At 53.7% G+C, this 57671-nt stretch carries 44 protein-coding genes and 4 pseudogenes (1 of these 48 running past the window's edge); 27 read left to right on the forward strand and 21 right to left on the reverse strand.

The window, feature by feature from the left end; all coding sequences use genetic code 11:
- The 6 genes and pseudogenes from yghX to JQR86_RS22595 form a co-directional block, all read left to right on the forward strand.
- On the forward strand, positions 1-809 hold the 3' portion of the coding sequence (gene yghX, locus JQR86_RS22570; RefSeq protein WP_407363567.1) for a YghX family hydrolase. It extends 79 nt beyond the left edge of the window; the window shows 809 of its 888 coding nt (coding positions 80-888); its start codon lies beyond the left edge, outside the window; its stop codon occupies positions 807-809.
- Between the two features lie 319 nt (positions 810-1128).
- Complete coding sequence (gene msrA / locus JQR86_RS22575; RefSeq protein WP_434155134.1) at positions 1129-1674, forward strand: peptide-methionine (S)-S-oxide reductase MsrA; 546 nt, start codon at positions 1129-1131, stop codon at positions 1672-1674.
- Between the two features lie 236 nt (positions 1675-1910).
- Positions 1911-3047 (forward strand): RNA ligase RtcB family protein, encoded by a 1137-nt coding sequence (locus tag JQR86_RS22580; protein ID WP_434155137.1) that lies wholly within the window; start codon positions 1911-1913, stop codon positions 3045-3047.
- A pseudogene (gene prfH / locus JQR86_RS22585) lies at positions 3044-3657 on the forward strand (peptide chain release factor H). Before JQR86_RS22580 ends, prfH begins: the two are co-directional and overlap by 4 nt.
- Before the next feature lie 257 nt (positions 3658-3914).
- Positions 3915-4955: a LacI family DNA-binding transcriptional regulator gene (locus JQR86_RS22590; RefSeq protein WP_312272123.1), complete on the forward strand. Its 1041-nt coding sequence runs from the start codon at positions 3915-3917 to the stop codon at positions 4953-4955.
- Positions 4956-5273: 318 nt separating this feature from the next.
- Positions 5274-6632 carry an MFS transporter gene (locus tag JQR86_RS22595; RefSeq protein ID WP_019366131.1) on the forward strand — a complete coding sequence of 453 codons (1359 nt, stop codon included), beginning with the start codon at positions 5274-5276 and terminating at the stop codon, positions 6630-6632.
- A gap of 98 nt (positions 6633-6730) precedes the next feature.
- On the opposite strand, the gene JQR86_RS22600 is transcribed toward JQR86_RS22595, so the two are convergent.
- The gene (locus JQR86_RS22600) at positions 6731-7183 is read right to left on the reverse strand and encodes an Hsp20 family protein (RefSeq protein WP_434155139.1); all 453 of its coding nucleotides are present in this window, start codon (positions 7181-7183) and stop codon (positions 6731-6733) included.
- A 152-nt stretch (positions 7184-7335) separates the two neighbouring features.
- Positions 7336-8247 carry a DMT family transporter gene (locus tag JQR86_RS22605; protein ID WP_407363572.1) on the reverse strand — a complete coding sequence of 304 codons (912 nt, stop codon included), beginning with the start codon at positions 8245-8247 and terminating at the stop codon, positions 7336-7338.
- Positions 8248-8381: 134 nt separating this feature from the next.
- On the opposite strand from JQR86_RS22605, the gene JQR86_RS22610 reads away from it, so the two are divergent.
- The gene (locus JQR86_RS22610; RefSeq protein ID WP_434155140.1) at positions 8382-9266 is read left to right on the forward strand and encodes a helix-turn-helix domain-containing protein; all 885 of its coding nucleotides are present in this window, start codon (positions 8382-8384) and stop codon (positions 9264-9266) included.
- 110 nt (positions 9267-9376) lie between these two features.
- The gene (locus JQR86_RS22615; RefSeq protein WP_434136512.1) at positions 9377-9766 is read left to right on the forward strand and encodes a response regulator; all 390 of its coding nucleotides are present in this window, start codon (positions 9377-9379) and stop codon (positions 9764-9766) included.
- A gap of 644 nt (positions 9767-10410) precedes the next feature.
- On the opposite strand, the gene acuI is transcribed toward JQR86_RS22615, so the two are convergent.
- On the reverse strand, positions 10411-11394 hold the full coding sequence (acuI, locus tag JQR86_RS22620; protein WP_434155455.1) for an acrylyl-CoA reductase (NADPH): 984 nt from the start codon (positions 11392-11394) through the stop codon (positions 10411-10413).
- Positions 11395-11439: 45 nt separating this feature from the next.
- A complete protein-coding gene (gene acuR, locus JQR86_RS22625; RefSeq protein ID WP_434155142.1) occupies positions 11440-12072 on the reverse strand; it encodes an acrylate utilization transcriptional regulator AcuR in 633 nt (210 codons plus the stop codon).
- 448 nt (positions 12073-12520) lie between these two features.
- Here acuR and JQR86_RS22630 point away from each other — a divergent pair, with 448 nt between their 5' ends.
- The 4 genes and pseudogenes from JQR86_RS22630 to JQR86_RS22645 all read left to right on the forward strand — a co-directional run bounded on the left by JQR86_RS22630 (position 12521) and on the right by JQR86_RS22645 (position 15609).
- A complete protein-coding gene (locus JQR86_RS22630; RefSeq protein WP_313552252.1) occupies positions 12521-12946 on the forward strand; it encodes a GNAT family N-acetyltransferase in 426 nt (141 codons plus the stop codon).
- A 277-nt stretch (positions 12947-13223) separates the two neighbouring features.
- Positions 13224-13745: pseudogene (locus JQR86_RS22635) on the forward strand (cysteine hydrolase family protein).
- Positions 13746-14091: 346 nt separating this feature from the next.
- Positions 14092-14241, forward strand: a pseudogene (locus JQR86_RS22640) (general stress protein); the annotation flags it as partial.
- 345 nt (positions 14242-14586) lie between these two features.
- Entirely contained in the window at positions 14587-15609 is a 1023-nt protein-coding gene (locus JQR86_RS22645) for a chemotaxis protein CheB (protein ID WP_434155144.1), read from the forward strand.
- Between the two features lie 109 nt (positions 15610-15718).
- Here the strand turns inward: JQR86_RS22645 and JQR86_RS22650 are convergent, their stop codons facing one another.
- The 3 genes from JQR86_RS22650 to JQR86_RS22660 all read right to left on the reverse strand — a co-directional run bounded on the left by JQR86_RS22650 (position 15719) and on the right by JQR86_RS22660 (position 21089).
- Positions 15719-17749 (reverse strand): ATP-binding protein, encoded by a 2031-nt coding sequence (locus JQR86_RS22650; RefSeq protein ID WP_434155145.1) that lies wholly within the window; start codon positions 17747-17749, stop codon positions 15719-15721.
- A 728-nt stretch (positions 17750-18477) separates the two neighbouring features.
- On the reverse strand, positions 18478-19548 hold the full coding sequence (locus JQR86_RS22655) for a hypothetical protein (protein WP_434155146.1): 1071 nt from the start codon (positions 19546-19548) through the stop codon (positions 18478-18480).
- Positions 19549-19928: 380 nt separating this feature from the next.
- A complete protein-coding gene (locus JQR86_RS22660) occupies positions 19929-21089 on the reverse strand; it encodes a hypothetical protein (RefSeq protein WP_434155148.1) in 1161 nt (386 codons plus the stop codon).
- A 285-nt stretch (positions 21090-21374) separates the two neighbouring features.
- Here JQR86_RS22660 and JQR86_RS22665 point away from each other — a divergent pair, with 285 nt between their 5' ends.
- On the forward strand, positions 21375-21704 hold the full coding sequence (locus JQR86_RS22665; protein ID WP_019364622.1) for a DHCW motif cupin fold protein: 330 nt from the start codon (positions 21375-21377) through the stop codon (positions 21702-21704).
- A 569-nt stretch (positions 21705-22273) separates the two neighbouring features.
- Here JQR86_RS22665 and JQR86_RS22670 read toward each other — a convergent pair.
- Entirely contained in the window at positions 22274-23482 is a 1209-nt protein-coding gene (locus tag JQR86_RS22670) for an SGNH/GDSL hydrolase family protein (RefSeq protein ID WP_434155150.1), read from the reverse strand.
- 589 nt (positions 23483-24071) lie between these two features.
- Here JQR86_RS22670 and JQR86_RS22675 point away from each other — a divergent pair.
- The 4 genes from JQR86_RS22675 (at position 24072) to pbpC (ending at position 32858) form a co-directional block, all read left to right on the forward strand.
- The gene (locus JQR86_RS22675; protein WP_312272537.1) at positions 24072-24866 is read left to right on the forward strand and encodes a DeoR/GlpR family DNA-binding transcription regulator; all 795 of its coding nucleotides are present in this window, start codon (positions 24072-24074) and stop codon (positions 24864-24866) included.
- On the forward strand, positions 24863-25252 hold the full coding sequence (locus JQR86_RS22680) for a VOC family protein (protein WP_312272538.1): 390 nt from the start codon (positions 24863-24865) through the stop codon (positions 25250-25252). The genes JQR86_RS22675 and JQR86_RS22680 overlap by 4 nt, the downstream gene beginning before the upstream one ends.
- Positions 25253-25550: 298 nt before the next feature.
- Entirely contained in the window at positions 25551-30500 is a 4950-nt protein-coding gene (locus JQR86_RS22685; protein WP_434155151.1) for an alpha-2-macroglobulin family protein, read from the forward strand.
- Positions 30501-30527: 27 nt separating this feature from the next.
- A complete protein-coding gene (pbpC, locus tag JQR86_RS22690) occupies positions 30528-32858 on the forward strand; it encodes a peptidoglycan glycosyltransferase PbpC (protein WP_434155152.1) in 2331 nt (776 codons plus the stop codon).
- 28 nt (positions 32859-32886) lie between these two features.
- Here pbpC and JQR86_RS22695 read toward each other — a convergent pair whose 3' ends face one another.
- Positions 32887-33843: a GlxA family transcriptional regulator gene (locus tag JQR86_RS22695; protein WP_434155153.1), complete on the reverse strand. Its 957-nt coding sequence runs from the start codon at positions 33841-33843 to the stop codon at positions 32887-32889.
- 119 nt (positions 33844-33962) lie between these two features.
- Between JQR86_RS22695 and JQR86_RS22700 the strand changes: the two genes are divergently transcribed.
- From JQR86_RS22700 to JQR86_RS22710, 3 genes and pseudogenes are all read left to right on the forward strand, one after another.
- Positions 33963-34655 (forward strand): HD domain-containing protein, encoded by a 693-nt coding sequence (locus tag JQR86_RS22700; RefSeq protein WP_434155155.1) that lies wholly within the window; start codon positions 33963-33965, stop codon positions 34653-34655.
- A gap of 316 nt (positions 34656-34971) precedes the next feature.
- Complete coding sequence (locus JQR86_RS22705) at positions 34972-35487, forward strand: hypothetical protein (RefSeq protein WP_434155156.1); 516 nt, start codon at positions 34972-34974, stop codon at positions 35485-35487.
- Positions 35488-35580: 93 nt separating this feature from the next.
- Positions 35581-37429, forward strand: a pseudogene (locus tag JQR86_RS22710) (PAS domain S-box protein).
- A 7-nt stretch (positions 37430-37436) separates the two neighbouring features.
- On the opposite strand, the gene JQR86_RS22715 reads toward JQR86_RS22710, so the two are convergent.
- Positions 37437-38288, reverse strand: coding sequence for a DMT family transporter (locus JQR86_RS22715; protein WP_434155456.1), 852 nt, complete (start codon positions 38286-38288; stop codon positions 37437-37439).
- Between the two features lie 155 nt (positions 38289-38443).
- Between JQR86_RS22715 and JQR86_RS22720 the strand changes: the two genes are divergently transcribed.
- Both JQR86_RS22720 and JQR86_RS22725 read left to right on the forward strand, forming a co-directional pair.
- Entirely contained in the window at positions 38444-39295 is an 852-nt protein-coding gene (locus tag JQR86_RS22720; RefSeq protein WP_150346293.1) for a LysR substrate-binding domain-containing protein, read from the forward strand.
- Between the two features lie 363 nt (positions 39296-39658).
- Positions 39659-41368, forward strand: a complete 1710-nt coding sequence (locus JQR86_RS22725; protein WP_434155158.1) for an amidase — start codon at positions 39659-39661, stop codon at positions 41366-41368.
- A gap of 114 nt (positions 41369-41482) precedes the next feature.
- Here JQR86_RS22725 and JQR86_RS22730 read toward each other — a convergent pair whose 3' ends face one another.
- The 3 genes from JQR86_RS22730 to JQR86_RS22740 all read right to left on the reverse strand — a co-directional run bounded on the left by JQR86_RS22730 (position 41483) and on the right by JQR86_RS22740 (position 44840).
- Positions 41483-41977, reverse strand: a complete 495-nt coding sequence (locus JQR86_RS22730; RefSeq protein ID WP_434155160.1) for a DUF4126 domain-containing protein — start codon at positions 41975-41977, stop codon at positions 41483-41485.
- Positions 41978-42157: 180 nt separating this feature from the next.
- Complete coding sequence (locus JQR86_RS22735; protein WP_434155161.1) at positions 42158-43435, reverse strand: glucarate dehydratase family protein; 1278 nt, start codon at positions 43433-43435, stop codon at positions 42158-42160.
- Positions 43436-43496: 61 nt separating this feature from the next.
- Positions 43497-44840, reverse strand: coding sequence for an MFS transporter (locus tag JQR86_RS22740; protein WP_010798769.1), 1344 nt, complete (start codon positions 44838-44840; stop codon positions 43497-43499).
- A gap of 105 nt (positions 44841-44945) precedes the next feature.
- On the opposite strand from JQR86_RS22740, the gene JQR86_RS22745 reads away from it, so the two are divergent.
- Entirely contained in the window at positions 44946-45842 is an 897-nt protein-coding gene (locus tag JQR86_RS22745) for a LysR substrate-binding domain-containing protein (protein WP_010798770.1), read from the forward strand.
- A 405-nt stretch (positions 45843-46247) separates the two neighbouring features.
- On the opposite strand, the gene uraH is transcribed toward JQR86_RS22745, so the two are convergent.
- Positions 46248-46649 carry a hydroxyisourate hydrolase gene (uraH, locus tag JQR86_RS22750; RefSeq protein WP_150346290.1) on the reverse strand — a complete coding sequence of 134 codons (402 nt, stop codon included), beginning with the start codon at positions 46647-46649 and terminating at the stop codon, positions 46248-46250.
- 12 nt (positions 46650-46661) lie between these two features.
- Positions 46662-47126 carry a heme-binding protein gene (locus tag JQR86_RS22755; RefSeq protein WP_434155163.1) on the reverse strand — a complete coding sequence of 155 codons (465 nt, stop codon included), beginning with the start codon at positions 47124-47126 and terminating at the stop codon, positions 46662-46664.
- 174 nt (positions 47127-47300) lie between these two features.
- On the opposite strand from JQR86_RS22755, the gene JQR86_RS22760 reads away from it, so the two are divergent.
- Complete coding sequence (locus JQR86_RS22760) at positions 47301-48029, forward strand: SDR family NAD(P)-dependent oxidoreductase (protein WP_434155165.1); 729 nt, start codon at positions 47301-47303, stop codon at positions 48027-48029.
- A gap of 522 nt (positions 48030-48551) precedes the next feature.
- On the opposite strand, the gene JQR86_RS22765 is transcribed toward JQR86_RS22760, so the two are convergent.
- Together JQR86_RS22765 and JQR86_RS22770 are read right to left on the reverse strand one after the other, a co-directional pair.
- The gene (locus tag JQR86_RS22765) at positions 48552-49229 is read right to left on the reverse strand and encodes a potassium channel family protein (protein ID WP_010798775.1); all 678 of its coding nucleotides are present in this window, start codon (positions 49227-49229) and stop codon (positions 48552-48554) included.
- Positions 49219-50550, reverse strand: a complete 1332-nt coding sequence (locus tag JQR86_RS22770) for a TrkH family potassium uptake protein (protein ID WP_434155458.1) — start codon at positions 50548-50550, stop codon at positions 49219-49221. Before JQR86_RS22770 ends, JQR86_RS22765 begins: the two co-directional genes overlap by 11 nt.
- A 397-nt stretch (positions 50551-50947) precedes the next feature.
- Here JQR86_RS22770 and JQR86_RS22775 point away from each other — a divergent pair, with 397 nt between their 5' ends.
- Positions 50948-52093 carry a hypothetical protein gene (locus JQR86_RS22775; protein ID WP_010798777.1) on the forward strand — a complete coding sequence of 382 codons (1146 nt, stop codon included), beginning with the start codon at positions 50948-50950 and terminating at the stop codon, positions 52091-52093.
- A gap of 179 nt (positions 52094-52272) precedes the next feature.
- Here JQR86_RS22775 and JQR86_RS22780 read toward each other — a convergent pair whose 3' ends face one another.
- Entirely contained in the window at positions 52273-52419 is a 147-nt protein-coding gene (locus JQR86_RS22780; protein WP_010798779.1) for a hypothetical protein, read from the reverse strand.
- Between the two features lie 229 nt (positions 52420-52648).
- Here JQR86_RS22780 and JQR86_RS22785 point away from each other — a divergent pair, with 229 nt between their 5' ends.
- Entirely contained in the window at positions 52649-53473 is an 825-nt protein-coding gene (locus tag JQR86_RS22785; protein ID WP_150346285.1) for an HDOD domain-containing protein, read from the forward strand.
- Between the two features lie 48 nt (positions 53474-53521).
- On the opposite strand, the gene JQR86_RS22790 is transcribed toward JQR86_RS22785, so the two are convergent.
- Both JQR86_RS22790 and JQR86_RS22795 read right to left on the reverse strand, forming a co-directional pair.
- A complete protein-coding gene (locus tag JQR86_RS22790; protein WP_010798781.1) occupies positions 53522-53884 on the reverse strand; it encodes a hypothetical protein in 363 nt (120 codons plus the stop codon).
- Positions 53885-54516: 632 nt separating this feature from the next.
- Positions 54517-56460 carry a methyl-accepting chemotaxis protein gene (locus tag JQR86_RS22795; protein ID WP_434155166.1) on the reverse strand — a complete coding sequence of 648 codons (1944 nt, stop codon included), beginning with the start codon at positions 56458-56460 and terminating at the stop codon, positions 54517-54519.
- A 401-nt stretch (positions 56461-56861) separates the two neighbouring features.
- Here JQR86_RS22795 and JQR86_RS22800 point away from each other — a divergent pair, with 401 nt between their 5' ends.
- Complete coding sequence (locus JQR86_RS22800; RefSeq protein WP_125889124.1) at positions 56862-57092, forward strand: hypothetical protein; 231 nt, start codon at positions 56862-56864, stop codon at positions 57090-57092.
- Between the two features lie 44 nt (positions 57093-57136).
- Here the strand turns inward: JQR86_RS22800 and JQR86_RS22805 are convergent, their stop codons facing one another.
- Positions 57137-57280, reverse strand: a complete 144-nt coding sequence (locus tag JQR86_RS22805; RefSeq protein ID WP_010798784.1) for a hypothetical protein — start codon at positions 57278-57280, stop codon at positions 57137-57139.
- Positions 57281-57671: the final 391 nt, after the last annotated feature.

Here is a 57671-nt window from a genome sequence, read left to right on the forward strand (position 1 = left end):
GTCGAGAATTTCTCGACCGTGCAGGTAAATTCGCCGTAGGCGGATTAGCCGCCACGACACTCCTTGCTGCCTTGAGTCCAGATTACGCTCTGGCGCAGCAAGTCGAATTTACCGATCCTGAGATCATCCCTGAATACATTTCCTACCCCTCGCCTAAAGGGCATGGACATGTCCGTGGCTATCTCGTGCGACCTGCGCAGACCAAGGGAAAAGTTGCAGGCATTGTCGTCGCTCATGAAAACCGTGGGCTCAATCCCTACATCGAGGACGTTGCGCGACGCCTGGCAAAGGCTGGATTCGTGGCGCTGGCCCCTGATGGCTTGAGTTCCGTAGGCGGCTACCCGGGAAATGACGACAAGGGGCGCGAGCTTCAGCAAACCGTTAATCCTGAAAAGCTGATGAACGACTTTTTTGCTGCCGTCGAATGGCTCATGGGGCATGAGCTCACAACTGGCAAGGTAGGAATCACCGGTTTCTGCTATGGCGGAGGCGTAGCCAATGCGGCAGCTGTCGCCTATCCCGAACTCGGCGCGGCCGTACCGTTTTATGGCCGGCAACCCAGAGTTGAAGATGTCCCTCGCATCAAGGCACCGTTACTCATTCATTATGCCGAGCGGGATGAGCGTATCAATGAAGGTTGGCCTGCCTATGAGAGCGCCTTGAAAGCCGCTGGCAAAACCTATGAAGCCTATATCTATCCCGGCACCAACCACGGATTCCATAATGACTCGACGCCACGTTATGACGAAGCCGCCGCAACGCTGGCATGGGAGCGAACACTGGGCTGGTTCCGCCGTTATCTGGCCTGAGTAAAGAGCTATTGAAATAGCTTTTGTAAGGCACCATCTCAATCACAGGTTAGAGCACTGCAAGCCACCTTAACCAGAGTCAGGTCACGGATGGCTTGTCTGTGCCTGTACGGCAGAGCACCTTCTTACAGGCATACTTATCAACCCTTACAAGAGCAAGACGTATACTCGCCAAACGTTTGACCCATAACGATATTTGCAACCTCTGGCCGCAGAAGCGCTGATCGAAATAGCGTAGAGTAAGCACAAACCGGTTGTTACGTGTTCCGCACAGGTTTGATCAGCCAGTCATCCCAACACCATGCTTTAGGAGAATTTTATGGCGACCGAATACATGACCGTTGCAGGAGGCTGCTTCTGGTGCGTAGAGGCAGTATTCAAGGATGTCATCGGAGTCGTTTCCGTCGAGAGTGGCTATACCGGCGGCAAAACGGTCAATCCTACGTATGAGCAGGTCTGTGAGGGTAATACCGACCATGCCGAAGCCATCCGTATTGGTTACGACCCTGACGTGATCAGCTATGGCGAGTTGCTCGATATTCACTTTGTAACCCATGACCCGACCCAGCTCAACCGACAGGGTAACGACATGGGTACGCAGTATCGGACTGCCCTGTTCCCGGCAAACCCCGAACAGGAAGCCGAGGCCAGAGCGGCGATTGCACGTGCACAGGAAGGTCTCTCAGCGCCCATCGTGACCACAATCGAGCCACTGGGGCCTTGGTATCCGGCAGAAGGATATCATCAGAACTATTGGGAAGAGCGCGGGCGCGCCAACCAGTACTGCATGGCGGTAATCCCACCCAAGCTTCAAAAGCTGCGCAAGAGCTTCGCCCAACGGTCCAAAACCTCGACCGAGGGCTGAGTTGTCCGGGGTAGCCCTTCTTGGGGCTACCTTCTCTGTACTGGATTTTCTGCACCTAAGCCACTACTATCCGTTTTTCTTTTCTTTCTGTCTTGCAAGGAGCCTGATCATGCGACGCGCTTTCACTCTTTGCAGGTCCTGCCAGGCGTAAACGCTTTCCTGCGCACTTAGCGCATGCTTTGCCCGGCTCCGGCCTGCCTTTCCCTGAATTATTGTTTACCCATCAGGAATTGGTTATGGGCAATTGCATTCGTACTCTATCGGAACGCGTCAACCTTATCGCATCCGATAATCTCTGGATCGAAGGTACTGCGATACAGCAGTTGGAAACTACTGCCAGATTGACTGGTATGGTCCGGGTCTCCGGCATGCCGGACCTTCACCCAGGCCGTGGCTACCCAGTAGGCGCCGCGTTCTTCTCTGAAAATGTTATCTACCCAGCCCTGGTTGGAAATGATATCGGCTGCGGCATGGCGCTCTGGCAGACTGATATCCGAGCTGGCAAGCTGAACCTCGACAAACTCGAACGGCGCCTGGGCAGTATCGACGGGCCACTGGACAGCAGTTGGGCCGAAGACGTAAAGGCCTTTTCGCTTTCCAGGACAGGCCATGAAGCCTCTCTGGGCACGATTGGCGGCGGCAATCACTTTGCCGAGCTTCAAGCCATCGATACCGCTCATGACGAAACGCTGGTCGCTTCACTGGGGCTGGATCGAAAAACCCTGCTTCTGCTTGTGCACAGCGGATCGCGAGGCTATGGCGAGTCGGTTTTGCGCAGGCATGTCGAGGTGTTTGGGCATGCTGGTCTCGACCCTAGATCGCCCGAAGGGCTCGAGTATCTGGCACTGCACGACCAAGGTCTACGCTATGCCGAGGCCAATCGCCAGCTCATCGCCAGACGACTCCTGGCGAATCTGCATGCGGAGGGCCGTCAGGTACTGGATATCAACCACAATCTTGTGTCCTCAGCCACCCTTGACGGTGTGCAGGGCTGGCTGCATCGCAAAGGGGCCACTCCGGCCGACGCGGGACCAGTCATCATTCCGGGCTCTCGTGGGTCCTATAGCTGGCTGGTCAAACCGATTCCTTCGGAAGTCAGTCTATTTTCCCTTGCCCATGGTGCTGGCAGAAAATGGCTCAGGACAGAATGCCGTGATCGGTTATCCAACCGCTTCTCGTTCGATCAGTTGAAGCGCACGTCCTTGGGCAGCCGGGTAATCTGCGAGGACAAGGCGTTGATGTACGAGGAAGCGCCAGAAGCGTACAAGGACATCGACAGCGTCATCGAAACCCTGCAAGGTGCTTCACTGGTCACGGTCATAGCCCGGCTTAAACCGGTGCTGACCTACAAGCGACGGGGGTGCTGCCAGTGAGACTCCTGCAACTCTCATCGGCTCAAGGCCCGGCTGAGTGCGAGCTGGCAGTAACCAAGGCACTTCGTCTCCTGGAGACAGAAGCCGAACGCGAGGGTGTGCTGCTGTCAGTGATTGAACAGACGGATGGCGAGCACCGCGGCACCGTTAGCTCTGCACTTCTGGTATTGGAAGGCGAGCGCAGCGAGCCACTGGCCAGCCGATGGAACGGCAGTCTACTCTGGATATGCCAAAGTCCTTACCGGCCCCAGCATGGCAGAAAGAACTGGTATTTTGGCGCCAGGGTATTTATGCCGCCTGCGTCAGCCCCCCGGGATCGATACGCTTCGAGTACGTGCGGGCCTCAGGGCCCGGCGGTCAGCACGTGAACAAGACGGACTCTGCCGTTCGGGCTACTCATGTGCAGAGCGGGCTTTCGGTCAAGGTGCAAAGCGAGCGCAGCCAGCATGCCAACAAGCGCTTGGCAATGGCATTGATTGAGCAAAAACTTGCGCAGTACGCCGAGGACGCCCAAGCAGCTCAGCGACTGGATAGACGCTTGTTTCACCATGATATTGAGCGCGGTAACCCGGTTCGTACATTTCGCGGAATGCGTTTTACTGAAAAATGAGGTCTTCAGCGGCAAGCGTATAGCTTGCCGCTCTTGTATGAACCCTCAAATCAAACGCTAGCCCGCAACAGAATATCGGACTTTGGCTGAATTTCGCCTCATCCGAACAATGGCCCATCATTATCAGTTAGAGCGCAGAGGGATGCGCTGCTGAAGGGTAACGGCTCAGCAATAGCTCTGATTACACGCGAGAACGCATACAAGAAAAGCGCAAGCCGTTAAGATGGCGCTCTGCTTCATTGTTGGCCTCAAAGGTAATGGCAAGAAAATCATCGAAAACCGCCTCCGGGCCCTCTTCTGGTACTCCCGCCCTGACCTTGATCGATGTCGCCAAGGTGGCGGGTGTCTCACCCATTACGGTTTCCCGAGCACTCCATCGCCCAGAGATCGTAAGCGAGGCCGCCCGGGAAAAGGTCTTGGCCGCCGTCAAAGCTACCGGATATGTCCCCAACATGTTGGCGGGGGGCCTGGCTTCGAATAAAAGTCGGCTGGTTGCCATCTTCCTGCCTACGATTGCACACTCTATTTTTGCCGACACGGTACAGGCCTTGATCGATCAGCTAACCGCATCTGGTTACCAGACGATGATAGGTCTGACCGGCTACTCCCCTGAACAGGAAGAGCAGCTTTTGGCAGCTGTGCTCGGTCGGCGGCCTGACGGGATCGTACTGACTGGCACACTTCATACCGAAGAGAGTCGTGAACGACTGTCCCGCTCCTCCATTCCGGTAGTTGAAGCATGGGAGCTGGGCACCGAGCCCATCGACATGCAAATTGGCTTTTCCCATGAAGCCGTTGGGCGCGCCATGGCCGATTATCTCTATGGCAAAGGGTATCGTCAGTTTGGACTGGTTTCGGTCGACGACATACGAGCTCTAAAGCGTGGACGTGCCCTGCTGGACCAACTGGCGTCGTTAGGCATTACGGATGTACCTGTCGAGATCATGCAAACGCCTGCCACGCTGTTAAGTGGTCGTGAAGGTTTGCGCCAGCTCAAGGGGCGTGGCTCGCTTCCTGAAGTGGTGGTATGCAGTTCCGATACAGTCGCCCAGGGCATTCTGGCAGAAGCGGCCAGTCAGGGGATCAAGGTGCCTGAAGAACTGGCCGTTCTAGGATTTGGCGACCTATCCAGCGCGGCTCATGTATACCCTGCACTCTCGACTGTAAACATTGATGGTGCCCGAATGGGCAAGCTCATTGCGAAGGCCCTGCTGGCGCGCTTTCAAAATCCTGACCAACATACCGAGCCGGTACAGTTGGACACTGGGTTCACAATTGTGGAACGGTCCACAACCTGATTCAACGGCAGGCAGCTATTCGTCAGCCTCTTACACTTTAATGATTGCGCAATCACATCAAGATCGGTTATCAATAGACACAACCGATTGGTGTGATAGTGCCTTCAATGATTGCGCAATCAGACAAGGCACCATCTGATCACTATAAAAAGGACAACAACCGTGAAACATATCGAACCGCGTACTCAGTTACCCCTTCCCTCTCGCTTATTGCCTGTTACCCACTCAGGCGCATAGCTCCAGCTCGCTTCCTTTCTGCCACACCGCTCTACGGGGTGAGGCTAATCATCGACAACAATAAATATCGAGGTGAACGTTATGGGCGATACACGGCAAACCCGGGTCCGCTATCTGATTCTCCTGATGCTGTTCCTGGTAACAACGATCAACTATGCGGATAGAGCCACCATTTCGATTGGCGGCTCCAGTATGCAAAAGGATTTGGGAATCGATGCCGTCACGCTCGGCTATATTTTCTCTGCCTTCGGTTGGGCTTATGTGCTGGGTCAGATCCCCGGGGGCTGGCTACTTGACCGCTTCGGTTCAAAACGCGTTTACGCCACGGGTATTTTCATCTGGTCACTGTTTACTCTGCTTCAGGGCTTTGTTGGCATGATGCCTGTGGCCTGGGCCGTGGTTACGCTGTTCGTTCTACGTTTTCTGGTGGGATTTGCCGAAGCGCCTTCATTTCCGGGTAACGCCCGCATCGTTGCAGCCTGGTTCCCGACCGCAGAGCGCGGTACCGCCTCAGCCGTGTTCAACTCTGCACAATACTTCGCAACGGCATTGTTTGCACCGCTGATGGGCTGGATTGTTTACAGCTTCGGCTGGGAACATGTGTTTGTTGTCATGGGTGTATTGGGCATCATTTTCTCCGGCATCTGGATGAAAACGATCTATAACCCCAAGGATCATCCACGGGCGAATGCGGCGGAAATTGCACACATTGAAAAGAACGGTGGTCTGGTCGACATGGACCAGGCACGTGGCACCAACAACGGCCCTAAATGGCACTACATCAGCCAACTGCTGACCAATCGCATGATGCTGGGTGTTTATCTCGGCCAGTATTGTATCAATGCTATCACCTACTTCTTCCTGACCTGGTTCCCGGTCTATCTTGTCCAAGAGCGTGGGATGACCATCCTAAAGGCTGGTTTCATTGCCTCTTTGCCGGCAATCTGCGGTTTTATCGGAGGTGTACTGGGTGGCATCATTTCCGACTGGCTGCTGCGTCGCGGTAATACACTGACCTTCTCCCGTAAACTGCCGATCGTGTGCGGGCTACTGCTATCCACCTCAATGGTGTTCTGTAACTATGTGGATGCCGAATGGATGGTAGTTGGCTTTATGACGCTGGCTTTCTTCGGAAAGGGATTAGGTGCACTGGGTTGGGCGGTTGTATCGGACACGTCACCCAAGCAGATTGCAGGCCTTTCAGGTGGTCTCTTCAACACGTTCGGTAACATCGCTTCTATTACCACGCCCATTATCATTGGCTACATCATTGCGGTAACGGGCTCGTTCCGCTGGGCGTTGGTGTATGTAGGTGCCAATGCGCTAGTCGCAGTCTTCAGCTACCTGTTCATCGTTGGCAAGATACAGCGTGTCGAACTGCGCGATGAGAATGGCAAGCAATTGGCGGATACGTCGGTTCCTGCACCCGCCTCGGCTTGATCCAACAAGGACCGGCTAATACATCAGCCGGTCCTCCTCCAATCAGATCGCTATACAGGCAAAGGGCGCCGTTGGGCGTCCTTTGCTGTCTTTGTTACTTATGCCGCTTCGTCATTCAACGCAGGACGCGCTTCACTGGCAATGGTAATGCGCTTTGGCTTTGCTTCTTCCGGCACCCGGCGAACCAGATCAATATTGAGCAAGCCATTCCTTAAGCTGGCGCCTTTGACCTCAATGTGCTCATCGAGCCGGAAGGACAGCCTGAAGGCACGCTGGGCAATACCTTGGTGCAGGTAGGTCACACCTTCAGCGGTGTGCTCACGCCGATCGGCACCTATTGTCAGCACACCGCGCTCGACTTGAATATCCAGATCGTCTTCATGCAGGCCCGCTGCTGCAATCACGATGCGATAGTCGTTTTCGCCGTGCTTCTCGACGTTATAAGGCGGATAGCCTGGTACCGAATCACGCAGCGCCGACTCAAATAGATCATTGAAACGATCAAAGCCAACAGTGCTACGGAACAAAGGTGCGAGGGATAAACCAGTCATGATGAATCTCCTGAAGATCAGCAAGTTTCGATAACCCGGGACCCGATTTCGGCATCCCGCATGACCCTACATAAGGATAGTGAAAATACTTTCAAGCGGTCTGCCGACGAACGGAAAGCCCAGTAAGCCTTTGGTTTTCAACTGCTTATTTTTTATCGCCCCATTGATGTCGCAGGTTTCAGCAAGGTCGAGCTACCCTTGGGTTTGCGAAACACCAGGATGTTGCCCAGCAGTACCAGCGCCAGCCCAAACAGTGCAGGCCATGTCCATTGGTATCCTTCCATCCATGCCGAGATGTTAAGGGCAACCACCGGAAACAGGACGGTGCAATAGGCCGCCCGCTCAGCACCCAGACGGCCTACCAGGGTCAGGTAGGCGGTAAATCCGATCACTGAGCCAGGAACGGCCAAATAAACCAGCGAACTGATGTAGCGCGTACTAAGGTCGACTGTAAAAGGCACCCCCTGTACAAGGCAGATCACCAATAGAATCAAGGCGCCGTACAACATGCCCCAGGCATTGCTCGTCAACGGGCGGATACCCACGCGCTGTTGCAGACTCGAAATCATGTTGCCCGCTGAAAAGCACAGTGTTCCTAACAAGGAGAGCCCAAGCCCTAGCCAAGTCTCATGGCTTGCCGTGTGGCTGCCCAGTTCAGGCCAGAACAACAGGGCGAGCCCCAGCAAACCCAATGCGCCCCCGGCCAAAACGTTGGCCGCGATGGTTTGCTTGAACCACAGGCGTGCGTTGAGGGCATTCCAGAGTGTGGCGGTTGAAAACACTACGGCAATCAGCCCACTGGCTATGTACTGGCTGGCTGAGTAAAAGCAGATGAAATTCAGGCAGAACAGGCAAACACCTTGAGCCATGCAGAACAGCTGGCCGCGTTGATTCAATGGCTGTAGGCGGCGCGTCGGTAGCAGGATCAAAAACAGGACCAGCGCTGCAAGGGCGAAGCGATAGGCAATCGAAAGCGGAATGGCTACGGATTCGATCTGAAACTTGATGGCAATCCAGGTGGTGCCCCAGATCAGAACAGTCAACAGATAAAGCGTAAGGTTCATGGTGGTCTCCAGCGGTCAGGAAACCAGTGTGGTGAGTAAGTCCGTTGAAGAGTTGCACATTCTTGCGCTTTTTATTCTGGCATGCGGTTCGCGCCTCTCATAAGCCTTATGATGTGAAACCAGGAGACGTGATCATGCAGCAAGCCGACGACTTTCAAGTGTTTCGTACCTTAGACCAGGCCTCCAACGCACACCGTCTACGTCATACTGCGCTGGGCAATGGCATGGCGTTGGCGCAGTGGTATCGCAGCGATGCCGACGTGCTGGGCTACAGCAGCCCGGATCATCACACTTTGTCGCTCTATCTGGAAGGTGGTTGGCAGACGTTTCGCCTTGACCAGCCGGGCCACTATGGGGCGCCTGACCGATTCTGTGTTCTGCCAGCCGGACACGACTCTGACTGGTCAGTTACGCAAGGGCTGGGTTTCATGCATCTGTACGTCACCCCTGAGCAGTTGATGCTGGAAACCATCCGGGTTCTGGACAAGGAACCCCGGGCGATCCATCTGCAGGAACGCACATACATGGAGGATCCTGCACTCGTTGCCATCTGCCGTGCGCTGGAACGCAGTGACTGGCAGGAACCTGGAGAGCGCCTGCTGTGCTCGAGCCTGGCGCACGAAGCGGTCAGCCATCTGCTGCTCAATGGGTGCGGGCCGCGCCAGGAGGTCCACTGGCGCGGCGGCCTTTCACCCTCAGTCAGACGACGCATCCGCGACTATATTGACACCCACCTGGATAAACCGCTTGAGCTGTCGACACTGGCTGAAGAAGCCGCCTTGTCGACTTTTCACTTCAGCCGCATGTTCACGCTTTCATTCGGTATGCCACCTCACCGCTATGTACTGGCACGACGGCTCGCCAGGGCTCGAGAGCTACTGATCAATACCACGTTGCCGCTTGCCCAGATTACGCTGGACTGCGGCTTTTCCAGCGCCAGTCACCTGAGCCGCCGGTTTGCTCAGGTACATGGCGCAACACCGGGACAATATCGTACTGCCCTCTCACGCACAGGTTGAAGTACTAGAGGTCAGCCGTCCTGCCCAAAGACTGATCTCAAAGCCGCTCTGGCAGGTGGCCTCTCATAAAGAAGCTATGCTTTAAGTAAACCTTGATTGGATCACATCAAATGGATGTACATAATGCTGAAACATCACAGCGTTACGCCCCCATTGCGCTTGTAGCGGAAGACGAAGTCATGCTTCGTGAGCTAATGAGTGATGTGCTACAGAACGAAGGCTTTGAAGTAGCGGCGTTTGGTACGGCTGACGAGGCCCTGAACTTTCTGGAGGGCAAAGCGCTGTTGGTAAGTGTGGTCGTATCGAATGTGAGAATGCCTGGGCATATCAATGGCATCGACTTGGCGCATATCGTTTCAAAACGCTGGCCATTTATTCCGATTGTCTTGACGTCTGGCTATACCGGTCTGGAAATACAACTACCTAAGGATGTGCCTTTTCTACGCAAGCCATGGACAATCGACCAGCTGGCCACTGCTGTCAAAGAGATGAGGCGCTAAGCTAAGCAGCGCTTTCTGATTACAGCCTTTCCTGAATGATGTCAGGCTTCTTCCAGTGCTGAGTACTGTTGGTATCTGACCTCCATCCTGACTAATAGATGATTGATCCTATGCCCCTCGGTTGACGCAACTTCTGCCTGGATCGTCTGAAGCGCTTTACCTACCTAGCTAGCTTTTTAGATAGGTTTCGTTAGTCTGGTCAGCACTGAGTTTTATATGCGCTTCAACAGCCTCAAAAACGGTAAAGCAAGCCGGCAAGCGGCTAACTCTTCGGGTGTAGATTGCTACCTTGGATGCTATGGGCAGCCTGGTAACGCAAGGCATAGGAATAGCCATAGCGCCTGAAGCAACATATCTCTATAGTCAGCTGAAAAGAAGCCCTCAATGGTTAGGCCTGGGCGACCCGGTTATTGTATTTATGTACCTACTGCTTTGATATCCTCTCTCCATACGCAGCCGAGCTGGCGAAGCACATTCTACTGAGCGGTAAGTCTTACCATTGGCCAGTTTGTTACTGGCTAATGGATCTGAGGATAACGCTCAACAATCAAGTTGGGTTATGAACGAAGCCAGTAGGGGCTCAACAATAGCAGCTGCTTTACCTGGCACTTGGGCACCAGACAGGTAACATCCACCAAGCCCTCTTAGCGATTCACGTTGACGACAAGCCGCCCGCGTATCTTGCCCTGAAGCAAATCAGTGGACGCACTAATAGCCTCCCCTAGCGTAATTTCGCGTGTTATTTCAGACAGCATAGATAAATCGAGATCTGTCTGCAGGCGGTTCCAGGCCTCCACACGCCGCTCGTAGACCTGGGTGACGCTATTGATACCTAGCAGACTTACCCCGCGAAGAATGAAAGGCGCTACGGTTGCGGGCAGATCCATACCCTGTGCTAGACCACAGGCGGCTACCGCTCCTTCTGCCCGAGTGGCAGCACAGACATTTGCAAGCGTATGGCTACCCACCGAATCAATAGCTCCAGCCCAACGCTCTTTGGAAAGCGGACGGCCCGGCTCAGACAGTTCGTTGCGGTTGATAACCGATTGGGCGCCAAGCTTTTTAAGGTACTCGGACTCCTCGGGCCTCCCTGTGGCAGCAATGACCGAATAACCGTTACGAGCTAGCAGAGAAACGGCGAAACTACCAACGCCACCATTAGCACCTGTTACCAGGATGTCTCCTTTATCAGGTGTGATTCCATGTCGCTCCAGCGCCATTAGGCAAAGCATGGCAGTGTAACCGGCAGTACCGATTGCCATGGCCTGGTGTTCGTCGAGCCCGGACGGTAGCGGGATCAGCCAATCACCCTGTACGCTGACCTTTTGAGCCAGTCCACCCCAATGGCTTTCACCAACGCCCCATCCATTGAGCAGCACTCGGTCTCCGGCCTTGTACCGTGGATGGGTACTTTCCTCAACGATCCCGGCAAAGTCTATTCCAGGCACCATGGGAAATTTGCGCACTATAGGGCTATTCCCTGTTATAGCCAGTCCGTCCTTGAAGTTCAGCGTGCTATAGGAAACACGCACCGTCACATTCCCTTCAGGAAGCTGGTCTTCGCTCATATCAGCCAGCCGAGCGTTGTAGGTTGATGCATTTTTGTCGATGAGAATTGCTTTAAACATCATGTCTCCTATTTAGACCGATCGTCTTTAATTAGGCAGCAGCAGTTATGCTTTGATGCCATTCAGAAAACCCTCGATAAAACAGTCGAGAGGCTGCACCGTCTGAGACAGTCGTGCACGTAGCACAGCGCCTTCCCAGCCAATCCAGAAGTAAGCAGCCCAATCATCACAATGACATCCAGACCGCAGCTGTCCCCTCTTTGCTGCCTCACGAAGGCAGTCAGCTAAACGCCGTTGCCAATCAAGCAAGGTCGCTTCTAGCTGGGAGCGAAAACTATCCGGCAGAACGAGTACTTCCTGTCCAAGATTGCCAACCAAACAGCCTCGTCGAAACTCGTACCTGGCCATACCGACTTTGGCATCCTCTACAAAGTTCTTTAGCCGCTGTATGGGATCAACGCTTTCATCCAATAACCAGCGGTCAAGCTTACGCGCGAAGTAAGCTGCGTAGCTCCTGAGCACTGCCTGTCCAAAGGCTTCCTTGCTATCGAAATAATGATAAAACGAGCCTTTAGGCACCTGTATTCGTTTAAGGACTAAGTCAATGCCTGTAGCAGCAAAGCCTTGCTCGGTAAAGATTTCCATACCCGCATGGATCAAAGCGTCACGCGTATCGGCGTGCTCTCGGGGAATCTTAGGCGGCCGACCTCGGCGGGCCGGTAAGGTACTGGTAGTCATGCCCCCATATTAGACCGATCGTCTTTAAAGTCAATTTAGACTACTGGGAAATTATTTTGCGCTTATAAATGAGGCAGAAGCCTATTCAATGGCTTTGCATGCTATGGCTGTCCGTGCACCTACATTGTTTTAACTTTATGCATCAGGGATGTACCTAAGACTATAGGGGCCGAGGCTTAGGTATGAAAAACGGCAGGGGCGCGGCGATAAGCATGGCGCTGATAAAGCGTTGTGCTGACGTTGTCAGCAGTCTCAAAGAAAGCAAACTTCTTTAAATCCGAACACATACTTTTATGCCAGCGCGGCAGTTACATAGGCTATTGCCACAAGACGGCTACTTCCTTGGCACAGCTACATTCAAAAAATACACGGCTGACCTGGTACGATCTGTTTAAGCTTTAAAGCCTTAATGTATGGGTACCACAGTCAATATCGAAAGGATGAGCTCATGAGTGCGCGTATCGAGATTGCAATTAACCCAAAAGAAAATGAGCGCTCGGCTATCCTTAAACCCTTACGGGCTCATAATCATTCTAAAGCGGGTGATCCGAAACCAGAGTCAATCGCGCTACTAGTCCGCGATGAGGACACCAATGAAATCATTGGGGGGCTCTATGGGGAAATATACTATCGTTGGCTATTCATCGAGTTGCTAGCCATACCTGAGGAAACAAGGGGCCAAGGCATAGGTTCACGCCTGGTGAACATGGCCGAAGACGTTGCGCGTGAAAGAGGTTGCGTCGGAATCTGGCTCGATACTTTTGACTTTCAGGCACCGGGTTTCTACCAAAAACATGGCTTCACTGAATTTGGTCACCTTGATAGTTTCCCACCAGAGCATACGCGCTTCTTTTTTCAAAAAAGACTGTCCTAACGTGCTCATTTTTTCCTTGAAGCAAGCACACCGAATAAACATCCTGTCCAACCTTGCTGATGGCAAAGTGTCGGTATTGCTGACATTTGCAGCTGTCACTATATTCAAGACATGCATATAACTCAGCTCACCTCGACCGCTACCACCACGACCGCTATAGGCGGGCCGTGCAAGGTGTCGTGAGCAAGAGATAGCGAGCGAATCCAAAGGCCCCGCCAGTGATGGTAGGGGCTTTTTATTTGTCCTTACGTCACTGGCCAACGTAAGGACATAATCCATGCACGCACTCTTGATCCTCGATATGCAGGTAGGCCTGTTTCAAGGTCCAGACAAACCCTGGCTTGGCGATCGTCTACTTTCCACTCTAAATGACCTTATCTATCGAGCTCAAAAAGCGGGCTCTCCCGTTTTCCTTGCGAGGCATACAGGCCCTGCTGGTAGTCCGATTGAACCGGGTAGCCCTTTCACTCAATTGGTAAATGGACTGGCTCTTGAAGGCTCCGAAATTATTTTCGATAAAACCAGACCCAATGCGTTTGCTTTTACCGATCTGGCCGAACAGCTCCGATCAAAAGGCGTTGATACTGTTGTAATTGCGGGCATGAAGACTTAGTACTGTATCGATAGCACCTGCCGCGCAGTACGGGATTTAGGATTCGAGGCTATCCTTATAGGGGATGGACATACCTGCTCAGATACGCCAGTGATGAGCGCTAACGCTATTATTGACCATCATAACGCGACACTCGTGGGTGCCTTTTGCCAGGTCATGAAAGCCACAGAATGCGAGTTCAAATAAGCAATCTGTCCATTTGGATAGGGTTGCAGCGGGTTTATACGGCTCGCTGCAATGCTCCAGTGCCTGTCGTCACTGGGGTATACCGCTGAGGCTGCACACTTGGCTGAGCTGCATTTACGCTAATACCTCTTAAGCGAGGCTGATAGGGCCGCGTACTTTGATGTTCCTCGGAGTGCTTTCTAGAATCTGTTACTTACCGCTTATCCTATAAAAAGGGTATACCCAACTTTTAAGGAACTCCGTACAGCCTTTCCCCTTCCGATCTCTTGAAGGGTGATTGTTCCGATCAGCCAGGCAAGTCCTAACCATTGTGGAGAAAGACATGACAGCTAAAAACGACAATCCAGGTAACTTCGCTAACGATCGTGAGAAAGCCTCTGAAGCAGGCAAGAAAGGCGGTCAAAACAGCGGTGGCAACTTTGCCAATGATCGCGAGAAAGCCTCTGAAGCGGGCAAGAAAGGTGGCGAGCATAGCCATGGCGGCGGTCGTCAGTAAGAGATGACATGAGCGGGGGCATAAGCTCCCGTTCTGTTATGAATCTATCCATCCCCTGCTCTCGGCTCAATAAAGCCTGCCTTTCTTAGTCTTACCGCTTAAATGCCTTTAAAGCCTTTTCCTCTCGCTTTTTTCCGGCAGGGATTTGCTCATGCTGTCTCGCAAGCCGTTATCAGGATCTGAGATGGAAGAAGAGGCTGGGCTTGTATTTGAGCTATTTGGCCGAAATCCGATGTGCATGCTCGCTGAGTTGAGCGTTCGTAAAATGAGCAAGGCTTAGGTTGTTGCGCACGGCAGACTAACTCTCTGGTCCTAACCCTTATGTCCCAGCAAGGAATAAGGCCGATGAAATTGGATGCCGATATACGTAACATCGTAGTGATTGGGGCCTCCGCTGGAGGGGTCCAGGCATTGACCACACTATTCCAGAGTCTTCCTCCTGTCCTTCCTGCCGCGTTCCTGGTAGTTCTTCATATACCCGCTTATGCACCCAGCGTGCTACCCGAGGTTCTTTCTCGCGTGACACAGATGCGGGTTGTGCCTGCCGATGACAGTCAGCCGCTCGAAGCTGGGAGCGTCTATGTGGCTACGTCAGATCGTCACCTGATGCTTGAAGAAGAAGGGCTACGTGTTACCCGAGGCCCGAAGGAATGCCGGGTACGCCCAGCGATAGACGTTCTATTTCGCTCAGCCGCGGTCAGTCATGGTGCACGTGTAATCGGTGTCATTCTTACAGGGGCGCTTGACGATGGAACCGCAGGTCTCTGGGCGATTAAAGACAGAGAGGGCTTGGCTTTGGTACAGGATCCATCCGAGGCGATGCACGAATCAATGCCTGAAAGCGCCATAAAGCATGTGAAGGTTGATTTCATAGGCCCTATCGAGGCACTGGCTCAGCAGATAGTTAGGGCTGTGGGCACGCAGATAGATAGGCAGCATGCCCGTCCCGCCAGGGAAGGACACGTGATTGAGAAGCTGATTGAACTCAAGGGCAACGGCCTCGAAGCGGGTGTAATGTCCCTGGGTGCAGTATCAAAATATACTTGTCCAGAATGTCATGGCGTCCTGGTACAGATCGAAGAAGGTTCTATTATCAGGTTTCGATGTCATACCGGACACGCCTTTTCGATGAAAACGCTCATTGCTGAGGTTAACGAGGCCATTGATAACGGGCTCTGGGACACCCTGCGTGCGGTTGAAGAACGCGTCGTCCTGCTCAGGCAAATGGCCGAGCTTGCAGACCGCGCAGGCTCGCACGATGAGGCTGCGCAGTGCCGCTATCAGGCAGACGAATCGGAGAAGCGGCTACAGCCGCTACGTGAGCTGGTACTGGACTCAGGCTTTTTCGGCCATGACCAGATGGGGTAAAGATAGCAAAACGACTCTGTATAGAGCTGGTCGCATGAAAGCCAAAGCCTGCTTAACGTTATGGGCAGCGATGTACAACGTGCCAAGCCGTCTTTTGGTCAGTGTCAGCTTATGGGGCCTTCAAAATTTCCTTGATTTTGCTGGCAAGTGCTTCGATTGCAAAAGGCTTGGTGATAATTTCCATGTTGGGTGCAAGATAACCGCTCACATTGGAGCCTTCCGCATAACCGGTCGCAAAGAGAACCTTCAGGTTCGGTCGGCTTAGACGGGCAAAGTCAGCAAGCTGACGTCCATTCATGCCTGGTAGCCCTACATCAGAAATCATCAGATCAATACGCTGATCGCTTTCTAAAAGAGGGATAGCCTCTTGAGCATCTGCAGCTTGAAGCGCCCGATAGCCTAACTCATCCAGTACCTCTACGATGAGCGAGCGAACCACTGCCTCATCTTCAATGACCAGTACGATCTCACCACTTCCTAACGGTGCCACCCTGTTTTTCTCTGCTGGCAACGTATTTGCGTCACCTTTATGGCAAGGCATATACAAGTGAACACTGGTTCCATTTCCAGGCTCAGAGAGAATCTGAACGGACCCTTTGGCCTGTTTCAAATAGCCATACACCATGGACAACCCTAGCCCTGTCCCTTGACCGATAGGTTTGGTGGTGTAAAAGGGCTCGAAGACCTTAGCTAACACATCAGGCGCCATTCCCATACCGGTATCCGTTACCGTCAACTGTATGTATTGGCCCTCCTTGAGCTCAGCCCATCTGGCCTCCTGGTCACTCTCTACGTCGAAAGCAGCAGTCGAAATGGTGATAGTGCCGCCGTGCGGCATAGCATCCCGTGCATTAATCACAAGGTTAATCAGGGCGCTCTCGAGTTGATTGGCATCCATGCAGGCCAGAGGAAGGCCTGCGCTTAGCGCTGTTACGACCTTGATATTTTCCCCAGTCGTACGATTAAGCAGGTCCTCTAACGAGGCTACCAGCTGGTTAACGTCAATCGCCTTAAGATCCAGTGTCTGACGCCGAGAAAAAGCCAGGAGGCGCTGAGTGAGCGCTGCCGCCCGTTGGGCCGAAGTTACGGCAGCGTTTATATAGCGCTCATCATCCTTCGAACTGCCGGCACTGTGGCGCCGCTGCATCAGCTCCAGGCTACCAATGATCCCTGTGAGCAGATTATTGAAGTCATGGGCAATACCGCCGGTGAGTTGCCCCACTGCTTCCATTTTTTGGGCCTGATGGAGTGTTTCTTCCACACGGGTACGCTCGGCTACCTCGGAGGCAACACGCGCTTCCAGTGTTTCATTGAGCTCACGCAAGGCGTTCTCAGCGTGCTTTCGAGCACTGATATCCACGCACGTACCTGTTACATACGATGGATTGCCTGCGGCATCCCTGAAAACATTACCTTTACAGACCAGCCATCTTTCGTCCTGGTTACGCTGTAGCCGAAACTCAACTGTAAAATTGCCACCTTGCATACATTGAGCAAAGGATAGGCGTACCTGCGCCTGGTCCTCTGGATGTACATAGCCGAGAAAGCGCTCTATAGCATTATGGGTAAGGGTATCCGGCAGTTTGAACAGCTGTTGCAGCGCGCTATCAAAGTAGAGCCTGTCTTCATCGATATACCAGTCAAAGATACCGGCTTCAGATGCCAGCAGGGCAGCACGAAAACGCTCATCAACAACCTTGAGGTTTGAATTGGAGCGTTGTTGTTCGATAACCTGCTCCGTCACATCCTCGGTCTGATGGATGATGTAGATGACCTCGCCCTTTTCATCCAGCACAGGCGTATTAAGCGGACTCCAGTAGCGTACTTCAAAGCCCCCACCCTGCGCTGCCGGCCGAGGAATATCATACTTGGTGATTGCCATGCGATCAGGCGCTCGGGTCTGTACCACACGCTCTAGCGAGGCGCGTAATACGCCTGCACCAAACTCTGTTCGCTCGTCTGGATTCTTTCCAAACACCTCGAATATCGATCGTCCTATGCAGTCCTCACGCCGCGTATTGGTTCCTCTAAGCCGCCCTTCGTTAGCAGCTAGCATGATGAACTCAGGACCTGTAGACAGGACCAGCACAAGGTGCGGAAGCGCTTCGAATAATGTCTGAAAATTTAGCTCTTGTTTCATCAAGACTCGCACTTGTGTCAGAGATAAGCCAAGTAATGCGCCTGGATTTAGGCATTGCATTAATCAACCCGATGTACCTGGCTGACCTTTAGAACGTTGCTTGCCAGGCCTTTAACTATCGATAGGGAAATCAGCGGTCAGTTCATTCACGCCGATAGCCGCACGAAGGAGCAGACAGGACTAAGGAAGACATGACATCGGCACCTCTTGATGACGGGAGGAGCACCAGGTCTATCGCCACCTGCAAACGTTCCGTTGATAAAGAGCTTGTCATCCAAGATCTCGCCTGTATTGAAATCTCGCTCCTTGCCTTTAAAGAATCGGCTCTCATGGGTCTTAACAAACCTGACTCCGCTGCATCTGCCCCCGTAGGAGCCATTTGGGTTGAAGCCGATGGAGTCGGCCATTGCTATCTTTGTGAACGATTAAGTCCTAGTTATTAGAGAAGAGCAATAGACTTAAGAACAGTTTATTTACCAGCGTAACGGTAAAGATAGCTTAGCCGTTTCTACTAATTAATTAGATCAATCCTTTAGCTGTAAATAGGTCGGCGTTCTCATAGGGTATACCTTAATGCCTGCACCGGAAAAACCATTATAAATAATGGCGTTAGTATCAAGCATTGAGGAAACAGACGTCTAACAAACAAACTATATTTGACTTGTTCTTATAACCGGCGTGTACAAGTTACAAAACTGATGCCACATGAGTGGCATCAGTTTATCGTGTTACTGCTGAATAACGGAAGCAGTATTACCTGTACCGTTTTGCATTACAGTAGCTACGTTATCTGCTCTAAAAGAAGCAATAGACCAACGCTGGGAAACTGCAGCTTCATTGGAAAAACCGATTTGGGCAATACTAGCTTGGCTGTTCCAGGCTAGCTCTTCTTGGTGTATCCGCCCTAAATTGCCGCCACCCTCCTGAACAATATCCGCACTTGAGGCATCACCAGACTGAGCTATATCTACTACGTTGTCATCTCCAATAGAATGACCACTAGCCCTAACAGCACGAGCCCCTTGGTAAATACTCAGCTCGTTATTGTTGCCCTGCTGGGCAAAGCTTGTACTGCTTGATCCACTACCATGATAGATGGTCGCTGTGTTGGCATTGCCTTCTTGCGACAGTGATGTAAATCCAGCCGCATCTCGGCTAGTGCCTCCCTGGTTAACAGTGGCAGCATTTTGATCGCCGTCCTGAGAGACATAGACCGACCCTGGCATGTAACCGCCGCCCTGGTTAACAACAAGTACATTGTCGTCGCCAGTTTGAAAGAGCTGGGCATCTACTGCTGAGCCTTGCTGAACAGTCAGCTGGTTATTGTTACCAACCGTACGCGCTTCCAGGTTACCGCCTGTAAGAGCATCGCGTTGCTCAATGTTATAGATGTTGTTATTACCTTCCTGATATAGCGTGGCGTGATGATAACTGTCCTGGCTCAACGTTAATGTATTCGCTTCGCCGAGCTGCGTAACAGTAGCGCTTTGATCGTCGTACTCCCCACCCTGTTGATAGACAGAGGCCGTATTACCGCTACCGGTCTGGCTGAGGTCTATGGAATTGTTAAACCCTTGCTGAATGGTCTCGGCAACGTTTGCGTTACCGTCCTGAAGGACAGCTGATCGGTTATTGTCGCCCGTCTGATTCTGAGTAGCTTTATTGTTCTCACCACGCTGATCGAGTGTTACCTCGTTGTTGTTCCCATCCTGTAGTTGCGTAGCACTGTTATTAGCTGCGACTGCAGTACCACCCAGTGAAACCAGAACGATAAAGGCGAGAGGTTTGAGCTTGAACATGACAACTTTCCTTGTGAGGCCATAGGGAGTTAGCTAAGTACGAGACAAAGCTAAAAAGCTATAGACCATTTCTGAAAGAAGCGCCAAGTCGTGGTGCGCTGGTAGCCCCTTATGCGTTGCTCATACATAAAGGCCTATACTGCCTTGATTCAATGGCTCCTTCACCTCCATCGCGGCCAAAGACTATAACGGCAGAATCTAAGTTCTAAGTGTAGTCGCTGGGTATACCCTAATGACCCTATAAAAAATCATTGCCAACGAACCACAAGGTAGGTTCTTAGAAAATAGAGGAACTGATAAAGATCTATGGCTGAGCCGATAGCGGCGGCTCATACATGCTGTAAAGCTGATGCCACTTATGTGGCATCAGCTTAGATGTGTTACCGTTGAGTAAGAGAGACTAAATTGCCCATACCCGCTTGCGTAACAACAGTCGTATTTCCTTGGCCGCCTGGGTTGTATTCCTGAGTTTGACTGATGCTAACTCTGTTACCCTCACCGTTTTGTCTGACCGTGGCGGAATGACCTGCTGGGTCAAATGTAAGATGGTCGCTTTGTAACAGAGTAATCTCGTTAGCGCTGCCAAACTGGTTAACATCGGCATAATTATTACTGTCAGCCTGATCGATAGAGAGCAGGTTGCTGTCACCTTCCTGAGCATATGCAACGGTTGAGCCTTCGCCACGGTGATCTATATCGACAGCGTTGTTATTACCGACGGAACGCCCATAAAGCTGGCCACCTATCCCTTGCGAAACAACTGCATTATTGCCGTTGCCTTGCTGACTGAGGTTTGCGGAGTTAAGACCTCCCTGGCTAACTGAAGCCGAGTTAGCATCGCCCTCTTGATAAAGGGCGACACTGTTCTGCCCGTAACGGCCTCCACCATTATTTACATCAGCCAAGTTATTGTTGCCATTTTGACTGATAGTGGAATCTGCTCCACCCGCTCCCCCAAAGCTCTGCCCCAGAGTTATCTGGTTGCCGTCGCCCGTCTGCTCTACCTGCGCGGTTACGTAGTCGGTCTGAGAAACCGTCAACTGATTATTATTACCCGTTGTAGTAGCAGTCAGAATATTGCCGCCATATACGCTTCCCTGATGAATATCATAGGTATTGTTGTTTCCTTCCTGATATAGCGTAGCGTTATTAGTGTAAAAACTCCCTTGCTGCTCAAGCTTTACAGCATTGCTGTCCCCTAATTGAGCTACTGATGCAGTGTGGCCTGCTTGCGGCTCGATATAATCGGGATGCTGATAGATAGAGGCAAAATTCCCATTACCGCTTTGATTAACATTGACCTCACTGCCATAGCCCTCCTGAAGAGTTTCTACGGAATTATTGTTCCCGCTCTGCACAACGGCAGACCGATGTGCATCACCCGTCTGGGTCTGTGTTGCCGTATTGCCTTCCCCGCTCTGTTCGAGCGTGACTTCATTGTTATTTCCATTCTGTGTCTGGGTTGCGGTGTGGCTAGCAGCTAGTGTGGTACCCGAGATAGCGAAAAGGACAGCTAGTGCCAGAGGCTTTAGCATAAACATGAGGTACTTTCCTTGTGAGACCAAAGATTTCGATTCGCTAAGTCGAAAGACGAAGCTAGAAATCTATAGACCAGCCTTATCAGGTCAGCAAATGGATGAATACCCATTCGACTAACGGGCGGTGATGCATGGTCATTACGTGTAGTCGCTGAGGCATACCCCAGCGACTACAGATCTTTAACTGGCTAGCATCCGTTATTGGTTGATTGGACTAGCTAGATTACGATTACTCGCCTTAGGTGCTGTAACGTCATCCTCTTCCTGGGACCAGCTGAGACAAAACTCATGCAAATTGCCAACATACCTTTTGGAACAACTGACTGGTCTACGATTGAGCCGACAACCCATCCTGGCGAAACCGGCTCGGCTTACTGGCGTACCCAAACCTATGGTTCCATCCGAGTACGAATGGTTGAGTATAGTGCTGGCTACCTAGCAGACCATTGGTGCTCGAAAGGTCACATACTGTTTTGTCTTGAAGGTGAACTACAGACTGAGCTTGACGATGGTCGTCAATTCACTCTTAAGCCAGGCATGAGCTATCAGGTCGCAGATAATGCTGAGGCACACCGCTCTTACACGGCTAGCGGAGCAAAGCTCTTCGTGGTCGACTGATGAATGCTCATAAGATGTAACGAAGCCAGGACGATAGCTATTCATCATTAGGGTGTACCCGAGCAGTAACAGCTGCTGGCTATCGTCCAGGTGTAGCAATAAATGGCAGACTGACTTAACGACTACATCGCTTATTTGCAACACCTAACCACTACACTTGATATGCTAAGCAGTTACCTACTCCTGCCTTGGAGCTAGCGCTAATAATCTAGCCGTCAATCGCTCTCAAAAATTGCACCTGCTGTCCTTCACGACTAATTGAGTTGGTGCATCGCAGCCTTTTACATCATGCTTTTCGTACAGATAGCAAAAACTGCCAGAGCATCTAGTGCTCAATAATTAAGATGTGAATACCAATCTGTATAACCAGTACCAGAACAATAAGAAGTGACCATTAAAAGGCACTTCAAGTATTGATAGCGATAAAGACATAACTGAAGCTGTAAGCTATCGACAGAACGGATGACGCATTTAATATCCCCCTCAAGTAATGGTCTGGAAATGACAGGTCCCCATAGCTGCCTGCAAGCAAGAAGCCTTTGTGAAAGGCCTCTTGCTATACACCCCTGTTACTTGAGCCAATCCAGGTTGACGGCATTAGCCATTGCAAGGAAGCCAGTCTCGTTGGGGTGAATATGGTCGCCCGAGTCGAACAAGGGGTTCAATCGGGTCGGTCTTTTCGGGTCACGCATGGTTTTGTCAAAATCGATAACCGCATCATAGGCCCCGCTTTCACGAATCCACTTGTTTACTTCCTGACGCTTGGCCTCGCCCTGCCGGGTGTAATAGCTGCCCCCTTCATACGGTAGAAGCGTGGCACCAATTACCTTTAGACCATGGGTTTTCGCACGGGTAATCAGCTGCTTGTAACCTGCAATGATCTGCTTGGCGCTTACCTTTTCCCGAGAACCGGGCAAATCCGAATAGCCAATGTCGTTGATGCCTTCGAGTAATATCAGATGCGTAACGCCAGGCTGCGCGATGACATCTCGATCGAAGCGTGACAGTGCGCTTGGCCCCACCTGCTCGTGCAGGATGCGGTTGCCGCTAATGCCGAGATTAAGAACACCCTTGGTATTGATATCGGACCGGTTCAGCAGGCGGCGAGCCAGATAGTCAGTCCAACGGTTGTTTGTATCTACCGCGGCATTAAGACCATCTGTAATCGAGTCGCCAAATGCGACAACAGCTGTGGTGTCCTTATGGGTCAGAATATCCACACCCGTTAGGAAGTACCATGAAGTGCTGGTCGACTTTGTTTGTAACGCGCGCGCTTTCGTATGGTTGCCGGAGGTAGAAATATAGTTGGTCTGCTTGCCCAACGTATGTACGGTTTTAGTTTCGGTCTGCTCTGGTAGATAAAGGCTGATAGCCAGATCGGCTTGTGAAGAGAACCGCATGTCTACAGGGTCGCTGTACATCACCGCTCCAGGCGGGATTGTCGTCGAGGATATTCCTCCAAACGTCAAGGGCCGGTCTGTATCGGGGTTAATGGTGTTCTTACCAGCACTCAATGCAACTCGGGCCTCGCCAATCACCAGCGGAGTTTTGCCCAAGGCATTGGATAAGCGAACTCGAAACTTATAGCCTCCAATAGAGGTATGAACGATCTGGCGTATCGTCTGATTGTTCACCCTGACGACAGTCTCTTTCGAGCCGGCAGAAGCACCGTTGGCTTGCGGAGCCGCGGCCCAGCTTCCAACCCAATGAGGACTTTGCGGCTGAGCCGCCAGCGAATAATTACCCGCCATCAGAAGCGCTGCCGCCAGGGTGGACATTGACCACCGTTTTAGGGATTTCCTGTGAGCGGCTGCAAAAATATTAGCGTTATTTTTAGTATGGAATTCAACCACGTTTCGTTTCCTGCTTTTCTATAAACCCGACCAACGCTAGACGCTAAACCCGCTCCTGTCCAAAAACGCGGCTGCGCTTGTTCAATAAAGTAGTGCTATTTCAATAAATTAGCGTCGGTTTACCTGAAGCAGGCAGCTCATGCGGCATAAATAATTAATCCGCTGAGGTACAGGGGTAATCTTGGCGGTGGCAGAAAACAAACATGCGCATAAAGCAATCAGGCAGATACTGCTATATTACCTTTTTTAGCAACATTCTAACATCAATATACATTTATACCTTTGTGTTCTCCTTTAACTTAGTGCTGAGACAAGGACTTATGCAGTAGGACAAATAGGATACTGCTTTAAGGAATACCTTAGTGGAGCGACACCTGATTTAAGGCATTGCTCAAACAGGTCCACTCACGCCAGCAAAACACGCTAAATCGTGCATAAATTCTGACTTAAGAACTATTTATTGCATGTTTATGCATCTTTATGCATGATCAATAGATCAACTGAGTACACGATCATGCCTATTCTTAAAGATATTCTTCCTCATGAACGTCAGTCCGTGATTCTCCAGCGCCTGGATTCTCAAGGGCGGGTCATCGCAGCGGATCTGGCAAAGGAAATGAGCGTTTCTGAAGACTCGATTCGCAGAGATCTACGCGAACTGGCTCAAAGAGGACTATGCCGTCGAGTATATGGGGGCGCTTTGTCTGTTGCCCCTGACCCCGGCCCGTTAAATAAACGTATTCAAAACAGCACACCTATCCTCTCGGTGCTGGCCGAAGCAGCGGCAGCATTGGTCAGTCCAGACCAGACGATTTTTCTGGATGCAGGCTCAACCAACCGGGCAATTGCATTGGCCCTTCCTTCACAGGCCAACCTCACAGTCATCACCAACGCGCCCGCTATTGGCGAAGCACTACTGAGCAAGCCTGGGGTAGAGACGATCCTGATTGGGGGCCGCCTCGACTCAAAAGCTGGTGGCAGTCTGGGGGCAAAAGCACTGAGGGAAATTCAGGCTATTCACGCAGACATTTACTTCATGGGAGCCTGCGCGCTCAGTTTTGAAACGGGCGTGACGGCATTCAACTACGAGGAAGCGGAGCTCAAGCGCGCCCTAGTGAACGCGGCCAACGCCACGGTTATTACCCTGTCTGCCGATAAATTCGACACCCTGGCGCCCTATCAGGTGATTCCCAGCGAGGCGATCGATCATTTGGTGATTGAAACAAACAACCAGGTCGAGCCGCGCCTGAAGGCATTTCGAAAATCAGGCTGCTCGGTACAGACCGTACACACTGAGGAGGCGCTATGAAGATTGCACACGTTGCCCTATGGACACTTGATCTTGAGCGGGCCGCCGATTTCTGGCATCAGACGTTTAGCGCCCGCATCGGTCAGCCTTACCACAGCCAGACCAACAAAGGCTTCATTTCTCGCTTCGTCACTCTAGAGGACGGACCGACTATCGAACTGATGACGCATCCGAGACTGAACCAAGCCACCATCTCTTCAGACACACCTGTAGCAGGCTGGGCCCATATCGCCATCTCGCTGGGATCGGAAGACGCCGTCAGGAAACTTGCTGAGCATATGGACGGCGAACAGGCGCTAGTATCCGCGCCACGCTGGACGGGCGATGGCTTCTTCGAAGCGGTAATCCGGGATCCCGATGGCAATCTAATCGAAATAACGGCCTGATCGTTTGATCTTCTTGGCCGCGCTGCTGAATATCAACAATACCGCTAGCTTGTGGCTTACGCATTCGGCCTCGTTTCTTCAGACAGCGAGGCCGATTTTCAGAGGCCCTCTCAAGAACCTAAGCACCTCAGATATCTCACACCGGGTAGCCTCGATGCTTTACACAGTGGCACGTATCAACTAACAACCATCCTTTGAAAAGCAAAAATAAAAATAGTTAAGCCTTGGCGCGCAAACCATATTCCTGCCAGGGTCAGTCGGAGTATGATCCGCGCCCCGACCTGTTAATGGAACTAACATGCGCCTCAAAGGGATATTACTCAGCGCGATTCTGTGCCTGCTTGCCGCCTGCGACGCCTCTCAGGATGCGCCAACGGGATCTACATCCAAGACCGCGCCTGAATCATCCGGATCGCCTGCGTCTGCGACTATTGATGCTAAAACAGCCGAATCGGCACCGGTATCAAAAACTCAGGACATTGCCCAGACAGCCGAGCGATACGCTGGCCGAGCATTGACTGTGGTTGACGCCTCTGAGATTCAGCTGGACGGTGCCAGCACATTGTCGGTTACGTTTTCAGTCCCCTTGCAACGCGAACAGGCATTTCATCAGTACCTTCATCTGACAGACAAGACCGCCGGCCCGGTTGATGGCGCCTGGGAACTGTCGGATAACCAGATGGAGCTTCGGCTGCGCCATTTGCAGCCCAAGCGTGAGCTTACTCTGACCATTGATGCGGGCCTAAAAGCCATCAATGACAACGCGCTGAATGCCCCTTACACCACCTCACTCAACACGCGAAACATTACCCCAAGCGTTGGCTTCGCCAGTCGTGGCTCACTCCTGCCAACACGACTGGCCGAGGGGCTTCCGGTCATTGCCCTGAACGTCGATAAAATCAATGTCGACTTTTTTCGCATCAAGCCCGATGCGCTGCCAGCCTTCCTTGCCAGGTGGGGTAATCGAGCCACAATGGGGTATTGGGAGTCGAGCGAAATACTGCCAATGGCAGAGCTGGTCTATACCGGCCGATTCAACCTGTCACCCAAGTTGAATACCCGGGAAACCGTACTGCTGCCCCTGACTGGAATAGAGCCCCTCAAGGAAAGCGGCGTTTATTTGGCCGTGATGCAACAGGCCGGCAAATACGACTATCAACAGTCGACTACGCTGCTGACGTTGAGCGATATCGGCCTGTCGGCCCATCGCTATCGGGATCGGATCGATATCTTCACTCAGGCTCTAAGCGGCGGACAGCCACTGGGCAAGATTGCCATTCGGGTACTGGATAAAGACAGTGCAGTTCTGGCTGAAACCCAGACCGATGCCCAAGGACATGCGCAGCTTACCGTCAACGGTAACGCACGCGTGCTGCTGGCTCAGCATGATGGGCAAACCAGCCTACTGCGACTGGATAACCCCGCATTGGATCTGGCTGAATACAAGATCGATGGCCCAAGACAACAACCGCAGCAGTTCTTTGTATTTGGCCCTCGTGACCTGTATCGACCCGGTGAGACCGTGTTGCTGAATGCCCTATTGCGCGACGGAGACGGACATGCGCTGCCACCACACCCAGTCCCGGTCGAGGTTCGTCGGCCGGATAACCAGACGAGCCGTCGCTTCGTCTGGAAGCCTGATGCAAATGGTCTTTACCAATATGAACTGCAACTGGGCGAAGAAGCGCCCACCGGCCGCTGGCAACTGGTCATGCAGGTAGACGGGGCTACGCCTCAACTGTATGAGTTTTCCGTCGAAGATTTCCTTCCAGAGCGCATGGCGCTTGAGCTCAAGGGTGAAGACGCGCCGCTGGCTCCCGATGAACCATTTGAAGTCAACGTGACCGGCCGCTACCTGTACGGAGCACCCGCGAATGGCAATACCCTCTCCAGCCAGCTGTATGTCAGACCACTTCGCGAAGCCGCGGCAACCCTGCCGGGTTATCAATTCGGCTCCATTACCGAGGCCGACCTCAGCCAGGACCTTGACCTGGATGACCTGACGCTGGATACCAAAGGACGCGGACTTCTTTCCCAGGATACCCGTTGGAGCGAAGCGCGCTCGCCCCTGCAGTTGATTTTGCAGTCCAGCCTGCAGGAGTCAGGCGGCAGACCGGTGACACGTCGTCTTGTCCAACCGGTCTGGCCCGCTCAACACCTTCCCGGAATTCGCCCTCTATTCAATGACGGCGAGGTCGATGCAGATAGCCAGGCGGGCTTTGAGATCGTTATGGCCAACGCGCAGGGTAAGAAACTACAGGCCAGCCAGCTACGGGTCCGTTTGGTCCGTGAACGAAGGGACTATTACTGGGGTTTTTCTGATGATGAAGGCTGGAGTAGTCGTTACAACGAAAAAGCCATCATCATGTCTGAAGAGACGATCGATATTGCGGCAAACGGTTCAGCGAAGGTCAGTTTTCCTGTGGAATGGGGTCCTTACCGGGTTGAAGTGGAAGACCCGGAGACGAACCTGATAAGCAGTGTTCGGTTCTGGGCAGGCTATCGGTGGCAGGACAACACCGACAACGGAAGCGTACGGCCTGACCAGGTTAAGCTTTCGCTCGACCGTCCAGCCTACCCCGCGGGCGATCAGGCTCGCATCACTGTCACGCCTCCCACAGCAGGTAATGGTTATCTGCTCGTGGAGTCCGCCGAGGGCCCGCTCTGGTGGCAGCCTATCGAAGTGCCGGAAGGCGGCAAGACGTTTGATGTGCCCGTCGCCAAGGACTGGTCTCGTCATGATCTGTATGTCACGGCACTGGTTATACGCCCAGGTGAAGCCAAGACAGGCGTTACCCCCAAGCGTGCGGTAGGCTTACTGCATCTTCCGCTGGACCGTGAGGCCCGTCGCCTGAACCTGACGGTAAACACCCCTGCACGCATGGAGCCAGGCCAGCCGCTAAAGGTCCGCCTGCAGGCACGCAACGCCGATGGGTCGATTCCTCAACAGGCGCACGTTCTGGTGTCGGCTGTCGATACCGGTGTTTTGAGCATCACTCGATATACCACACCGGACCCCTTCTCGGCCTTCTTTGGCCGTAAGGCCTACACGGCCGATCAGTTCGATGTGTATGGCCAGCTGATCGAGGCAGGCCGTGGCCGCCTGGCAGCCCTGGCTTTTGGTGGTGACGCTGACCTGTCGGCCGGGGGCAAGCGGCCCCCTACCAAGGTAAAAATTCTTTCTGAGCAAAGTCAGGCAGTAACCTTCGATGCAGAGGGTAATGCCGAGGTAAGCCTGCCGGTTGAAGATTTCAACGGTGAGCTGCGCGTCATGGCTCAGGTCTGGACAGAAGACCGGTTCGGGGCGGGTGAAAGCAAGGTTACTGTTGCGGCACCTCTGGTAGCTGAGTTGGCTGCGCCTCGCTTCCTTGCAAGCGGCGACGAAACGACATTGGCTCTGGACGTGACAAACCTTTCCGGACGCGCTCAGCAGCTAGTAGTCAAAACCGAGGTTTCAGGACGTCTGGCGCTGCAGGAAACCGTTGATAAGCCCCTTGCCCTGAAAGAAGGACAACGCGTAACACTCAAGGTACCGGTAAAAGCGCTTGGGGGTTACGGGACAGGCAAGGTTACCGTTCGGATCACGGGATTGGTGATGCCAGAGGGTAGCTCATCGCTGTCCCGCGACTGGACGCTAGGTGTTCGCCCGGCCTATCCGGCACGCCGTGACCAATTCTCTGTCGCGCTGGACGCCAGCACACCCTCCTGGAGCTTACCGGCATCGGTACTCGAAGCCTATGCTCCGGAAACTCGGGAAGCGATGCTGGCAGTATCAAGCCAGCCGCCGCTTAATCTGGCCGAGCATATCAAGGCACTTGAGGCCTACCCATACGGCTGTCTCGAACAGACCACCAGTGGGCTTTACCCCTCCCTTTATGCGGACGCCGAGTCACTCAAGCGCCTCGGCATTCGGGGTGAGCAGGAGAGCGATCGCCGCCGCAAGATCGAGGTGGGAATCGATCGGTTGCTGGGAATGCAGCGATACTCGGGCGGCTTCGGTCTCTGGAGCGCGGAGAGCTCAGAAGAGTACTGGCTGACAGCGTATGTCACTGACTTCCTGCTACGGGCCCGGGAGCGAGGCTTTGCTGTACCCGCCGAGTCTCTGAACAAGGCAACACAACGGTTGCTGCGCTATCTGCAAGATCCTAATCAGATCGATGTAGGGTATAGCGAAAACGCCACACATGACCGCTTTGCCGTTCAGGCCTATGCGGCTTATGTACTGGCACGCAGCAAACAGGCACCGCTTGGCGCACTGCGTAGCCTGTTTGATCGCCGTGAGGCTGCAGCGTCCGGCCTGCCCTTGGTCCATCTTGCCATTGCCCTGCAGCGCATGGGTGATAATGACCGGGCAATGCAAGCGCTGACGGCCGGACTTGCACAGGTTCGTGCCTCAAAGGCCTGGTTCCATGACTACGGTAGCGTCTTGCGTGACGAGGCGCAGATTCTGGCACTGCTCGAAGAAAATGACTTGGCGGAAAACCAACGTACCCAGCGCCTATTCGCGCTGGCGGAAGAATTGTCTACCCATCGGTGGCTGTCGACGCAAGAGCGAAACTGGCTGTTTCTCGCCGGTCGTTCGATCATGAGTAAACCGGCCCAGCCCTGGAAAGTCGAATTGACCCTGGCGGGAGCCCCGCGCGAACTGGCCGATAACCGCGACGTAACGCAGCACATCGATGGTGCCGAGCTCAATACACCGCTTTCGGTACGCAACACGGGTGATGCAGTGGTGTATCAACACCTGACTGTGACGGGTTATGGGATGCAGGCGCCGGCGCCTACCAGCGAAAACCTGAGCATTGAGCGCAGCTATCTGGGGATGGATGGCCGTCCGGTCAACCTGTCTCAACTCCATAGTGGCGAACTTGTGCTTGTGCACCTTGCCGTACGGGCTCATCAACGTGTACCCGATGCGCTGGTGGTCGACCTGCTACCGGCAGGACTTGAGCTGGAAAACCAGAACTTGGCACAAAGCGCAGCCAGCCTGGAAGACGCCGGCAGCAACGTTCGTGAATGGGTAAAGGCGATGCAGAACGGTACGCTCAAGCATCAGGAGTACCGGGATGATCGTTATGTTGCTGCCGTAGATGTCAACGGCTATGGCACCACGCATCTGGTATACCTGGCGCGGGCCGTTACACCAGGACGCTACCTCGTGCCGCCACCCCAGGTGGAGTCCATGTATCGCCCTGCCTGGCAAGCGCTGGGTGCTACCCCTGATCAACTGGTTGTTCTGCCGCGTTAAGCGGCAGACCTCCCGAGTTGTGTAGCCATGAAAAAAGGCCTGCACGCCGCAAAGTACTGGTCTCGTCTCGCGCTGAGCCTTTTTTCAGTGCTTGCTGCAATGTTATGGCTGGCTGACCAGCTTTGGCCGCTACCTGTTCCTGACGATGGGCTTGCCCATGTCATTCTGGCCGAAGACGGCGAGCCGCTCTACCGGTTCGCCGATGGGCAAGGTATCTGGCGCTATCCCGCTACGCCAGATACCGTTTCGCCCTACTACCTCGACGCGTTACTGGCGTATGAAGACCGCTGGTTCTATCAGCACCCCGGCATCAATCCGGCTGCGCTCGCACGTGCCGCCTGGCTGAATCTCTCAAGCGGACGGGTCGTCTCGGGAGGTAGCACGCTATCCATGCAGGTTGCCCGTTTGCTCGATCCACACCCGCGGACTCTGACGGGAAAACTTCGCCAGCTGTTTCGGACCGCTCAGCTTGAGTGGCATCTGTCCAAACGGGAAATCCTCACGCTGTACCTCAATCGCGCCCCTTTCGGCGGCACATTGGAAGGGGTTGCCGCCGCCAGCTGGACTTATCTTGGCAAGTCACCTGTGAGCCTTACTCGTGCCGAAGCGGCACTACTTGCGGTATTGCCACAAGCGCCCAGTCGTTTGAGGCCTGATCGCTTTTCCGAACGGGCACAGGCGGCGCGAGACAAGGTGCTCGCCCGACTGGACAGCGAAGGGGTATGGCCTGCCAAGGCGGTAAAAGAGGCAATGGAAGAACCTGTTTGGCTGGCGCCCCGGCAATCGCCTGACCAGGCACCGCTGCTGGCTCGTCGGCTGAATACGACAGGAGAGTCGCCAGCGATCCACACGACCATCGACATTGCCTTGCAACGGCGCCTCGAATCGCTGCTCCTTGATTGGCGGGCCCGTCTACCGGAGCGCACTTCAGCTGCAATTATTGTGGTTGATACCGGGAGCATGGCGGTAAAGGCATACCTGGGCTCTGTCGATATCACGGATGATCGTCGGTTTGGCCATGTCGACATGGTATCAGCCATACGATCACCCGGCTCCACGCTCAAGCCCTTCCTGTATGCCCAGGCGCTGGACGCAGGTCTGATCCACTCGGAATCCTTGCTGCAAGATGTCCCTCGACGCTTTGGCGATTACCGGCCCGGGAATTTCTCTTCAGGCTTCAGTGGCCCTGTCGCTGCAAGCGAGGCGTTACATCGGTCGCTCAATCTCCCTGCGGTGCAATTGCTCGAGGCCTATGGCTCCAAGCGGTTTTCCGGTGAACTGTGTAGTGCAGGCGTCCCGCTCTTTTATCCTCGAGGCGCTGAGCCCAATCTCTCATTGATACTGGGCGGTGTCGGCGCGCGACTGGAAGACCTGGTCAGCGGCTATAGCGCCTTCGCGCGCGAGGGAAAGGTAGCCCGCCTGCGGTTTCGTCCAGAAGAGCCTGTGATGGAAAGACGGTTGATGTCGCCCGGTGCTGCCTGGATCGTTCGGCGTATGCTGGCCGACCGCTCAGATCCCCTCCTGGATGAAGCCCAACTGCCTCCAGCGCTGGCTTACAAGACGGGAACCAGCTATGGTTTTCGGGATGCGTGGTCGATCGGCATTACGCCAGGTTATGTGGTTGGCGTCTGGATCGGCCGCCCTGACGGCACGCCGGTAGCAGGTCAGTTTGGCCTTGCTTCAGCCGCCCCGCTGCTCTTTCAGGTCAACGATATATTGCTCAATCGGGATACTCAGCGAGGACGTCTCTCCCCCATACAGACCAGACCAGCAAGCGTCGGGGTGGAATCCATCTGTTGGCCTGGGGGACAACCGCTTCCGGCCGATGATGAAAACTGTCGAGTCCGACGTTGGGCTTTCACGCTGGACAAACAGACGCCTCCCACAATGCAAGCTCCTGACCAGCCCTTGGGTCAAGGCCTGGATGAGACTTATTGGGTCAACGAGGCAGGCAAGCAGGTGGCACCCTCATGTTCTGGCGCACGTCCGGTACGTTTCCTGGCTTGGCCTGCGTCCCTCGAACCTTGGCTGGCCGCGCGCGAGCGCCGTACGTCCCGTCTGCCATCAGTCGATTCGAACTGTGCGCCTACCCTTGGCATTGCAGCCAGTCCATTACAAATTACTGGGCTACGTGATGGTGCACGATTACAAGCGCCTGCCGGACAATCCGACCTCGTATCCGTCACTGTAACCGCGCAGGGTGGTGAAGGTTCACGCTGGTGGTTCGTCAACGGCGAACCGGTGGCAGAGCAATCGGAACAATTGAGTTACACGTTTCCCAGGCCGGGAGCTTACGAGATCAGCGTACTGGATGATTCCGGGCAGACCGAGCATGTGAATGTAACTGTAGTGCGGTAGCGGCTTTATGTCTTATGCATTAAGCCCCTCATGCATGAAAGCGTTTACGGTATTCGGCTGGAGTAATGCCCACGTGTTTCATGAAGGCTCGGCGCAACGTATCGGTGCTGGCAAAGCCGACCTTGGTAGCGACTTGCTTGGGCACATCGCCCTGCTCTTCCAAAAGCAAACGAGCGGCGCTTATGCGCGCACGCTCTACCCATACCGCAGGCGTTTCACCGATTTCAGCTGAAAACAATCGCGCAAAATGTCGGGGACTCATACCTGCATGAGCCGCTAACGCGTCGACTGACAACGGTGACGACAGGTTCGCCATGGCCCACCGTTGTGTTTCCTGCAGAACAGACCGACCGCCAACACTGGACTGTCCATGCCGGCTGAACTGGAGCTGCCCTCCGGGTCGCTTGAAATACATAACCAGCTGAGAAGCCACCTGTCTTGCAATGTCCCGGCCCAAGTCTTCTTCTACCAGTGCCAGGGCAAGATCGAGACCTGCCGTCACCCCTGCTGATGTTCTCAATTTACCGTCTCGAATATACATAGCATCCTCTTCGACCTGGACGCTGGGATATGCCTGTGCCAGCGCGGGTGCGCAAGCCCAATGAGTAGTGACACGACGCCCATCGAGCAAGCCACTGTGAGCCAAAACAAATGCACCTGTACAGACAGAACCAAAGCGCCGCGCACGCTTTGCTGCACCGCGTATCCACGCCTGAGTGATCGGGTCTGGTTTGAGGTTGGAGATGTGCGGCGCCCCTGCGACAAGAACAGTGTCATAGCGCTCCGGCTGTTCATTGACAACGCCGTCTGCGTACAGACGTGCACCTGACGAACTTTGGACGGGACCTGACTCAAGCCCAATTACTCTGCACAGGTAAGAGGGGGTACCTGAATCAAGGTTAGCCTGTGCGAAAACGTCCAGAGGACCTGCTACATCGAGCAGCTGCACACCGGGAAGTGCCAGGATGGCGACAAGTCTGGTCATTGAAATCCTCTACACGTCTGTCTCAGACGGATAATGGCAGGATTTAACGCAATACTGCAATTGAGGACATGCCGACAACGGGTGAAACTTTGTTTTCCACCCTTTGCCGGAGAGTTTGCATGAGTATTAATATTGATGGCGTTAACATCCCCGATACTGCATTGACTCGGGAAATTACTGAGATTGTTCGAGATACCGCATCTCCCCTCCTCTTTCACCATTCCAGCCGGGTCTATTACTTCGCGGCGCTGGCCGGGCAAAAGCGCGGCTTAACATACGATGCGGAGCTTTTGTATTGCGGCTGCATGTTCCATGACATGGGCCTGACGCATCAGCACAGCAGCGCCTGCGAGCGCTTTGAGGTAGACGGTGCCAACGCGGCCAGGACATTTCTGGCAAGCCACGGGATAAACCAACAGGATATCGATACCGTCTGGGCCTCGATTGCACTGCATACCACGCCGGGCATTCCCCAGCACATGCATCCGCTGATTGCCCTGGTCACGGCAGGCGTAGAGATGGACGTGCTAGGGCTAACCTACCCGGAATACAGCGATGAGCAACGACAAGCAATCGTCAATGCCCATCCTCGAGGCAATCGTTTCAAGGAAGAGATTATTCAGGCCTTTTACGAGGGAATAAAACACAAACCTCAGACTACGTTCGGCAATGTCAAGGCAGATGTTATCGCTGACAAAGACCCTCAATTCGCTCCCCTGAATTTCTGCAGCGTCATTCGAAACTCTCTCAATGGGCCAGTTAGTGTGACGCCTGGAGATGAAACCAGCCAGGCTGGTTTCATCTCGGTCTGATCGATTGAGTCCTCAACAGCCTTTTCTGAAATCCATACCTATAACCCTCATGTTCACGCGGCCACCAACTAGGCGCATGAGCACGTCGGCAGGAATGCCACACGGCTTCTTCCGCTCAGCTTTTGAAGGATCTTATCCGTACCACATCGCTTTTGGGGACGATGAAATCCCTTCTACTGCAAAGTCTTTACGTTACGCCGCTTGATTTTGAGATGTATAAAAGACAGGCTAAATAGCAGGTCTAAACAGCCATTTCGATCACTCGGCGGGCATTTGCCCCTGCAATTCCTTCCCCTCTAGGGCTAAACGCTAACGTATGATGGGTAAGCAGTCTTGTCTCGTGGGAGGCGGTCAGGCAGGTGAACGATTACGGGCCGTTGATTGGCAGAACACTCCATTAGGCCCTGTCGAAGGTTGGCCCCTGTCGCTTCAGGCAGCCATCAGAATAGTACTCAGCTCCGACTTTCCCATGATGGTGCACTGGGGTCCGGATCTGATTACCTTTTACAACGATGCCTACGCTCCAAGTCTGGGTAACAAGCACCCTGGAAATCTTGGAAGACCCGCCAAGGAATGGTGGCTTGAGATGTGGGATCAGTTGACTCCGATTTTTGATCATGTCCTTTCGGGGAAGGCTTATTTTGTAGAGGATGCCCGATACACGCCCAATCGCAACGGGGTACAGCAGGAAGCATTCTTCACGCACTGCCATAGCCCGTTATGGGATGACGATGGTCATGTCGCAGGTATTTTTCTGGTTGTGACGGAAACGACGGGCCGTATCGTGGCCGAGCGCAAGCTGCTTCAGGTCAATGCCGATTTGGAGCGGTAAGTGCTGGCTGCAAAATCCAGCGAGGCGCGCCTGAGTGCCTTTGTCAGTGCATCGTCCAAGGGGTTGTATTCCATGAGTGGGGATTGGCAGGAGATGCACGAGCTGAAAGGACGTGGCTTTTTGAAGGATACATCCTCGCCCAATCCGAACTGGTTGACCGATTATATTCCCGTTGACGAGCAGCCCCGCGTGAAGGCAACCCTCAACGAAGCGATAACCTCCAGGAAGTTGTTTAGCCTGGAGCATCAGGTCAAGCGCGTTGATGGCGGTATAGGCTGGGTGCAATCACGAGCCATACCGTTTCTTGATGCGGCGGGTGATATTACCGAGTGGTTTGGCGCAGTAAGCGACATTACCGTTCGCCGCCATGCAGACGAGGTCCTGCAAGGACAGAAAAAGAATCTTGAGCATCAGGTAACCGAGCGAACCATAGAGCTGAATCACCTCTGGGAGATTTCGCCCGACCTTTTGCTGGTGATCGATTACGAGGGCATTTTCCGTAAGGTCAACCCCGCCTGGACACGTATCCTGGGTTATGAACCGGAAGAACTGCTCGGACAGAACATCAGTGAACTCGTGATACCCGATACCGCTCTTTCGCCGCTGGAAGCCTATGAGCGAGCTGCACGCGGCGAGCTGTCTGAAATGGAGAATCGCTATCGCCATAAGGACGGCTCCACCCGTTGGTTTTCCTGGGTTGCGGCGCCCTCTGCCGGGCAGATCTATGCAACCGGACGGGATATCACGGCAGCAAAGGCAGCAGAAGCCGAGCTGGCTTCGATGCAGGAAGCCTTGCGTCATGCACAAAAGATGGAAGCCGTCGGCCAGCTGACAGGCGGTGTCGCCCATGACTTCAATAACCTGCTGGCTGGCATTTCCGGGTCAGTGGATATGATGCAGATCCGTATACAGCAGGGAAGACTGAATGATCTAGAGCGCTATCTGGGCATGGCCCAAAACGGTCTCAAGCGTGCGGCGTCGCTTACCCACCGTCTCCTGGCTTTTTTCACGGCGCCAGACGCTGGATCCCAAGCCGACCCGTATCGGACAGCTGGTTTTGGGTATGCAGGAGCTGATTCAAAGTACGGTAGGCCCTGCGACGCCCGTAAGAATGAATACCCCAGAGGAGTTGTGGTCTGCGCTGGTCGATGCACCTCAACTTGAAAACTCCCTACTTAACCTGTGCATCAATGCTCGCGACGCGATGCCTCAAGGCGGGCGTATCCTCGTTGAAATGGCCAACCGTTCTCTTGATGAATACGCGGCGCGACAGCACGATCTACCGCCGGGAGACTATCTCACGCTCAGTGTTACCGACAGCGGAACCGGGATGCCTCCCGCGGTCATTGAGCGGGCGTTCGAGCCATTCTTTACAACAAAGCCAATCGGAAAAGGCACCGGCCTGGGATTGTCTATGGTCTATGGCTTTGTCCAGCAATCGGGCGGACAGGTCCGAATCAATTCACGACTGGGCGAAGGCACTACGGTCTGTGTCTACCTGCCTCGCTACTATGGCAATGCTATCACCCCCTTGACCGGCTTTGCCGAAGCTACAGAGTTTCCCCGCTCAGAGCCGGGCGAGACCGTTCTAGTGGTGGATGATGAGCCTACGGTTCGTACGTTGATCATGGAAATTCTTGAAGACCTTGGGTACATCGCCCTCGAAGCTGGCGACGGTGCGGCTAGCCTTGAGATATTGCACTCGGATAGGCGCATCGATTTGTTAATTACCGATGTAGGCTTGCCAGGTGGCCTGAACGGCCGACAGGTCGCTGATGCAGCACGGGTTTGGCGCCCTGGCCTCAAGGTTCTGTTCATTACCGGCTACGCCGAAAAAAGCCTGCTGAGCGAAGGGCAAATGGAGCCGGGCATGGCGGTGCTGACCAAGCCTTTCGCCATGGACATAATGGCGACACGCATTCGCATCATGATCGAGTCATGAGGCCGCCTTACGATTTGTCCGCTCGGACGACCAACAGGATTCCTCCTGCAGAAACAGCGGCACCTACCAACATAAGCCACGAGAGCGGCTCGCCGAACATCATCCATGCCCATACCAGCGTAACCGCTGGGCTCAGGTAGAGCACACTGGCTACCCGTGTGGGTGATGAGCGCCGCAGGCACACCCAATACAGACCATAGCCGCCAAGGGTGGAAATTGCCGCGGTCCAAAAGACACTCAATGCAAAACCTGCCGTTGGAATGGGCCAGAGGCTACCCTGCCAGCCTGCAAGCACAGCGAATACCACTGTAGATACCGCACACTGCAGCCACATCGTTGTCAGCAATCCAAGTGGATGAGAAAGCTTGCAATGCTTCTGCCATAACGTAGCCACCGCGAGGGACAGCATGCCTAATATGGGCAGCCCATACGCCCATAAAGGCGCATCCCCCCACGCCAGGGCGTCATAGGTAACCAGTAGCACTCCGCCAAGACCAATGGCCAGCCCCAGCCATACCTTGCCCGAAAGCCGTTGACCCAGAACGGTAACGCTAAGCAGTGCCGTACCGATAGGCAGTAGATCGGCAAACAATGCAGCCAGACCTGTCGGAACACCCAGCGCAATGCCCTGGACAACACCGATTAGATAACCTGCCATAGCCAGCAGGCCGATACCCGCATGCTGCAGGAGCACGGCGGGGTGAACACATCGAAGCGTTTTGATCACGAACGGCAACAGGAAAAGCGTGACTACGACACACCGCCAGAACACGACCAGCAGCGCCGGTGCGTAATCGATTGAAAAACGGGCACCCACAAAGCCCGAACTCCACGTAATGACCATCATTGCTTCAAGCAGGAGTAAAGGCGCTCTGCTAAGAGATAGAACGCCTGAGAGAGCGCTGATTAGGGGTCGGGTCGTTCGAGTGGTCTGATTCATCACCCGACCTTACGAAAACCAGCTAATCTAATAAATCAAAACTTTATCACTTAATGGTTTACAAATATTAAATAATGAATGCAACCCTTGATATCGAGCTGCTTCGAACCTTTGATACCGTAGCTCGGATGGGAAAATTCAGGCTGGCGGCCGAGCATCTTCATAAAAGCCCTGCGGCTATCAGCGTACATATTCAGCGGCTGGAGACCATTGCTGGAGGGCGCCTGCTTGAGCGTGATAACCAGTCGGTATCCCTGACTGCGCTTGGACAACGACTGCTTATGTCTGCCGCCGAGCTGCTCCGAACCCATGACAGGGTTATGGGCGAGTTACATGGCCCGCACGTGATTGGATGTGTTCAGCTGGGTATGCCTGATGAATATGCCGCCCATGTCATTGGTGACATCCTGCCCATTTTCACAGCCTCCTGGCCAAATGTAGTGCTGGAGGTAACCACCGCACCGAGTTTTACGCTACGCGATCATCTCCAACAGGGAAAGCTTGATCTGGCATTGCTGACCCAACCTCGCGCGGCTGGCTCCGACGCACTGGTACTCACCTCCACGACTCCGGTCTGGGTAGGAAGCGCAGTGCTACCCGCCACGTTGAACGATCCTGTACCACTGGCGCTTTACGCAGCGGATTGCCCTTACCGCGAAGCCATGATAAGCACCCTCACAACGGCAGGAAGGCCATGGCGGGTAGTGTTGGACAGTGCCTCCAGCCAGGCGATAAGGGCCTGTGTCGAGGCCGGGCTTGCCGTTACGCTCATGGATCGTGCACGGGTAACCGAAAGAATGGTTATACGCGAGGACTTACCCATCATGCCTGACCACGAAGTGGTACTGGTCCGCCCACCGGCCAGGGAAAGCAATGAAGCCGTAGAGCTGCTGATAGATGCCATCCAGCGATACTTCCGCCTATAGCTGGCAGAGCTACAGGGTCGCTGCAAACTGTCCTGCGTGAGATTAGGCTTTTACCTTTGCAACGGGCGACGCGGTGTGCTTGTTTCAGATCATTGCACTGGCGCCTATCGACCAGGAGGCTCCTCGTCGGTTGACTTGATACACTTGTCACCTATCAGCCACTCGGTGTGCGCAGAGCGACCAAACACGTGTGCGAGCAGAAGCTTCCGGTTCCAGCTTCTGTCGTATCTGTTATTTGACCAGGATCCTTATGAGAATTGACTCCAACCTACATGATGTTCTTGAGCCTCATACCCAGAGGAAAAACACCAAGCCTCTGGATTACCACTCTCACATCACCTTTACGCATCCAGTGGTGGCAGCATGATTGAAGTAACCGAGGTTTCCATTGCCGCGCTACGTGAGGCGCTTGAGTCAGGCCGTACCACAGCGGTTGAGTTGGTTCATGCCTACCTTGCCCGGATCGAAGCCTATGATGGTCTTGATACGCCCACGGCCCTGAATGCTGTCGTGGTCAGTAACCCTGATGCCCTCAAGGAAGCGGAAGCATCCGATGCCCGTCGCGCCCGAGGCGAAACACTTGGTCCATTGGATGGGATCCCCTATACGGCAAAAGACAGTTATCTGGTGAAAGGGCTGACTGCCGCCTCGGGCAGCCCTGCCTTCAAGGATCTGGTGGCGTACCGCGATGCGTTCACGATCGAGCGTCTGCGGGCGGCAGGTGCGATCTGCCTGGGCAAAACCAATATGCCCCCTATGGCGAATGGTGGTATGCAGCGCGGCGTTTATGGTCGCGCGGAAAGTCCATACAACGGTGATTACCTGACCGCGCCTTTCGCCTCTGGTTCCTCCAACGGTGCAGGTACAGCTACCGCAGCGAGCTTTGCCGCGTTCGGCCTTGCAGAAGAGACATGGTCGAGCGGACGAGGCCCTGCTTCGAATAATGGTTTGTGCGCCTATACCCCTTCACGGGGGGTAATCTCGGTACGCGGGAACTGGCCGCTGACCCCGACGATGGATGTGGTTGTGCCTTTTGCCAGAACCATGGAAGACCTGCTGGAAGTGCTGGATGTGATCGTGGCGGATGACCCGGAAACACGCGGCGATCTATGGCGGATGCAGCCCTGGGTACCAATCCCGAGCGCCTCTTCGGTGCGGCCCGCCACGTATAGGGAGCTTGCCGCAAAACCTGATGCCCTTGCTGGCAAGCGGTTTGGTGTTCCACGCATGTACATAAATGCAGACCCCGAGGCAGGGACCAGTGAAAACCCGGGTATCGGCGGTCCGACTGGGCAACGAATCCATACCCGACCTTCAGTCATCGCACTATGGGAGCATGCTCGACAAGCCCTTGAGGCCGCGGGTGCCGAAGTGGTCGAGGTTGACTTCCCGATGGTTTCCAATTGCGAAGGCGACCGTCCCGGCGCGCCAACGGTATACAACCGTGGACTCGTCTCGAAAGAGTTTCTTCATGACGAACTGTGGGAGCTGACGGCCTGGGCGTTCGACGATTTTCTTCAGGCCAACGGGGATCCCAAACTGAACCGTCTGGTGGACGTCGATGGCCCACAAATCTTTCCCCATGACCCGGGCACCCTACCCAACCGGGAAGGTGACCTTGCGGCCGGTATGGACGAGTATGTGAACATGGCCGAGCGCGGCATCACGCCATGGGATAAGATCGCCACGTTACCTGAAGGACTGAAAGGGCTAGAAAAGACGCGCCGGATCGATCTGGAAGACTGGATGACCCAGTTGGGGTTGGATGCTGTCATCTTCCCGACCGTTGCAGACGTAGGGCCCGCCGATGCTGACGTGAATCCCGAGTCGGCCGATATCGCCTGGAGCAATGGCGTCTGGGTCGCCAATGGCAACCTTGCGATTCGTCACTTGGGCATACCTACCGTAACGGTGCCCATGGGCATCATGGCCGATATCGGTATGCCGGTAGGCCTGACCTTTGCCGGACGTGCCTACGATGATTCCTCCCTGCTGCGTTTTGCAGCGGCTTTCGAATCAACCGGATCGCGCCGCATGATTCCCCCGCGTACTCCACCGTTGCAAACGAGCTGACCAGGAGCTGGGCGAGACTGAGGAGCTGTAACCAGTCCCGCTCAGTTGCCGATACATTCAGGGACTCGCCTGCGCCTTCTGCAGGTTTGTCCCTGTGTTGCTAAAAAGCAAACCTCAGCCCTTACCTAAGACGCGCTTCAACCCGGCGTTACCAATAGCAAGTGCCAAGCTGTCTTCGGCGAGCCCTAAGGCTGCGTTGATGACTGCACCGGAGCTGCCGTAACGCTTGCGCAGGCGAATGGCGATTTTTGCCGAGATGCAGGCAGCGGTTGCGCCGATCAAAGCGGGGACCAAAGCAGGCTGCCGCTGCGCCCCAGCCAAGGCTGCAGCGGTCACACCTCCTGACAGCGCCCGTACCATCATTGACGGTGCGATTGTCCGATCGGGGGCAAATGGAAGTTTGTCGCCCAACAACTCACTTGCGGCAAGCGGTATCAGGAGCTGGCGTGCTCTGGGCTTAACCAGCGTACGGGTCAAGGAGTCTGCGTTGGTAGCAGCCGAACGCTTGGCAAGCGCCTCACTGACCATTGCAGGAGCCAACATGCTACGCATACCTGTTACGACGCCTAGCGCTAAAGCGCCCCATAAAAGACGGTTCGATCTTGTCATGCTCATACCTCCAGTCGTTAAGCATGTCGACCGGCCGTAGCTGGAGGCAGTTCAGGCTGCTAGCAAGATTAAAGCTGTATCGCTTCCTGATAGAGCGGCTTGTCATGAGCTACCATTTTGATACCAATAAAGGCAACATATGACAAGCCGTTTTCTGGATGCCTATGACTACTTTTTGCTTTAGAACCGAGGCTTTAATGCTTTCCAGTCGGGGTCATATTTCTGCATTTGCCGGACGTCATCACGTTGGCGAATACCGCAGGTAAGATATTGGTCGTTGAGTTTGGCCAGCTGGTCATAATCCAGCTCAACGCCCAGTCCGGGTGCGTCCGTAATCGCAACGCACCCATTGCGAATCGGTAGCTTGCCACCTTTGATAACTTCTTCATCGGCCTCCTGCCAGGGATAATGTGTGTCGCAAGCATAGGAGAGATTGGGTACAGCAGCCGCTACATGCGTCATTGCCATAAGACTGATGCCCAAGTGCGAATTGGAATGCATCGAAACGCCCAACCCAAAGGTTTCACACATACGGGAAAGGATCTGGGTATCACGCAGGCCACCCCAATAGTGATGGTCCGCCAGCACAATCTGTACGCTGTTCAGCGCGATGCTGCGGCGGAACTCATCAAAATCCGTCACGACCATGTTGGTTGCCAGTGGAAGGCCTGTGCGCCGATGCAGCTCAGCCATCCCTTCAAGGCCTGGACACGGATCTTCATAGTATTGGAGATCATCGCCTAACAGCTCCGCCATGCGAATCGAAGTCTCGAGTGACCAATTGCCGTTTGGATCGATGCGCAGAGGTATGCCAGGAAAAGCCTGCTTGAGCGCTTTCATACAGGCAACCTCATGCTCGGGGCCCAGCAGGGTTCCCGCCTTAAGCTTGATGCTTTGGAATCCGTTCTCCTCGATCATGGTACGCGCCTGGGCGACTACCTGCTCCGGACTGATCGCCTCGCCCCACCGGTCTGGCTTATAGGGTGACTGAATATGCTCGGCATATTTCAGAAACAGGTAGGCGCTGAAGGGGACCTCCCGGCGTACGGCGCCGCCAAGAAGATCCACCAGCGGCACCCCTATCGAACGGGCTTGTAGGTCCAGAAAGGCAACCTCGAACGCCGAATACGCATTTGCCACTTGTTTACTGGGGTGTGAACCCGGCGCCAACTCTGCTCCGGGATTGGCACCCGGTTGAAGACGGGCCACTGTCTGGATGACCTGAGCGCGCAACCCATTGAGATCGAAAGGATCAAGGCCGAGCAGGCTTTCCTGCATGGTCTGCAGCACGCTAAGCACCGGTGCATCACCGTAGCTTTCGCCCAAGCCTATAAAACCGTTATCACTCTCGACCTCAATGATCGAGCGCAGCGCATAAGGCTCATGGATACCACTGGCGTTAAGCAGCGGCGCATCCTTGAAGGCAATCGGGGTTACACGGATGTGTTTGATCTTCATGATAGAACTCCTGAAAAACTAGAGAGGGCCTCCGGGGCTGCCCGGCAGGCCCGTCCTTTACTCAAGCAGGCACAGCAGCCACCTTGGCTTTGATACCGTCGCTAGGCCCTCGTCTCGTCTTGGTCATGAAGACCAGAATGCCGGCAATCAAGGAGACCGTGGCAAGGCCAATGAGGCCACCTTCGATCGAGCCGGTCCGTTCCTCCAGAAAGCCAAACGTGGCAGGCGCAACGAAACCGCCCAGGCTACCTACCGAATTGATCAGTGCGATGACTGCCGCCGAGATACGTGCATCCAGATAAGACTGGGGGATCGGCCAGAACAGTGATGACGCTGCCTTGAATCCGATAGCGGCGAAGCAGATAGCCAGAAACGCAAACACCGTCCCCCCCATCGTCGAGGCGAACAGCCCAATGGCTGCAATGATGAAGGCCGATGATGCCCAGGCCTGCTGCCATTTGAAGCGGGACGCCAGACTGGCAAACAGGTACATGGCCACGACGGAAATGATCCAAGGAATGGAATTGAAAAGACCAATCTCGAAGTCGCCCAGCCCGCCCATGGAGCGAATGATGCTTGGCAGCCAGAAAGTGCAGCCGTAGATCGTCAGCGAGATCGAAAAATACAGAAAGCAGAACAGCGCGATTTGCGGATCACGCAACAACTTGAACGCTGAAGGATGAGCCTTGCTCTCGCCTACTGCCAATTCGCGCTGGCGTTGCTCCTCATCGATACAGTCAGTCAGTGCATTGCGCTCTTCCGTGCTCAGCCATTTGGCATCCTTGGGCAGGGAATCCAGCCAGAACCAGACAAAACCGCACAGTACGACCGAGAACAAGCCTTCAATCAGGAACATCCATTGCCAGCCGGACATCCCCAGCCCGGTTATTCCCAGCAGGGCGCCAGACAACGGACCGGAGAGGATAGAGGCAATGGCTGAACCACTCAGAAAAATTGCCATGGCCTTGCCACGCTCATCAGCAGGCAGCCATTTGGTGAAGTAGTAAACCACCCCTGGGAAGAACCCCGCCTCGGCAACGCCAAGCAGGAATCGCAGGATATAGAACCAGGTTTCATTGGGTACGAACGCCATGGCCGTTGCGACAATACCCCAGGTGAACATGATGCGCGTCAGCCAGGCCTTGGCACCGAACCGCTGCAAGAGCATGTTGGACGGGACCTCGAATAGCGCATAGCCAATGAAGAACAGGCCGGCGCCCAATCCATAGGCAGCGGCACCAATCCCGAGATCAGTCTCGAGATGGCTACGTACAAAGCCGATATTGACCCGGTCGATGTAGTTGACGATGAACATGACGACAAATAACGGCAAGACATGCCGCTTCACCTTGGAGACCGCACGGGTTAGCACCGTGGAGTCCACGGAAGACTGGACATTACTCATGGGCGACTCCCGCTCATTGTTTTTGTAGGAGAGCGTCGATAATGGAGGCCGATATTGTTACTGTCTAATCTATATTAGGTCTTGATTGATACCGGTATTAGATCAATGTTTGAACTCGCTCAGCTCCGCTGCTTCACCACGGTGGCCACAGAACTCAACTTTCGCCGTGCGGCAGAGCGGCTGAACATGACGCAGCCGCCGTTAAGTCGGCAGATTCAGTTACTTGAGCATAGCCTGGGCGTAGAACTCTTTTCTCGAAATACGCGCAGCGTAGCCCTAACTGCGGCAGGAAGAGCCTTTTTCATCGAAGCCCAGGCACTTCTGGAGCGAGCACAACAGGCTGCAATTGCCGCGCGACGTTTTGCCGAAGGCGACATTGGCTCGGTTACCATCAGCTTCGTTGGCAGCGCCGTTTATGAGTTTCTTCCCAAGGTCATTGCCGAAGCCCGTCTTAGTCAGCCCAACGTCAAGGTTGCCCTGACGGAGATGAATACGTTTCAGCAACACGAAGCGCTACGGGCACGCCGTATCGACCTGGGTATCGTCCGTGCACCACTCCTGCAGCCGGGCTATGAAACCGAATGCCTGGTTCGTGAGCCGTTCGTGCTTGCTGTACCCGCCAGCCATCCCTTAGCTCATGCACCTGTGATAACCGTGCAGGACCTTCATGGGATGCCCTTTCTCATGTATTCGCACTCAGCTTATCCCCCCTTCAACGAGCTGCTAACCGGTATGTTCCGCTCCGCCAGCGTCGAGCCGGAATACATTCAATGGCTAAGCTCATCGCTCACCATTCTGGCGTTGGTCAACGCGGGGATGGGATTGGCGTTTGTACCTCGCTGCGCCACCAATGTCGTCTTCAAGGAGGTGGTCTTTAGGGAAATCGATCTGGGCGACGGCATACAAAGCGAATTGCATCTGGTATGGCGTACAGATAATGACAATCCCGCCTGCAAGATGCTGCTGGAAGCCATCCGCTCTGCGATCAAGGCCGAGCGTTAGCGGAAGGAGGTCAGTATTTTTCAGGAACCCTTACTGGCTCACTCTTCCAAATTGATGAAGATGCAGTAGTCCAACGCTTTGCCGAGGCAGGAAAAGAGCTGTCCAGCGGACCGAGTGATCACAGGCCAGGAAAAAGCCCCGGTAATCGCTTTCGATTTGGACGTACACCTTGGGACACCCTGATCAAATTTCTCAGCCTTCCCTCTCCGCTTCGTTACGACGAGGGCCACGCTGGACCCCAGCGTAAATCCAAACGCGATCAACCCGGTTGCCTGGAGAAGCAGGCGTACCATTGTTTAGCAAAACGGCATCGTCTTCTCCGCCAGCACTAGCGTGAAGGGTCGGCATCATTCAGTGGATACCGACACAATGGCAACATCTTCTCAATACTCGTTGACTGACGCCCTATGAACCCCGATAGGTGCTGAAACCATAAGGGCTGAGCAACAGTGGGATGTGATAGTGCTGGTCCGTTTGTTTGACTTCAAAGATCACAGGAATTTCAGGAAAAAAGGTTTCGTGGCCGGTTTTCTTGTAATACTCGCCAGTTTTGAAAACCACTCGATACTCACCTTTCTGTAAGGGCTTATCACTGGGATACAGCTCAGCGATGCGACCTTGCTCGTTGGTAGTGCCTTGGGCCAGCGGCTGCCAAGCCTCTCCGATGTGACGCTCAAGCGTTACATTTACACCGGATGAGGGTACGCCGGTTTCAAGATTGAGCACATGTACGCTAAGCGGATTATTGGCAGCGACAGCCATGCCGGACATTGCTGTCATACCCAGTGCCAGTATCAAAGTCTTCATGGTGGTTCTCCTTTAAGGGTTAGTTTTCAAACCTATTGCCAAGGCAGCCTCGGTCGCACATTGCTCATCCTGGGCAGCGCCACCAGCACCTGCTACGCCAAAAGCGCCTACCAGCGCGTCGCCTTCATAGAGGGGCACACCGCCTCCAAGCAGCAATAGTTCAGGCAAGGTATTGAGGTTGGCAGCCTCCGGATTCTGACGGGCCTTTTCAGCCAGCAGGCGTGTCGCTGTCTTGGTAGACAATGCGGTATAGGCCTTGCGGCCGGCAGCATCTGCGTTATGAGGGCCCACCTGGGTATCGCGCTGAATAAGAATGGGGTTCCCACCGCGATCAAGCGCTGCCATTGCAGCATGACAGGGCGCAGCGTCCAGCAGGCGACGGGCTGTGGCTAAATCCAGCTCCGCCTGTTTCGGTAAGGCGGCTTCTGCTTGCATTACTGCCAGCATGAGCAGTGTGAATGTAACGATTCTGTCCATGACAGGGCTCCTTGGTTGGATCGATATACCCTAACCAGGCCGCACGGTCAGAAACGGGTCATTGCAATGACATTTTTGTCAGAAACCGCGTGATGCATGTATGACATACCCATTTAACTAGACACCGGGTGTAGTGCTAGGCTTTCCCAACGTACTGCTCAAGGACCATCTTCAATGGAAGTGAAACCACCTGCGTATCGCCCTGGCGCCATCGTTATCGGTGCCTCCTCCGGAATGGGTGAGGCACTGGCGCGCCGTTTGGTAACAGAAGGCTGGCGGGTCGGTTTGGCTGCGCGAAGAGCTGAACGCCTTCAAGCACTCGCCCAGGAACTAGGTGATCACGCCATCATTTGCCCACTGGACCTGATGGAAATAGACGAAGCCCGGATAGCTCTGAAAGGCTTTATCCAGCAGGTAGGTCACGTTGAGCTAATAGTCATCAGTGCGGGGACAGGCCATGTCAATCCGGACCTGACTTGGCAGCTCGATGAAGAAACTATCGCTGTCAATGCACTGGGCTTTGCGGCCATGGCCCAAATAGCCATGAAGCATTTCATAGCGCAGGGACAGGGTCACCTGGTAGGAATTTCATCCATTGCCAAGCTCCGTGCCAATGGGGGCGCTACCGCCTATTGCGCCTCGAAGGCCTTCGTCTCGACATACCTGGATGGCCTGCGCGACCTGGCACGTCACCATAAACTGCCTGTGACAGTAACCGAGGCGTGTCCCGGCTTTGTCGACACCGACATGTTGAAAGCTGATAAACCCTTCTGGGTGGCCACGCCTGAAAAATCCGCCGATTGTATATATGGCGCCATCAGGACGCGTACCAAGCACGTCTATGTCACCAGGCGCTGGGGCTTGATTGGTCGTCTGCTGCGCCTGCTGCCTTCGCCCGGTTGATGGTAGCTTCAGGCACTCGGGACGGGCACTTCTCAAGCGAGCTGTCCGTGATAACGGGTATACGGCAAGTTCATCGTATGCGTCTTTAAATACAGTGGATTGCCAAGGCGCGGCCCAATCGATGATTGCTTTATAACTGCACGGATAGCCCTTAAAGTCTAATAGGGTCAAGCCGGTTTCTTGACAGGATATCCGCTACGTATAACAGCCTATACCTCGCTGTGACTTCAATAACAGGCGATGACTCTAATTTTGCTAGAAGACGTTTATTAAAGATAAACGAAGATTAATCTTTAATAACATTTAAAGACTTCCTCATGTCTATCTTTCCTGTTTTATATTGGCGCTTTAAAGGCGTGCCTATATATATACCAGCGTAAGAAGAAGGTGGTAAGTGCGGTAGAGCAATTTGCCAATCAGCTGGAAAGCTGATTCATAAAACGCTGAAAATGACATCCGCCCCGTAAAGCTGAGCGGATGTCACCAATAAGGACTATCAAGAGGCTTGTATTGATACGGCCGCTAAACCTGAGCTGAAAACTTTTCCACCAGTTTGGTCGTGCCCGCTACGATCAAGAAATCACCTTCATGTATCTGTGTGTCTGCTTTGGCATACACGAAGTCTGTCTTGGGCCGCTTGAGGCCGATCACGGTCACGCCGTAGCGTGTACGAATAGCCGATTCGGCTAGCGTTTTTCCATGGGCTTCCTGTGGCGCTCCGGTTTTGGCAATGGCGAAACCATCCTCAAACTCGATAAATTCGAACATCTTGCCTGTCACCAGATGAGCCACGCGCTCTCCCATGGCGGCCTCTGGATAGACAACATGATGAGCACCGATTCGCTCAAGAATCTGTCCATGCTTTGCACTCATGGCTTTGGCCCAGATGTCTTTCACACCCAGCTCCTGAAGCGCCAGGACGGTTAGAACACTGGCCTCAAGGTCGCTACCAATGCCAACAACAGCATGTATGAATTCATCAACGCCCAACTGGCGCAAAGCTTCGATATTGGTGCTGTCGGTTTGAGCGACATGGGTCAGCCGGTCGGACCAGTTCTGGACGAGGCTTGCATCCTCGTCCAGCCCTAATACTTCATGCCCCATGTCGATTAGCGATTCGGCAACAGAGGCACCAAAGCGGCCCAGACCGATAACGACCACGCTGTCACTGCGGGTCGACGAGAAGAGTTTATCCAACAATGGGGCGTTCCTCAGGATAGCGATAAGGTTTGTTTCGGCTACGCAAGGCCAGGGCAGTTGCCACGGTAATCGTCCCGACGCGGCCTACGAACATCAGGACGATGATAACGACCTGCCCTATTGGAGGAAGATCAGCCGTGATTCCCGTGGAAAGACCTACAGTGGCAAAGGCAGAAATTGTTTCGAACGCGATTTTTTCAAGAGGAAGCGAGGTCACACTGATCAGAATGAGTGTTGCACTCGCGACCATAGCAGTTCCCAAAAGAACAACAACCAGTGCTTGGCGTTGCGTTTCCGAAGCGATCCGTCGGTTAAAGACTGCGGTATCCGTGTTACCCCGGATCTCTGCCCAAACCACAAAGAACAGTAAAAAGAAGGTAGTAACCTTTATACCTCCAGCGGTACCCGCGCTACCGCCCCCGATAAACATCAGGATGTAATGGATAGCCAAGGTCTCTGTGGTGAATTGCCCGACGTCTAAACTATTAAACCCAGCTGTACGCGCGGCAGCAGAATGGAAAAAGGCGGCCAACAGCTTGGCCCCTGTGTCGAGTGGACCAAGTGTGCCGGCGTTATTCCATTCATATCCCAGCATGGCTACTGTACCGATGATCAACAGGAGCGCCGAGCCCAGCAAGGTAATGCGCGTATGAACAGACCATGGCCGGTTTTTCCGGCGTATGTGCCTGAGCTCATACAGTACGGGAGAGCCGATGCCGCCTATGATCAATGCAGCAGTGATGGGAAGAATCACGATAGGGTCTGCGACGAACCCCATCAGATTATCTGAGTAAGTAGAAAACCCGGCGTTGTTGAACGCCGAAATCGCGTGGAAAATACCATTCCATGCGGCACTTCCCCACGCCTCCTGATAAGCAAAATGCAGATGGAAAGCGAGCAGTGCAGCTATCGTCAACTCGACTGTGAGCGTAACGGCCAACACCAATCGCAGCACCTCAACGACATCACCCAACCCAAGCAGGCGGGTTTCACTCTGGGCCAATAATCGGCTGCTCAGTTGCAAGCGTCGATTAACCAGAAGACCCAACAAGGTTGCACCACTCATGATGCCGATTCCGCCAATCTGGAACAGAACAAGAATGATGACCTGACCGAAGCCGCTCCAATATGTAGCAGTGTCTACGGTGACAAGACCGGTCACACAGGTTGCCGAAACCGCAGTAAACAAGGCCGTCAGAAAGGGAGCGCTCGCTTCACCGGCTCGCGCCACTGGCAACATGAGTAATGACGTGCCTATCAGTATGGTAATCAGGAAGGCCAACGGCACCAGCCGGGCGGGATGTTTTATGGTATTTCGCAGCAAGGGCCTGTTCTCGAGTCATTGTTTTGTATGCATTTACATTATGGCAAGACGCAACGATATGCGCGTCTATGAGACCACAGTGAGAAAACGGCGTCCTCAAAAACTCTTATGATTGGCAACCTAATAAATAGCCTGACTATTGTTGGCATCCTTCCAAAGCCGTTCCTATACTCAAGCTGCTTTACGCACCGGTTGGGTGCCATGTTGACTCATTTGAGTGTTGGTTAGGGAAGACCAGAATTCTTGCCTGCCCGTTCTGATGCGCTTTTACATGGCTCCCAGCCATTTGCTGATAGATACCCGCAGGCCAGACGCCTATGCAGTTGTGGGTGAGCCGTCATCAGTTGATAACGATTTCAGCGGTCTCATGACTTTGATATAGGGAGATTTTTCAATGCCTGCGCTCAAACCCCTCGCCCTTGCCGTACTGGCTACCCTCACCCTGCACGCTCATGCAGAAAACAACACGGTAGATCTTAATCAGGACGGCGAAAACAACACCTCCACGATCGAACAGAGCGGTACGTCCAATAACTTTACGCAAACGCAGACAGGGCAAAACGGTTACGGATTCATTGAGCAGTCCGGTACTGAAAACAGCGGCACGGTTTACCAAGAGGGCGTTGGCAACAGGACGCAATTTATCCAGGAAGGCGGAAGCCTCAACGTTGGGCAGATTTACCAGTCGGGCAATGAGAATACGGCTTATATCACTCAAAGTGACTACGAACATCGCGGTATGGGGTTTCGTGGCAAGGCCGATCAAGATACCGCAATCATTGAGCAAAACGGCACGGCAAACAACGCTGGCATCAACCAGACCCTATCGTCTTACAGCAATGCCTCCATACGCCAGAATGGCGACAATAACGATGCTAACAGTGAACACTACAGCTCCAACTACGGAACTCAAACGACAGTTCAGGAAGGCAGCGGTAACAGAAGTGACATCTTCCAGTCCTTCAGCGAGTACCCAATCGCCTCGGTTTATCAGTACGGTGATAACAACGATGCGCGGGTTTCTCAGCTGATCGATAACAGCGTCGCGCTTGCTACCCAGGAAGGAAATGGAAATAGCATCAGGCTGACGCAGAACAGCATCTTTGGGGAACCCTCTGCAAATAATGCTACTGCACGTGTCGATCAGTCCGGCGACCTCAATAAAGTCGATATCACGCAGGGCGGGACCTACAACGAAGTCAATGTATCGCAAACAGGTAACAGCAACGTTGTAGGCGTGGCAGGAGAGACGTCCTACGACGTGGCCCAGACAGGTAACCGCAACTTCCTGTCATCGGTTCAGGACGGAACGGGTAACGAGCTGTACTTCAACCAGAACGGCGATGACAACGAACTGTATGTATCACAGTCGGGTGATGCCAACACGATTACGGCTACGCAAACCGGCGTAGGCTATTCGGCCATTCTCTCTCAGAATGGCTCAGCCAACAGCATGAACGTAACCCAATCTTCTCAGGGCGATATAGCGACCATTAGCCAGAGCGGTACGGGTAACACTGCGACACTGACACAGCGTTAACCGCTGACGCTGGCCAGGTTCAGGCGCCTTGCGAAAGGCCTCTGAACCGGGCTCTTATCCTTAAATACAGGTTCCCACAGGGTCTACCGGCGGCGTATTGTCATCCTCCGCAGGCATCTCGTCCGGGTGAGTCTCGTCTGGAACACCGTCATCGAAATGACGATGAGGATCGTTGTCCATCAGCTGTACTCCGGGTCAGTCGGATTCTTTTGAGGAAGACGCTCATCGGGGGCATGCTCACGCTGATCATCACCGATTGGCTCATCCTGTGGTGAAGGGGTTGGATCGATTTCCGGGTCGTCCGGTGCCTTTTGGAATTCAACCATCAGTCTTCTCCTGTGCAGTGGGTGCCCTTTTTGTTGGGCAAGTCTATGGCCACTTTGTTCAGGCTGGCTGAGCGCTTAGGGTTATTGCAGCAGGGATTGAAGATAAGGATCCGCACTTTACTGGACTATTACACGTCTCCTGCCCCAGCGAGCCGACGTCTGACCCCTAGCGACTTGGCAAAGCTTTTCTATGCTTTGGAATATACCGTTCAGGCAACAAGGAGCCTTCATGAATATCGACACCCTGTTCAATGAGATTCACAACCTGCCCAGCGTGCCCAAGGTCGCCCAGGATCTCATCCAGCAATTCGATAACCCTTCCTCCAGCCTGGACAGTGTTGCGCGTAATGTAGAGCGGGATCCCGTCATTGCCGCTAAGGTATTACGCCTCGCCAATTCGGCCCGGTTCAAGGGTGCTCGTGATTCGACCAGCATCGAAGATGCCACCATGCGCCTGGGCTTCAATACGCTTCGTACGTTGGTTCTGGCGTCCGCCATGACAGGCGCGTTCAAGGTGGACTCAGGCTATAACCTAAAAGCGTTCTGGACTCACAGTTTTCGGGTAGCCAGTATCTGTCGACTCCTGGCAAAGCAGCTGGGCAAAGACCCGGACACAGCCTTTACCTGTGGCATGATGCATAACATTGGTGAGCTGCTGATTCAGGCGGGTGCGCCTGACTATGCAGCCAAGCTGAACAAGCAACCTAAAAAGGACGCTACGGGACGAGCAGCGGATGAGACCGTGCAATTGGGCTTTGGCTATCCAGAAGTAGGGGCAGAGCTGGCAAAGCGTTGGCAATTACCCAAGGTCATTCAACAAGCGATCGCTTATCAAGGTCGTCCCACCCAGGCACCTGCCGAGGCGGACGATTACCCACGCATTGTGGCGCAAGCAGTAGCGATCAGCGATGTCTACGAAGCCCATGGTGCCACGCCTGAGGCACAGCAGCATCTGACCGGCCCCCTGTTCAACGGACTAGATACAGACAAGCTGTTTGCTGCCTTACCCGACGTGCTTGAAGCCGACAAGGCGTTTGCCGAACTGATCGGCTGAACCCTGCCCGGCAGCCATGTGCTGCCGGGTATCACCTCAGCTTAACGGTCAGGTCGCCGGAACGACAAGATCGCCGCCGGGCCGGCGAAAGCCCAGCATGTTGCCATAACGCATGACCCCCCAGGTTTCCACGACCGGACCGGAGCGCAGCATCATGCGGACTTTGACTTCACTCTGGTAACTGGGAATGACGGTACAGGCCTTGGCCTGCTCGCCAGGGATATGGAAGGTGTTCTGTGGATCCAGAGCGGCCTGCGGGCAACGGTCAAAGCCGAAGACCGGCACTTCTGCACCATTCACCACGATCTTGAAGCCGGGGCCCATCGTGATCACAGGAGGCAGATCAGCCCATGCAAGACCACTTGTTACACCAAGGGCCACGGTTGCCGCCAACATACGGATTGCCTTCATAGACTGGCTCTCCTCTACCTATAAAGCACTACCACTTAAGACTAGAACCGCTAATCACGGAGGGGTTCCCCTAAGTCTTGTAGAGCAGGCCCAACGGTCCTGACGATACGGCGTTCATGTTTCAACTAATCGTGTTACCGGTCAAAACCCAAACGCCGCCTTGTAGATGAAGGCTTTGCTCATTAACTAGACGCTGGATTGAGCTATAGGAGACACAGGAAAAAAGACTTTTTTCAGGAAATCTTGCATGCGTTTGATAAGCAAAGTGAGGTGCAGGAAAACAAAGCGGAACGCTCTTTTTGAATAAACGAAAGGCTGAATCGGCTATGTCTATGCCTATCTGACTGCCTGGTTCAGTACCAGAAAGATCGCTCAGGATCGCAGTACAGACATTGGATAATCAGCCCCGCAATGCGTTCTATCCGACCCAAAGGTTGAGCTGTAAGACTAGCGCATTAACCAAACCGGCTGAGCTTGTGCTTTTCATGAGCTAACCATGCGCTTTATGGCTTACGCCGGCGTTCTAGCTCGTTGCTAATAGCATTTCCGCAACGCCAGCTACGGGCTCTCACATCCATACCTGGCGGTGTCAGGAGGGGCTTGCAACTATGCGTACCCCTCCTGAAGGCTGATTACGTCCGAAATCCTCCGATCAATCCATGTAGCTCCTCTGAAAGATGCTCCAGACGTGCGGCATCTGTACGAGCCGCTTGAGCCAACCGCTCTACCACCAGGGCGTCGTCATGAATGTGCGAAATATGTCTATTGATATCTTCGGCGACCTGATGCTGCTCTTCGGCAGCCGCAGATATCTGTATGTTCTGATCGCGGATATTGTCGACCGAACAGCGGATCTGCTCAAAGCTAACCCTGGCTAATTGAATGCGCTCGACGCTGTTATGGGACATCGACAAGCTGTTTTGCATCTGTTTCGTGACTTCCTGGGTGCGCCGCGCCAGACCGCCCAAAAGCCCGTCAATCTCTCCGGTTGAATCAGACGTGCGCTTGGCTAACGCTCGAACCTCATCGGCCACTACGGCAAAGCCTCTGCCCTGCTCGCCTGCTCGAGCCGCCTCGATGGCAGCGTTCAGGGCCAGCAGGTTTGTCTGATCGGCAATCGAGCGGATTGTGTCGAGGATGGCATTAATGTTCTTGCTGTCCTGCTCCAGAACAAGCATCGCCTGGGTAGCCTGCGCGAGGTTGTCACTTAGCTGCGCAACACTTCCTGTAGCCTCGTCGATCTGTAGTTGACCATTATGTACCTCGCGGAAACCGGTATCTGCCGATACCGCGGCCTGACTACAAGAGCGCGCCACTTCGTTGGCTGTAGCAACCATCTCATTGAATGCAGTAGAAACAAGCTCTACGGCTTCGCGTTGCCGGCCTGCAGCATCGTTAATCTGATGCGCGACGCGTGTACTGTCGTGGGAGGCTTGCTGCAACCCTGTCGATGCACTGCTGACGCGCTGCACAAGCTGACGGATTGTGTCCAGGAACTGGTTGAACCAACGCGCAAGCAGGGCTGTTTCGTCCTTGCCACGAACGGTCAAACTCCGGCTTAAATCACCCTCACCTTGTGCAATGCCCTCCAACCCATCGGCTACGCTGCGGATTGGCTTTGCGATTAAACCGGCGAAGCTGGCGCCCACCAGAGCAAAGATAATAACCAAAACCGTAGCGATCAAAGCGATCTGCCAAGTAAGGCTCGACGTTCTAGCCATCACCTCGTCGCGCTGAATCAACCCGATGAAGCGCCAGCCCAAGTCTGGCGAAGACCAGACATTTGCCATGTACTGCACACCATCAAGTTCAACTTGCTGCAGTCCACTCGTAGCGCTCGCCAAGCGAGCGTATTCATTACCTAAATCCTTTAGCGACTTAAAGTTATGCTCTGCATGGCTGGGATCGACCAGTACGTTACCATTGTCTTCGACCAGCATAAGGTAGCCGCTATCACCCAACTTGATCTGCTTAACCAGGTCGGTCAGCTGCTTGAGCGACACATCCAGCCCAAGCACGCCAACTGGCCTGCCCTGAGCATCGTCTATGGTGCGTACGGTTCCCATTAGCACCACATCGTCAGGTGCCCAGTAATACGCTGATGTCCGTACCGTTTTGCCCGGATTATCCATGGCGGTCTTATACCAGGGTCGTACCCGTGGATCGTAATTGCTGAGCTTAGGATCGTCCGGCCATAGTGCATAGCCGCCATCAGCCTGCCCTACTGACAAATAGGCCGTAGCGGGATGCGTAGTGGCAAATCGAGTAAAAAGATCAAGCATTACCGCGTTGCTGCTGGGTGTTGGCAGTTGATCAGCATTGGGCTGCATATAACGTTTGAGTGGCTCTGTATTTGTCACAGCGGGCAGCTTGGCGAGATACTCAACGTTCTGGCTGATGCCGGCAAAAAATTGCTGCATAGCATTGTCGATCTGGCGAATTTCACGACTACTGCTATCAATGAAGTCGTCCTGAGCCTGGCTGCGCAGGTTCATAGCCACAACGACCGCTATCAGAAGCACAGGTGTACAGGCAATGGCCGCAAATGCGCAGGTAAGTTTTTGTTTGATATTCATAACGGCCTTGCTCCAGCGAAAGCAATAGGTGGTATTTGCCAATCAAGGTGGGGCAAAGGAGTAATGAAAAACTCGATTGGTATGAAAGTTATCTGCTGGAAGCTTGATAGCTGTAGGCCTAACAACGTTTTTAAACGTGTGCAAATGCAACCTTGAGGTCAATGAGAAAACCAAGCTATCTCAAGGACAGTATCGATAATTAGAAAGATAGCTCTGCAATATTTTTAGTAGTACCTCACTAGTTCAGCCAAATCATTTTAGTCCGTACATTTAAATGTTTGGCGCCAAAGTTACCGCAGAGCACTAATTACGCAGCGCAAATGAACACTCTAACCATGACGGATTGAAATTGAAGCCTGAAAACCGTGTCTATCAACATGCATCTTCTTGAGGACGACCGTATGGATGGGCACGAAAAGTATGAAGCACTGACGGGCAAGTCGTGGACGGCAGCTGTGACAGAGTGGAATCAACTTGAGCAACGGGTACAAGAAGCAGCCACTCAATATCTCGAATGCGCAGCACCTCATCAATCGGATGAACGGAAACAGCTCGAAACGGCCTTGAGATCACGACACAGCGAAGCGGACGCGTACTGGAAAAAGATGTGGGAAGATCTTGATCGCTGTTAGCAAGAAGCCCGGTTATATAACCGGGCTTCTATTCAAGTATTCAACTACAAGGGACGATTTACATCGTCATCATCCAAAGTATCGTCTGGCATAGCGGGATCAACCACATCGCCACCAATACCTGTATCGTCTGGTTTAAGCGGGTCAGGGCTTTGCGCTGTTAGTGGAGCGTGCTCATACGTAGCCATGGTGCATCTCCTTTCTTATAAGGCCAAAGCGGCCTTATAACTTGGAGTCGTCAAACCAAGAAGTGTTCGCACCACCGTTTCCGCTCGTCTAATTAGCTGAACAATAAAAGCTCGGCATAAAACCGAGCGTTCATTTACGCAGATCAGTCCAGCAGGCTATAGGTAATCGTCGCTAAACATAAAAAGGTCAGAATCCCAATTCCCAGCGCTATAGGCATACACATCATCCCAAAGGACAGGTATTCAAGCAGCCAACCCATAATGCCAAATAAAAGAAAAAGAACAGCTGCACCTACCGCTAATGCGGTTCCTTGTCTTACCAAGAAACCACCGCCTGACCTGACCATAATGATGCCTCTGCAGGAGCAGCGATTGCTGCTGCGCAGAGATA

Origin of the sequence: Pseudomonas sp. JZ134, assembly GCF_051027695.1 — a bacterium.
GTDB lineage: Bacteria > Pseudomonadota > Gammaproteobacteria > Pseudomonadales > Pseudomonadaceae > Chryseomonas > Chryseomonas luteola.

Bases quoted from the DNA above. Each gene is read 5' to 3' on its own strand.
- msrA (WP_434155134.1), top strand. From the start codon at position 1,129: ATGGCGACCGAATACATGACCGTTGCAGGAGGCTGCTTCTGGTGCGTA.
- JQR86_RS22580 (WP_434155137.1), top strand. From the start codon at position 1,911: ATGGGCAATTGCATTCGTACTCTATCGGAACGCGTCAACCTTATCGCA.
- JQR86_RS22590 (WP_312272123.1), top strand. From the start codon at position 3,915: ATGGCAAGAAAATCATCGAAAACCGCCTCCGGGCCCTCTTCTGGTACT.
- JQR86_RS22595 (WP_019366131.1), top strand. From the start codon at position 5,274: ATGGGCGATACACGGCAAACCCGGGTCCGCTATCTGATTCTCCTGATG.
- JQR86_RS22600 (WP_434155139.1), bottom strand. From the start codon at position 7,183: ATGACTGGTTTATCCCTCGCACCTTTGTTCCGTAGCACTGTTGGCTTT.
- JQR86_RS22605 (WP_407363572.1), bottom strand. From the start codon at position 8,247: ATGAACCTTACGCTTTATCTGTTGACTGTTCTGATCTGGGGCACCACC.
- JQR86_RS22610 (WP_434155140.1), top strand. From the start codon at position 8,382: ATGCAGCAAGCCGACGACTTTCAAGTGTTTCGTACCTTAGACCAGGCC.
- JQR86_RS22615 (WP_434136512.1), top strand. From the start codon at position 9,377: ATGGATGTACATAATGCTGAAACATCACAGCGTTACGCCCCCATTGCG.
- acuI (WP_434155455.1), bottom strand. From the start codon at position 11,394: ATGTTTAAAGCAATTCTCATCGACAAAAATGCATCAACCTACAACGCT.
- acuR (WP_434155142.1), bottom strand. From the start codon at position 12,072: ATGACTACCAGTACCTTACCGGCCCGCCGAGGTCGGCCGCCTAAGATT.
- JQR86_RS22630 (WP_313552252.1), top strand. From the start codon at position 12,521: ATGAGTGCGCGTATCGAGATTGCAATTAACCCAAAAGAAAATGAGCGC.
- JQR86_RS22645 (WP_434155144.1), top strand. From the start codon at position 14,587: ATGAAATTGGATGCCGATATACGTAACATCGTAGTGATTGGGGCCTCC.
- JQR86_RS22650 (WP_434155145.1), bottom strand. From the start codon at position 17,749: ATGAAACAAGAGCTAAATTTTCAGACATTATTCGAAGCGCTTCCGCAC.
- JQR86_RS22655 (WP_434155146.1), bottom strand. From the start codon at position 19,548: ATGTTCAAGCTCAAACCTCTCGCCTTTATCGTTCTGGTTTCACTGGGT.
- JQR86_RS22660 (WP_434155148.1), bottom strand. From the start codon at position 21,089: ATGTTTATGCTAAAGCCTCTGGCACTAGCTGTCCTTTTCGCTATCTCG.
- JQR86_RS22665 (WP_019364622.1), top strand. From the start codon at position 21,375: ATGCAAATTGCCAACATACCTTTTGGAACAACTGACTGGTCTACGATT.
- JQR86_RS22670 (WP_434155150.1), bottom strand. From the start codon at position 23,482: ATGTCCACCCTGGCGGCAGCGCTTCTGATGGCGGGTAATTATTCGCTG.
- JQR86_RS22675 (WP_312272537.1), top strand. From the start codon at position 24,072: ATGCCTATTCTTAAAGATATTCTTCCTCATGAACGTCAGTCCGTGATT.
- JQR86_RS22680 (WP_312272538.1), top strand. From the start codon at position 24,863: ATGAAGATTGCACACGTTGCCCTATGGACACTTGATCTTGAGCGGGCC.
- JQR86_RS22685 (WP_434155151.1), top strand. From the start codon at position 25,551: ATGCGCCTCAAAGGGATATTACTCAGCGCGATTCTGTGCCTGCTTGCC.
- pbpC (WP_434155152.1), top strand. From the start codon at position 30,528: ATGAAAAAAGGCCTGCACGCCGCAAAGTACTGGTCTCGTCTCGCGCTG.
- JQR86_RS22695 (WP_434155153.1), bottom strand. From the start codon at position 33,843: ATGACCAGACTTGTCGCCATCCTGGCACTTCCCGGTGTGCAGCTGCTC.
- JQR86_RS22700 (WP_434155155.1), top strand. From the start codon at position 33,963: ATGAGTATTAATATTGATGGCGTTAACATCCCCGATACTGCATTGACT.
- JQR86_RS22705 (WP_434155156.1), top strand. From the start codon at position 34,972: ATGATGGGTAAGCAGTCTTGTCTCGTGGGAGGCGGTCAGGCAGGTGAA.
- JQR86_RS22720 (WP_150346293.1), top strand. From the start codon at position 38,444: ATGAATGCAACCCTTGATATCGAGCTGCTTCGAACCTTTGATACCGTA.
- JQR86_RS22725 (WP_434155158.1), top strand. From the start codon at position 39,659: ATGATTGAAGTAACCGAGGTTTCCATTGCCGCGCTACGTGAGGCGCTT.
- JQR86_RS22730 (WP_434155160.1), bottom strand. From the start codon at position 41,977: ATGACAAGATCGAACCGTCTTTTATGGGGCGCTTTAGCGCTAGGCGTC.
- JQR86_RS22735 (WP_434155161.1), bottom strand. From the start codon at position 43,435: ATGAAGATCAAACACATCCGTGTAACCCCGATTGCCTTCAAGGATGCG.
- JQR86_RS22740 (WP_010798769.1), bottom strand. From the start codon at position 44,840: ATGAGTAATGTCCAGTCTTCCGTGGACTCCACGGTGCTAACCCGTGCG.
- JQR86_RS22745 (WP_010798770.1), top strand. From the start codon at position 44,946: ATGTTTGAACTCGCTCAGCTCCGCTGCTTCACCACGGTGGCCACAGAA.
- uraH (WP_150346290.1), bottom strand. From the start codon at position 46,649: ATGAAGACTTTGATACTGGCACTGGGTATGACAGCAATGTCCGGCATG.
- JQR86_RS22755 (WP_434155163.1), bottom strand. From the start codon at position 47,126: ATGGACAGAATCGTTACATTCACACTGCTCATGCTGGCAGTAATGCAA.
- JQR86_RS22760 (WP_434155165.1), top strand. From the start codon at position 47,301: ATGGAAGTGAAACCACCTGCGTATCGCCCTGGCGCCATCGTTATCGGT.
- JQR86_RS22775 (WP_010798777.1), top strand. From the start codon at position 50,948: ATGCCTGCGCTCAAACCCCTCGCCCTTGCCGTACTGGCTACCCTCACC.
- JQR86_RS22780 (WP_010798779.1), bottom strand. From the start codon at position 52,419: ATGGTTGAATTCCAAAAGGCACCGGACGACCCGGAAATCGATCCAACC.
- JQR86_RS22785 (WP_150346285.1), top strand. From the start codon at position 52,649: ATGAATATCGACACCCTGTTCAATGAGATTCACAACCTGCCCAGCGTG.
- JQR86_RS22790 (WP_010798781.1), bottom strand. From the start codon at position 53,884: ATGAAGGCAATCCGTATGTTGGCGGCAACCGTGGCCCTTGGTGTAACA.
- JQR86_RS22795 (WP_434155166.1), bottom strand. From the start codon at position 56,460: ATGAATATCAAACAAAAACTTACCTGCGCATTTGCGGCCATTGCCTGT.
- JQR86_RS22800 (WP_125889124.1), top strand. From the start codon at position 56,862: ATGGATGGGCACGAAAAGTATGAAGCACTGACGGGCAAGTCGTGGACG.
- JQR86_RS22805 (WP_010798784.1), bottom strand. From the start codon at position 57,280: ATGGCTACGTATGAGCACGCTCCACTAACAGCGCAAAGCCCTGACCCG.